Source organism: Kordiimonas aestuarii, assembly GCF_025574465.1.
Taxonomy (GTDB): Bacteria; Pseudomonadota; Alphaproteobacteria; order Sphingomonadales; family Kordiimonadaceae; genus Kordiimonas; species Kordiimonas aestuarii.
The window spans coordinates 56,466-100,930 of the sequence record NZ_JAOBPP010000011.1; the positions used below are offsets into that span (position 1 = coordinate 56,466).

Consider the following 44,465-nt stretch of genomic DNA (forward strand, 5'->3'; position numbering starts at 1 on the left):
GCTGGACATGTTCTCGGTAGCTTGTGTCTATTACGCAGCCAAGCCCAATGGTATCGCAGTCATGCACTTCGCCCTTGTCCTCAAGGATCCTGCGCAGTTCATCGCACAGGTTAAAGACATTGGCGTGGCTGCGGGTAACGACACGGCGCTTGTCCTGACCTCGGTTCCCGGACTTGAATTGAAGCAGTTTGACCGGCTCGACCCCACGCTCGACCCGGAAATCCCGCAAGACGTTATCGTGCTGCGACTGGCTCAAAACGACATCATCGGCATGGCCGATAGCTTGCGCACCATTAACGCCGACGGCGTTATTCCGCTCTGCAACGAGAGAACACGCGACGACGACAAGGCCTTTCTCGAGCTTCGGCACATCCTTGGCGGCAAACTCGCCACAACGGAAGAGCTTGAGCAAAACTGACCTAGGGCCGGTTGAAATGTGCGGGCGTCAGGCTGGGTGAGCATTTGTCTCCCTGATAGGCCCTGATCAGCCGCCAGAAATCGCTATCAAGGCCTACTGCCCGGTTGCGTAGTGTATCCAGCGTGATCAGCTTGGTTGCGAACTCACGCTCAAATTCCGCGGCAAATTCGTCGTTATAAGTGAAGACCCGGCGGATAAGCGTGTAGGCCGAGCCTGCTGCCTGCGCGATGTCCTCGGGCCTACGCCCTGTCACCGCCTTCAGAATATCGACCGCTGACCAGATCGCTTCCACCGCGACCTTCACGTTATAGTTTCGGCTGAAGGCCTGCATGGCCTGCCCAACGGCCCTGACTTCCCGGTCGAGTGCGGCCCACGCATCCCAGCGGTCACGGTTCGCGCCCGGGATATTATCCAACATCGTGCCACAATCGGTCTGGTAATAACCCTTCCGGCAGGGCGCGCAACCGGCGCAGCCATCCGGGCACGGCACAGAAAACCTGCCCTCCAGCCACAACTGTCGCTGTTTCACCTCGGCCACCAGCGCAGCAATCTCTTTTGCGCGCACGTCACCACTCACTAAGGTCTGGCGCATGCCATCCTCCTCTTGCAATTCGTTCACTTTTTGTTCAAGGTGGCTACTTGCAACCTTGGGAAGACAGGCAACACGCAAGACGGGGGTATCATGCGACAATTCATTATCGGCGGGCTATGCGGCATCGCAGCAACTCTGGCCGCTCCATTTACCTACCTCTGGCTCACCGATGGGCCAGAAAGCGCATCTGCGTTATGGCGCGCTTTTGGCGGCCGCATACCGGTGCCCCAAGAAAAGCAGGCTTATATGCAGTCGCCGTTTTATTATCATACCGGCTATGACCTCAAGGCGCCCTTCCTCACGGAATACAGCAAATCCTCTCACGTACGTTCGTTTGCTGTTTACCGTGAAGAGCCTGTCGCCCGGCTCACGAAAGCAGACTATGCCCGCATCTGCGTCAGCGACCTTGGCGACGAGAGTTTTGATGTCTCCGTCCGCCTGAATGCAGCGGCACGAGATACCCTGGCCAAAAGCTTCAACGCTTGGGATGACCGTTTCTCAACCGGCCTGAGCCCGGGGGACGGCACCTTCGCCAAACGGTATTATGTTGAGGCTGGCGGTAATCGCATGGTTTGGTTCTGGGTCAATGAAGAAGGTGCGCAAGCCTATGACGACCTTGCCTCCGACGCCTTTGATTTCACCCTCACTGTACCCTTTTCGCAGCTCTATAATTTCCAGTATTACTTACAGGATGACATGACCGACCGGCCGATTGACGCCTGCAACGCAGACCTGGACCTCAACACCCTGCCCATGTGGCAGGTAAGCGTGGATGAGTCCTGGACGCGTTAGCTGAGGCAACGATGCCGGGCATGGTCAGGCGGGCGTGACCTCGAAACGATATTTCCCTGCTCGCTCTGCCGTGCACCGAAACTCGATCCAGAAATACGACTTTAATATACCGACACCCATGTCTATCAACCCCGGCTTTCCCAGTGTGACCGTATCCGATAATTTGCGGTTCGATAGCTCACGGTACCGCGGGGTTGCGCCGTTCATACCAAACTCGCAATAGTCCACATGACAGGTAAATTTCTCAAGCGGTGAGGGTGGCCGAATGCTGATAACCGCCCTCCCTTGTCCGCTTAACCCACCGCGGTCGTGAAAAATTCGTACCCGCGTCATCTCGTGGGGACGCAAGACCACTTCACGCCAGTTCCAAGATTTTTGCCGTAATCGTTCGGTGCGGTTGTTCAGCGTTTTGACCAGTGCGTTTATCTGTACCGACTGTGTATCATTGGCCAACTCCTTGTGATAGCGCATGCCATCCTCCTCTTGCAACTCGTTCACTTTTTGTTCAAGGTGGCTGCTTGCAACCTTGGGAAGACAGGCAACACGCAAGACGGGGGTATCATGAAAGCATTTCTTGGCGGTCTTATCATTGGCGGCACGGCTGTTGGTGCTGCGGCCTATTTTGTCATGGAGGCGGAACAGAGCAGCCATGAGACCATTCGCACCGAGCTTGAAGCCAGGCTGGCGAGCGCGGAAGCCCCCGTCGTGACAACAATGATTCCAGAACCCAGCATTGCTGTCACAACCCTTGGTGACCGGCCCATACGCAATGTCACCAAGCAAGGCGACGACTATGTAGAGGACGGTGAATTCTCCCACGAAAAACCCACCTTCACAGTCCTGAGCGCCCGTCCCCTGCTGGAGATTGACCAGAACACGGTTGACCATGTGTGTATTTTCCGCGTGCGCAACGTGCCCACGGGTGAAGCACACACGGTCACCAGCTATTTTGATGCCGCCATCTATATGAAAGACGGCTACAAACCGGCCCAGCGCCATGAAGAAGCTGGCACCTTTACCAAAGAGGGCCCAACATACGGCTTTGTCATGCAAGGACGCGACCCGGGCATCATCTGGCAAAGCGGCTGGTTCACCGATCCGGCCAAGGCAGATGGGCAAAAGGGACCCTTCCCCGCCGCCCCGGCTGACATTTATGTCACCCTCACCGGGTCAGTCAGACATGGGCGCAAACTTCAAACGTTTGTTAAGCCTCGTACCAAGCCGGGAGGTCGGCGTGTGTGACGGCACGGATATGAGCACCGAGGGCCTGCCAACCGACTATATGAAATACGACCCCGGCCTGCACGGCAGCTATTGATAGCCGCGCAAGGCCGCCAAATCAGTCAATGGCAACCGAGATGCGCGCCGGGCCGATGTTCAACCTGTCGGCTTCGATTGAGGACACTTCAGAACCAGCTTATGCATCCGCCTGCAAATGAAGGAAAAAGACATGGAACCATGGCACAAACGTTTCAGCCCGTTCACGCGCGGCATGGCAAACGGCATTATCCTGACCATTCTCGTCTATGAGATTTTCATACGGTAGGACGACCTATGTCGCTTTAACGATAAAGCGCTGCCTGACGCGCGCCGCGCCATCCATCGAATGTGTGCGTTCGCCTTGCGAATGATACTTGAACGTGAAGGTTGTACGCTTGTCGAAAACAAGGCGTTCCATTGCGGTGCGCCAGTCAGCAAGGCTTAGGGGATTAAACTGGTCGGCAGGCGTGTCTTTTGTTACCATAGTCAACGCCTGACGCTCCTTCTGCCACAAAGTGACTTCGCGCTGTTCATAGCGTTTGCCAGTCCACGCCCAGTACCGGATTGCGCAGTCGAAATATGCCTCGCGGTGTGGCGGGATCACCTGAAAGGTTGTCCTGCCTTTAGGCAGACCGGGAAAAAGCCAGTTCTCCGGCTGGCCACCCGGTTGGGCGAGTACGCCACTGCTGCTTTCTCCCGGGAAAAGATCAACATTGACCGATGACCGACCTTTGCCCTCCAGCGCGGTTTGCCGCCGTTTCACGTCCGCCACCAGCGCTGCAATCTCATCGGCGCTTGGCTCACTACCAAAACCCTTGGCGATGATGGCGCGGGCGCGGGTGCGGGAGAAACCGTTTTCGCGCAGGAAATGCTCAAACGCGCGCGGGTCATCGGGGATGCCGCCATGCGCTGATTTCACGCTGGTGATGCGGGCGAGTTCATTGGCCGGGAATGTCACGAGGGATATCTCCATCAGGTCTGCTTTTAAAATGGTGCGGGTGCCGGTGGCACTGTCACGCGTGGCTTCACGGGTGACAAAACCGATCGACAGGCCATCAAGCGCCCCCATGCGCAGAAGCTCATACGCCTCCGCCCCGCGGCCAGACATGGAAAGCCTGCCGCGCACGTATAGCCCGCGCTCGTCTTCGCGCACTTCGTCAAACCGGCCAATGGGCGATTTCGTGTCATGCTGCCAGAGAAGCATCGGCAGCCGCGCCTTCAGGCTTTCCGCGAACGCACCACGGGCAACGGTGTCACCGTCACGGTCCACATTGCCGAAGATAGCGCCGTAGCCCTCGAACGTGCCCTCAACCCCGCCTGCCTTCAGCTCAAGCGGCATCGAGGCACGGGCGAGACCCGCATCTTTCACTATTGTCATGAAGCATTTTCCTTGGTTTAACCGTGGTGAAACCCACGGAGAGAATAGAGTGCCGCACGAGCAGGATTTGACGCCGACAGCAGACGCCGCCACCACAGCGAAATACCGCTTCTGGCTCGTGTTCCTGTGCCTCGTGCTGAGCGCGTTCCTCAGCACACTCGCCATCGGCGCGCTCTCCGCAGGCGACGGCATGGCGCAAGACCTCGGTATCGCGCGGGACGATTTCCTCACACGGTATGAGCTGCTGTCATTCGGCTTATGGGCACTCGCCGCCGGCGCGCTTTATCTCGGCTACAAGATCAGACCGGGCGGGGATTAATCCGCGCGGGTATAGCCTTTTACATACCCAATACCAAACAAACCATCCCCCACCACCAGGGTTAATTCGTCGCCCTGCTGAAGGGTTGCTCTGTCAGCCTTAGATATCCTTATTTCAACGAGACTATGAGCTTTTGGCCAACCGCGCACCTCAGCATACTCAAATTTTGTCCTCTTAAGCGTAAACTGCCCGAGCCGTTCCACTCGGACATCTGCTTCGTAAGTGTTCTCTGGGTCGAGCAGGATATTGGACCATGACAAAACAAATAGCGGGTATCCTGAAAGCGCTAATACGATGAATGCATCGCTCACAGCATCACGGAAGGATTGATACCGTCGTTCAGGCTTGATGAGTGCGTTAGGCTCCCAAATGTACAACGACCAGATCAAGGCTGTCAGCGCTAAAGACACGACGAACATTGGCCCCATCCCAGTAGTACCGCCAAGCATGCCAGCACCGGGCATGGCGGCATCCACAAGCAACGCCACACCGATGCAAATAACCGTGATGAATATTGCCAATGAACCGCCCCCTATTCTTGTAAGTAGATGGGCATTTTTTCGGGCTTCGTCAATCCTTCGCGGACTTCCCCATCCCCAGCATTCGCCGTTTCTCGGCGTCCGAGAGGAAGCCTGCGTTTGCGATGCGGTCAAACCTTGCGGTGCGTTTGGCCTCTAGGGCGGGCACGTCGTCGAGGTCGGGCTTGAGGGTCAGGCTGCGGTCACCGAACATGGGGGTTAGCCAGTTGGTGAGCTCGTTCGCGATCTCGATGAGCATCGGGATGACGGTGTCCTCCCACAGGCTTTGCCGGGCTTCGGAATAGTTTGAATATGTTTGCGCGTCGGGGATGCCGAGCATCTGCGGCGGCACGCCGAAGGCCATGGCGATCTCCCGCGCACTCATATTCTTCGCCGCAGTCCAGTCCATATCGCGGGGCGACATGCCCATCTCTTGCCACTTGAGGCCACCCTCGAGCAGCAGCGGGCGACCGGCGTTGCTGCCACCTGTGTACCGCCGCTCCACCTCCGCCTTCAAATGGCTGAACTGTTCGTCCGTCAGCGGAGCATCGCCTGCCTCGGAATACAGCACGCCGGATGGTGCGCCGCCGTTCTGGATAAGGGCGAGGTTCCAGCGGCTGCCTTCATTGAAGGCATCGACGGAAAGTGCAGCGGCCTCAAGGGGTGCCATGCCGTACCAGTCAGAGAGCGGGTTGAAGGTTTTCCAATGCAATACCGAGCGAGCGCCATAGCGCTGGGTCTTGCCCGCCACTTTCTGCTCAAAGCCTGACGGCAGGCCGTCCTGCCCTTCAAGCACATTCACCGTATCGGGCCGCATGAGCCACAGTTCCTTCGGCGCGCGGCCATCCGGCCCCACGGCGAGGGCATAGGCGTTGCCGGCGATCAGGTGATAGCCGACGAGGTTATAAATGAAATTCTCCCCCCGCACGCGTGGGTTGGGCCGCGCGAGCAAGGAGAGGATCGGGTGGTCCGACAGCATGTCGTCACCCCGGTAAAGCCGCATTGGCACACTGGCGCAGGCGCGGGCGACAAGCCCCACCGCGCGGTAGGCAATGACATTCTGGCGGTACCCTTCGTCCGACAGCCGGTCATACCGGTGCGGGGTGGCAACCGCCTGCCCCGGCCCCACGCGGGAGAATACCGGGCGGTTCATAGATTTCGCCGTCACCGGTGCCGGGCGGGTAGGTTTGAATTTATCCCAAAAGGCCATGGTCATAGGGTCCTTATCCGTGGTGGTGTGGCGCGCATGAGCATCAGGTTCGTCAGCGCCCAGACAAGCGCATCCATACGGTCGGGGCTTGCCGCCCCCTCGCCCGTATAGGTCGCCATCTGGTCTTCAAGCGCGGGGTAAGCGCCCGCGTGGTGCACAAGGCCGCGTTCATAAAGTGCGGCCACCGGTTCCGCGCGGGCGTGTTTGCCGCGTGACGCGTGCACCGCCGTGACCGCCACGCTTTCATCCACCTGGGCAATAAGCCCCGGCACCAGCGCGCCGCCCTGGTTCACTTCCACCACGATGCGGTCGGCCTGAAGCCGGTGATAAAGCGTGACGGCCCGCCGGGCCCAGCCAAGGGGGGAAAGCCCCCTCGCGCTTTCGTCCGCGACCACATAGGCGTGGCCGCTGTGATCTGAGGCGAGGCCTGCGGCCACAATGCCGCATTCATCAGCGCCTGCGCCCGCGCTCACCGGCGGGTCAACGCCGATGACGATGCGGCCAAGCTCAGGGGCGGTGCGCACGCGGGTTTCCTCAATGAGCGTGCGGGACCACAAGGCCCCCGGCACGTCTTCCAGAATTTCAGCCAGCAGTTCCTGCCGCCCGAGGCGGGTGCCGTCATAGCGGCTGATCACCTCATCCGCGAAGGCGGGGGCGAGGTTGGCCATATTGTCGTAGGTCGAGCCGCGCGTGACATGGGTGCCGTCCGCCATCATGATGGCCTTGAGGAGGGCTTGCGGCTTTGGCGTGGTGGTAATCACCACACGCGGGTCCGCGCCCAGCCGCAGGCCAAATTGCAGGTTGTCCCACGTGGCTTCGCCTTCGCGCCAGGCGCACAGCTCATCACACCATGCGGCGTCATGCTGGGGTCCCCTGAGCCGCTCCGGCTCCTCGGCGCTATAAAGGTAAGCGCAGGCACCATTGGGCCAGCTCAGTCGTTTTTTACTCGGTTCATAATGCGGGCGGTTCCAGGGCGGTGAGATGGCAAGAAGGCCGCTTTCGCCCTCCACCATCACTGCCCGCGCGTCATGGAGCGTGGGGCCAATGAGCGCGGCACGCCCCGCGCGCCCGGCCTCAACCTCGCCCCTCAGCCACTCAGCGCCCGTGCGGGTTTTACCAAAGCCGCGCCCGGCGAGGATAAGCCAGCGCCGCCAGTCAGTGGTTGGTGCCAGCTGGTTTGCCCGCGCCCAGAAGGCCCAGTCATAGAGGAGCACCGCTACCTCACGGTCCGTGAGGCCTTCAATGAACTCAGCCCGAGTGTGGGGGCCGAGTGAGCGCACAAAGTTTGCTGAATAGTGCATCCCGTGCGCCTTTCAATTTGTCGTCTTCCACGGCTCCGCCCTCCGCCTTGCCGCCATATTTAGCTGGCTGACGCGACTTGAGGAGGAACATGAGAAGGCTGTCTGATTTCTCGGTCACCTCACCCACAAGAGTGCCGCCCCGGTACACGGGCTTTTTCACCCCCATCAGCGCACGGCGGATGGCTTCGGCCTCCACCGGGTCGTCCGGCTGGTTTTCCGCCGCCGACCAGAGGGTTGCGAAATGGGCGTCTGCCTTGCGCCAGTCATAGACCGTGCGGCGCGCCACCGACGCCAGGCGTGCCGCCTCCTGCACAGACACGCCGGAAAACAGCGCACACAGGAAAGTATCCTTGCGGGCGGCGCGGGCGGCCTCCGGGCTTATGGTGGCTTCATCCGTCATGCAGGTTTCCCATACAAAAAACGCCGCAAGCCAGCTGGCCGCAGCGTGTGAATGTCTCAGCTTCAAGGAACAGGAAGGCTTCACCAGCGCCCCTATAAGAGCCACCACAGGGCCTCGCGCCCAATTCCCCATCGAACAGATATAACTATGCCAAAACCCGGGTTTGGGTGCAAGAGAAATTTACGTTTTTTGTAATTTTATTCATACCCGGCGTAAAAACCTTAGTTCTCCGCCGTCTTGTCCAGCTCACCGCGGGCCTTCAGGGCGGCATGGAAGTCATCCACGGCGCGGTCATCAAGCCATTCCTCATAAAAACGGCGGTGCGCAAGCTTGAGGGCGGGCGCGACCCGGTTAACCTCGGCGATCACCCCGGCGCCAAACTCGCTTTTGCTGCAACCGACATTGTTCAACAGCATATCCGGCTCGCCCGCGATGGGCAGCGTGGTGAAGGCATCGGCGCGCCCCAGCATCTGGAAACGGTAGGTAGCTTCAAACGCAAAGGCAAAGCCGTAATTGATGCGGCCATGCAGCATGAGGGCGGCAAAACGCGGGTTCGGCAGCTCCACCTTGCCGTCAGCTTTTGTCTGTTTGTCGATATAGGCGTTGATGCGCGGGCTGTAGACGCGGTTGACCTCAACCCCGTACATCAGGCCATTTGCCGCGAACAGTTTCTCAAGGTCCACTTCCCCCGCCGCGTTGAGATACCGCAGGAAACGTGGCGCCGTCTTTTTCAGCATCAGCAGCCGATTGGGCAGGATTTCGATCACCGGTTCGGAAAAATAGGCGTAAGCCTCGCGCTCGGCCGTTTTGAAAAGCCCCAGATGGCAAGCGTTTTCACGCGCCTTCAACTCGCCGTGCATGCGGCTGAGCGAGGAATAGACCTTCAGGTGATTATAGCCGGGCAACTGGGCGTGCAGATAGGCCAGCGCCTTGTCGGCAAAACCCTGGCCCGCCTGCGGACCGTCGGTGATATGAAGGGGCGGGAAGCTTTGGTAATACCAGCGAATGATCGGCTTCTCGTGGTCTCCCTGCGCAAAAGCCGGGCACGAGACAACAATCAAACCGATGAGGCCAGCAATAAAACGTAGCAAGAGCATTCCATACCCCAAATCGGCCGGGAACGATTAAACAAAACAGCGCCGGCACTGGTTCAGGGTGTAGCGAGACAACTGCACGACCCCGCCGATCTGGCCCAGACCGGCCTGATCAGCAATATCATGATATGACGCACAATCAAGCGCGGCAACATCCGTCTAAACGAAAGTTTGAATAAACACTGCTTCTGCCGGGAAGCGCCGACTTTGTCACGCACCGCGTGCGGGCAGCCATGGGGGCCAGATGAACCCCGGAAAAAAGAAAAGCCCGCCCCAGGTTTTAATGTCCTGGAGACGGGCCTATTCGGTCACTATGGCTTTGGCCATGGTGCAATAGGGCATGGAGCGAAGCAAGTCTTTTTTTATTAATTTTGGCGATGTTTCGCTAAGTCGGTGCAATAGCTGACCTTACGGAAACGACACCCTTCGCCGCGCGGGCACAACTGCTGGCACGCCGTGCCCAAGGTCGATATATTCCGCCCGCTCAATGTGCATTGAACCGGAGCCGTCGCGCGCGTTGTCCCCCGGCAACATCCGGGAACTTTCGGCGTGGTTCAGCACCATGAAACCGGCCCCGAGGACATAGCGCACACCGCCATCTTCATCCGCAAGCGGCACGCCAAGCGTATGCACGTCATAGGTCGTGCTTTGGCTGGTTTTGATTTGCCGCAGCAATCGTCCGGCGCAGGGCTGCGCGCGGTACCCTTCAATGAAATCCTCATAAAAATCCCAGTCGGCGCGGTCGAGCTTGTCAAAATAGTTGCTGCCGGTGAGGCGAAAACTTTCGTTTTCCTCCATTGCGCTCCCAACCAGACGGATATGAAGGTCGTATTTGCCGCGCACCTCAGACAGGAAAAGATGCGGCATGAGGTCAGCCGCTCTTGCGGGCTTGAAACTTCGTTTAAGCGGCACGCCGCCCTGCTCACGCGGCAGCGCCTTCCACAGATCAAGGAAGGTCCGAAACAGCCGCTCCCCTTTTTGCATATGCCCAGAACTCCGCCCGGCCCCCGCCGCACCGCAAAACAGTAGCAGACTTTTTTACCTCTCGCGAAGGCCTATTAACCCTTCGTACGTAAAACCTGTGTAGAATGCCTGAAAACCAAGGGAAATTTATCCTTTTCAGGAAAGTACCATTTCGGTATAGTCCCGCGGTAGGGGCAACTGGGAGCGAAGTAATGAAGAAGAACTGTGCAAACGCGCAGCCCCGGCATGGCGCAATTTGCCTTCTGGGGACGTTTGCTTTTTTTGGCATCATTGGTGCCGCATTTTACTGGAGTATCACCGTCGCCATGTAGGGTGGCGAGGCTGATATCTTCGGGCTAGAGATCACCAGAGGGCCCCACGGGGCCCGATACCGACCAAAACAAAGCCTGACTGAACAAAGACTGACTGAACAAAGACTGACTGAACAAAGACTGACTGAACAAAGACTGACTGAACAAAGACTGACTGAACAAAGACCAAGCGGAAGACGAGAGGGCTGTTCCCATCAAGCCAAACCGGACCGCTGACAAAAAAGACCGCAGGTTTTCGCCGCGCGGTCTTTTTTGCATTCGGGCCTTGCCGCAGACGCCATGCCGCATCACGCGGTACAACGCTTTTAATCCGCCGTCCGGCTGCCCATATAGGGTAAGGTATATATATTCATACTGAATACATGCCTGATCCTGCAACCATGGCCGATAACGCTTTACGCGCGCGCGGCCAGAGCCGCATGATGAAGGCCAACAAGAAGCAGGCAAAGGCCTGCCCTCCTCCCCGCGCCACGACTGACATGACGGATGACAAACCATGCTTGATGCTGCACGCCCCGATTTTGAGACCAAAAGCCGCCTGACCGAGTTGATCGCAAAACACGCCCACACGCCGGGCAAGGTACAGGGTGCCATTGACGGGGTGGAGTTTTACCGCGCCGAGGAACCAACCGAATGCCGGCCCGTGGTTTACCGCCCCTGCATCATCATCGTGGCGCAGGGCAGCAAATGCGGGCTTCTGGGCGACCAGCAATATGAATATAACGCCTATAACTATCTGGTGCTTTCGGTGCCGCTGCCTCTGGTGGCGCAGGTGAAGGAAGCCAGCCGCGAAACCCCTTTCCTGTCCATGTGCATATCGGTTGACCCGGTCATGCTGGGTGACCTGCTGATCGACCTGGACGAAGACGCCGAAGGGTTGGACGACGAAGGGTACGGCGCGTCAAGCGTGGCGATGGAACAGGCCATTCACGCCGCACCGTTGACCGATCACATCGCGGGTGCGGCCGTGCGGCTGATTGAAGCCATGGACCACGAGACCGAGCGCAAGGTGCTGGCGCGCCAGATCGTGCGTGAGATTATCTACCGCGTGCTGGTGGGCGAACGCGGGGCCTGCCTGCGTGCCGCCGCGCGCCGGGGTGGCAAGTTTCACCAGTTGGCGGAGGTGCTGCGCACCCTGCACACAGAGTATAACCACGCCTTTTCCGTGCATGACATGGCCTCCATCGCGGGGATGAGCGCCACGGCCTTCCATGCCAACTTCAAGGCCATCACCTCAATGACACCCTTGCAGTATTTGAAGAACATCCGCCTGCATCAGGCGCGCAACATGATGATCCGTGATGGGTTGAACGCCTCCACCGCCGCGTTCCGCGTGGGGTATGCAAGCCCGTTCCAGTTCAGCCGGGAATACAAGCGCCTGTTTGGCGCGCCACCCAGCCGCGAGATCCGCGATGTGATGCCCGAACACGCGTTTTAGCCCGCGGGGTTGGTCATACCCCCCGCCCCTGGCGTGGGTTTTGGCTATTGCGTGGGTTTTGGCGTGGCCGCTGGTTTGATCTTCGGCATCGGCGGCACGCTTTCCGGCACCCCCGCACCTGTATCCAGATAGAAAAAGTCAGTGATTTTCGAGACATCCATGACCGGCGGGTCATAGCTTGTGAGCCTGAGATCAGCCCGGATCGAGGTCAGCCCGATAAGATAGCGTACGTGGCCCTCACGGTCTTTGAACGGCAGGCATTTGCTTCTCAGGTCCTGCTTTTCCCCGGTGGTCAGCGACAGCTCGCGCCGGAAAAAACCGCCACAGGGCGTATCCACCATCGCGGTAAAGGCATCGCGAAAGAAAGCCCGTTCATCCGGGTGGCACATATCAAGATAGTTGCCGCCGGTGGGGGCCCGGCGCAGAACCTGCTCAATCGCGGTACCGGCAAGCCGCACATAAATATCCTCGGCCGAGCGACGCTCAAGGATGAAGATAAACGGCAACAGGTCCTTTAATTCGGCCGGATTGAAAGCCAGCCGTGAGGGAACGCCGCCCGCATCCGCGGCAAGGCGTCGCCAATATGCGTGAAAGACCTCAAACTGGTCGGCTCTCGGCAGGGCATGATCAACCATGGGTTAACTTTCAGCCGGAGAGTGTTAATAACTGGTGAAAATTTCATAGGATTTTAGCTTAGTTATGCATTTTTTCCCGTGGCCCCATGGCATGATGATCACAGTCTGAAACATACGCCAGCACCATTACCTTCTGGCGTTCGCATGCGGCGACACGGTGCGGGAAACGCCCGCCCGCAGCCGCCAGCGCGGGCATCACGAACACTGCGCCGAACCATTGCCGACAGCCTGCTGCGCACCCCACACTGACCCGAGACGGTTTTTACTTGCCGTGCCCCCCTCCGGCATCTAGCGTACTTCGGTGGGGTGCACTCCCTGCCTGCTGGCATCATAGGCCCATGATGGGGGGACCATATGGCGAATGAAAGCAAAGGCACAGCCGCCTGCCCGACATGCGGGCAAAAGGTACGCTTTCCAATGGACCGGGGGCACATAAAATTTGCCTGCCCGGGATGCAGCGCCGAACTTGAATGGTCGCCCGAGCAAAAAGACATCCCCATTGACGTTGACGTTATGCCAGTTGACACCCCGCCCCCACCAACACCTACATCGGCACTGGCATCATCACAGGCATCATCACCGGGACCGGCATCTGACCCGGCACCTGACCCGGCCCCAGGCACGCGAAACCCGCCCCGGCTTGCAGGCGTTCTCTATCTGGCAGGCAGCCTCAGTGCTGCCTATGCGTCATACTGGCTTGATAAAAACGCAAATGAAAACATGGTCATGATCCTTGGCTTCATGGCCGCATTGGCATTGACCTATTACCTGTTTTTCCGTGCCATCAGGGTGGCAACGCGCTGGGGTGTCGGCGGCTCCATCGCTTTTCTCATCCTGCTGCAGGTTACCCTGCCTTTTGCCATGCCCTACCTGAAGGATATAGACATCGCTGGTTTACGCGGCACTGCCGGCGAGATCACAGACAAAATCACCGGTCCTGACCTTGCCGGCAGCCACTTTGAGGGCGCGAGCCCTGAGAAAACAACCCCGTCCGAGATGGACGACCTGATGGAGGGCTGGTGACATGCGTATGCTTATAATGCTTCTATTTGCCGTCCTTCTCGCTTTGCCTGCCCAGGCGCAAGTGCCCAAGCGCGCCTCCAAGGATTATGCCATCACCCACAGGATGCGAAACGTGGAAGATACCCGCATCCAGCCCTACGCAGGCCTTGAACTCAGCGGCAGCTTCAAGGTGTGGTACCTCTTGGGCGAACCGGTGGTGAACTGCACCGCCCGCTGGACCAACCCCGGCGTGTTGCAGGTGATACTGGACGATGGCACCCGCATCCTCTCCGAACCCGGTGAGGAGGAGATGTGGAACCTGATGCTGATGGCGCAGTTTCCAAACCCCGACAAGCAAGCCCGGCGGCTGACGAACGGCGGCGGCGCGCACCTGAGCGTGTTTTGCGATGCTGGTGTGGTGGCCCAGAATGGCAAGAATGGCTTCAACGTGGCAGGCAGCCCCAACTGGGACAAGTTCATCTGCGCGACACCCAAGAAGGTCGATACCCGCGATATGTTCGACATCGACCGCGAACAGAAAGACCAGTGTGCGTCCGTGGGCGGTGACTGGCTTTCCCCGGCCGACGCCAAGAAGGCCGCCATCGCAGGCCTCAGCATTGACGAGGTTATGGTGCTGAGCGTGGAACTGAGCGCAGGCGAGACCCTGCGCCGGGCCGAGAAGATGTTGTGGCGGCAAAAGTCTTTCGCTTTCAAGCAAAGCCGTGCGAGCGCGATGCTCTCCCGTCTCAGCCAGAAAAACCAACCAGCAGCCATTGGTTTTGCACAACGGCAGTATGACCTTAACAGCAAAGCCAGCAAGCCCAGCCAGCAGGACCTGAAAAACTACGATGCCTTCATCAGCCAGCTTCAAACCGCGCTGGGGGAAACTGGCCCGACACGCGAATGGCGCGACAAGCAGCAGGCGCTTGTGGGTGCCCAGCTTGAGCGCGTGGCAGATATTGACCGCGCCCTGAAGGCCCGCGAGGCCGAACTGGTCGCCTACCGCAACATCCTCACGGAGATGGCGAAAAACGCGCCCGAAGGCCCCACAAACCCGCTTGAGGAATATATCGTGGAAGAGCACACGCTCACGACCTTCACCAAACCCTACAGCGGTGATCACGGCCTCAAGAACAAATCGGGCCATGTGGTGGTTGAGCCCAAGCAAGGGCGATACAAGCCGCTGGTGGGCAAAAGTGGCACCAAATATGATTTTTACATCGGGGACATGGACAATTTCAGCAAAACTTACTGGGTCATAGATAAACATGGCAGAAAGCTGGGGCTGGACCTCTATCGCGGGTACCCGCGCTTTCACGAAGATCTGGGCCTGATTTCCTTTGCAATAGGAGACAGGCACTCACGCCGCGCTTACCTCAGCGTTTATTCGCTTGCGGAAAAACGCGTGCTGTTCCACAGCGAGCAAACGCCGATCAGCGATACCTACCGCAACAAACAGCAAGTTCGTACCCGCGGCGAAAGGGGCGAAGCCAACACCTGGACCCGCGATTATAACATGGACATATCCCGCACCATGATAGAAGGCAGGTTTGTCATCTATGGTTTCACGAACGGCCTGTACCCCTACAGGTTTGAAAACGAATGCACCGCAAAAACCGAAAAGGGCGAGGAACAAGGCGTGATGCCCGCCTTCATGTTTGACCTGGAAGCAAACCGCTTGCTGCGTCCGAGTGAACATCTGTGTGTGCCCAACCCGAGCACGGATTGGCATAATTAACCTCATAGCAACATGCCGGGTATTTTTTGCTTAAGCCTGTAGCCGCTACAAGGTTTAGCATGACACCATGACTCAGGATAAAACGACCATACCCCGCCTGAATAGCAGCGCGAATGCCCGCAGGATGTCGTTAACCGCATTGGCAGGCGGCGGACTGCTTGGCGGCTTTGCCGCGTTTGTTGGCGCCTCCTGCTGTGTGTTGCCGCTGATACTGTTCAACCTTGGTGTCAGCAGCGCGCTGATCGCCCGGCTTGGCGTATTCGCCCGCTTTCAGGACGCCTTCCTGCTTGGTGGCCTGCTTTTTGTTCTGGCCGGCGCACTGATGGCCTTTTGGGGTGGGCGTCGGCCGCGCCGGCGAACACTGGCCATGCTCGCCACAGCGGTCCTTTTCATGAGTGCCGCCTATATCATCCCGTCTTACGAGTTTGATCTGATGCTGCTGTTTGGCCTGCGGGGAGAAGGCTGATGAGCCTGAAACAGCAGATGGACCCGAAACGACAGTCCACCATTACCTGCCCGCAATGCGGCCACAAGGAAACGGAAACCATGCCAACGGATGCCTGCCAGTATTTTTATGACTGCAAAGGCTGCGGCGCCCTGCTCAAGCCCACGCAGGGCGACTGCTGCGTATTCTGCTCCTACGGCACGGTGCCATGCCCACCTGTTCAGCAGGGTTGTGACTGCGGGCCTGCGCTCTGATCACCGGGGGGGGCCGGACAGCACGCGGCAAAAGATTCCGCGTTTCCGCTGATAAACCCCTCAAAAGGCGGCAAAAATTGCCGAACTAGGCAAAAAATTCGATATCAGGTTGAGACTATATCAAACACACCATTGTGGTGTAACCCGCATCACGCCGCCATTTCGGTAAAATTTTAACTAAGTGTAAAAACTGGCCCGCTTCATGCATCTTAGTCGGGTGGTGCAAAACGCACCGTGCCTGAACAGAAGGTCAGGCTTTGGGGAATTAACCGGAGCATCAGAACGATGTTTTCAGTGAATACAAATGCAGGGGCCTTTGCCGCCCTCCAGAACCTGAATGCGACAGGCCGTTCGCTTGAGACGACACAGTCTCGCGTTAACACGGGCCTCAAGGTTGCATCCGCGCGGGACGACGCGGCCACCTATTCCATTGCACAAAACATGCGCGGTGATGTTGCGGGCTTCCGCGCCGTCGGCAATTCGCTTTCACGCGCACAATCCGAACTTGACGTCGCCATCGCGGGCGCCGAAGCCATCTCAGACCTGCTGATCCAGATGAAGGAAAAGGCCGTCGCCGCGAAGGACGATGGCATTGATGACGCCAGCAAGGACGCGCTGAACGCGGACTATCAGCAACTGATGGAGCAGATCACCTCCATCTCGGAGAACGCAACCTTCAACGGCAAGAACCTGCTGACCGGCGACACGCTTTCCGCCATCACCGACAGCACGGGCACATCGGGCGGCACCATCACCTCAAGCGGCAATACGCTTACGACCAGTTCACTTGGGCTTGCAGACACATCCATCGGCGCAGGTGGCGGCAGCTATACGTTTAACTCCGTCGGCTCCAGCATCACCGGCTTCTCGTTCAAGGCCTATATTCAGGGCAATAACTTCCCTGAGGCCTACTCAACCATCTTTAACGAGATTTTTGAAGCGGAAGGCTGGATTTCGTCCGGTCAGGATGTAGTGACGGACCTCATTGATGCGGGCGTCGACCCGGCTTCGGTCGATAGCACGCTACTGCAATGGTTCAACTCGGGTGACACCGGCTGGACCATACAGAACTCCATCAATATCGGCACCATTGCGGAGACCGGCGAGTATGCCATCCAGGGCGGCGACGTTCTGGCTGCGGGCCCCGGCGGCGGGGACCCTGATGCGGCCGTTGACGCCGTGGAAGCTGCCATCAGCACGGTCAATGATGTGCTGTCGAACCTGGGTTCCACGTCCAATCGGCTCGCAATCCAGCAGCAGTTTGCGGGCAGGCTCAGTGATAGCCTTGATGTGGGCATCGGTAACCTGGTCGACGCTGACATGGCCCGCGAAAGCGCGAACCTGCAGGCGTTCCAGACCAAACAACAGCTGGGGCTTCAGGCCCTTGGTATCGCCAACCAGTCGCCGCAAAGCGTGCTGTCGCTATTCCGTTAACCTATGAGGATCTGAACACAGAATTTTGGGGGACGAGTAAACAATCAGGAGAGTTTATTTCGGTAAGGGACCAGCGCAAAAGTGCGATCCTTATCTCTCCGAAAAGGGGCGCTGCACAACTGTGGCGCCCCTTCTTGATTTGCGCGGGCAGGACTGGTTCGCAAGGGACTGGTTCGCAAGGGACTGGCTGAGGAGCGCGACCGGGCACCTTGGCCACGCCAGCGCACTGTGGGGGGAACCCACGGCACACACGGTCGAGGGTCTGCTGTAGCCCACGCGCGGAACCGGTGCTTTTCCAGACTGCAACTGTCTAACCGCTTGTCATGAAACACAGGGTGTAGCACAATGCGCGCCAAGTCAGGGCAACGCGAATTCATTCGCCTTCAACGGCACTTTCTTGGGGAACATTTCTTGGGTACACCATACCAGCAACAGGGGCGCCACCAGTTCTGGCGAACTGCGGCTCGCGGTTGGCCGGACCGACCAGACCTGAAGAAACTTTATCGCAGAAAATTCAAGATCGCCCTCAAGGGCGGTGAACTGGTGGCCACAGCAGGCAGTTGTTTCGCGCAGCATATCAGGCGCGAGTTGATCGCACGTGACTGCGCCTTCCTCGATGTGGAACCGCCCATGCCCTTTATCGATGAGGCGACCCAGCACAAATTTGGCTTCAACCTTTTTTCCGCCCGCTACGGCAATATCTATACCACCGCGCAATTGCGCCAACTGGCCGAACGTGCCTTCGCCGTGCGTCAGTTTACGGACACGGTTTGGGAAGACGGCGGGCGCTTTTACGATGTCTTCCGTCCCACCATAGAGCCCGACGGCTTCAGGAGTCTGGCGGAACTCGAAGACAACCGCGAAAGCCACCTCTGGTCGGTCAGGAACCTTCTCTCAAGGACACAGGTTTTTATCTTTACCCTCGGGCTGACGGAAGCATGGCGCGCCCGTGCAGATGGTCTCGTGTATCCGCTGTGCCCCGGCACCACTGCTGGCAAGTTCGACCCGGAGAGGCACGAATTTGTCAATTATACCTGCGCTGACGTGGTGCGCGACTTTGAGGCCTTCATGGAGATCGTGCAACGCAAAAACCCGGATATCCGGTTTGTGCTTACCGTCTCGCCTGTGCCGCTGGTAGCAACCGCAACGGACGACCATGTGGTGGCCGCCACAAGCCATTCCAAAGCGATCCTGAGGACCGCCGCTGGCGAACTTTATAACCGTCATGCAAATGTCGATTATTTTCCGTCCTACGAAATATTCACCACACCACTGGCCGCGGCCCGGTTTTATGCCGATGACAAACGCAATCCCACCCCGGAGGGAGTATCCCTCGCGATGGAGATGTTCTTCGCGGAACATGGCGAAGTGACCGATGGCACAAGCCCCCTCGCTCCAATGAGCGACCAGGACAAGGCCGCAGCAGATTTCATGGCGGAGGCCGCGAAGACAGAGGCCATCTGCGATGAAATACTGCTTGGTAACGAACAGCGTGGGACATAACACCAGCGCAAAAACAGACACAAAGACGAGCGACCGGAGAATGCGACAGAAAATCCTGTTTCTTGGCGACAGTCACACTGCCGTAGTTATGCACGGCATGCGCAAGCTGCATCCCGAATTCCAGATCCTGGGCAACGGCCTGCCGTTTGGAACCCAGTATCCGATCACCTTTCATAGCGCTGAAAAGCCGCTGGTTTTCACACGTGATGTAGTCAACCAGCAGCTTCAGGCTTATCTTGCGCCGGTCGGCATTGAGGTGAACGACCTGCTGGATATTGAATTCCCGGTGGTTTATTGCTTGTCAGGCGTGACACAGACATCGCCCCGCAAACTTTGGGTACGTCACCGGCCCTACCGGGACGAAACCTACCCCTACCTCCAGCACATCTCCCAAGCCTATCTCGAGGAGGCGTTGGGCGCCTATTACCAGCATCTCTTCCATTTCTTCGAGTTACTGACCAGCGCTGGCCGGACGCCAGTGGTCGTTATCGCACCCGCCCCGCACTTAAATGTCAACAAATCAGGCCTCCTGCACCGATTGGTGCGCGAGTATGCAGTACTCAGGCTTGAGGAAAGGGGCGCAAAAGTGGTGGACATCAACGCAGCAACCACCAACGAGTACGACATACTCCTTGAAGAGTTCCAGGCGGACGCACCTGAAGATTGCGTGCACGCCAACGTGCGATGGGGCGAACTTGCGGCAAGGGAGATATGTACTCTCCTTGCGCTTTAGGCCCGTACCCTGCTCTGTTGCCTTAGCCCTGCCATTGGCCCTGCCACGCCCCTAAAACACGCGTCATAGCGCAGCCTTCGCACTTGAGGCCCCGCGCCGGATAGGTCAGAATATTGACATATAAAATGCGCCGGTGGTTCACGCCACCGGGCGCCAGACCCACAAGGAATTTCCGCAGTGAGTACACTATATAACAATCAGGATATAACAATCAGGGGCTGCACCAGTTCTGGCCAACCGTTGCGACCGGCTGGCCCGACCACCCGAATGTAAACAAGCTTTACCAGAAGAAGGTCGAGATCGACCACAAGGGCGGCGCGCGCATCGCCACCGCGGGAAGCTGTTCGACCTTGGCCATTTTGTTCGACCTTGGCCCCCTTGTTCGACCTTGGCAAAGACCGGACGCCACGCTATGCAAAGAGCGGATAAAACAACGGCTACCCGTAGACGAGAGAAGCGAGCGGTGACAACCAAAGGCGAAAAAAAGCGGGTCGCCCTGTTATCATGGCCTGGCGGGAGAAAGCGCCCTCACCACTCGACATAGCCGCAGAAGTGTTTCTGGTCCGATTTTTTGGCGCGGTAGACAAGCTGTGCGGCGCGGCCGCCTTCCTTGGGGCGCAGCATTTGCTGGACCATGAAAATCAGCCGCTTGCCAACGCTGCCGGTGACGCTGTCAAGCTTGATGGTATATTCGCTGATCGGCTTGGCGGGCGATTTGGGCGTGAAAGTGCCGAACCATGACTGATCCTCCTTGTTATAGGTCATTTTCACGCTTTCAGTGGTGTTGTCGATCGTACAGTTTGTGGCCTCCTCAAGCGAGTGCAGATAAGCCTTGTAATTGGCCATGGTTGGCTCGGCACAGAAGGTGATGGCTGGTGCGGCCTGCATCCGGATGACCTGTTCTTCAAGACCGCTGAGCTTGCCCTGCACCGACAGCACCTTGATGTGGCGGTCGATATCCTTCACCTCGGGCGTGACACACATCGGATGTTCCTGCCATTCTTCGGCGGTACGACTTTTGAACATGCGCAAAAGCATGTCGTTCACCCGGCTGTCACTTTTTCGCGCTGTCACCCTCGACACAAAAAAAGCACAGACCATGTCAAAGCCGCTGCCCGTATAGGAGCAAGATGCAGACAGCGACGCCGGATATTCGCTGCGCTGCAATGACAGCTCATGGAGGACCGGCGGCGGTGCGCGTTTCGCCGCGGGCGCTTGTGCGGCGGCGGCGGTGGTCATCACACATGCCGCCAGAAAAACAATCAAGAATCGCATAAATCATCCTACCCCTTATGACACCATGCCGGAACCATAGCGCACATTCTTTTGCGATGTCATAGCCCATTTGGGTGATAGTTTCCATTAAATCGACAATGTTATCAGGGCCGCCAGCCACCGCAGCGCGGCCTCATAACGGCGCTTGAATGTCCAGCGGGATAGCGAAAGCCCCGTGCTGCGCCTGACCCGCGCCCAAGGAATGCGTCCGCCGGTTTCGCCATCCTGGTGCCAGGCGGCGAAAAAGACAATCCTGCGGTCTTCCTTGTCCGGCAACAACTGCAGCAGATCAAGCGTTGGCTGCATCGCATCCACCTCCTGCGCGGTGATCCGCACCCGCGCCCGCGCCTGAAAGCTGGTCAACCCCTGAGATGCGTAGGTGGCGCTGTCTGCCAGCATCCCGGGCCACATGCTGCCGCGCAGTTGCAGAAAGCCGCGCTCCCGGTCCGGCAGGCGGCGCAGGGTCCAGCTCGCACAGACCAGACGGTCTTCCAGCAGCCGCACCAACGCGTCCTTGTCCGGCCTGCCGCCGCCCTGCGCGCGGATAGCCTTCGCGGTTTCCGCCAGCGCGCGGCGGCCGATACTCAGGGTTTCATCACCGGATTTTTTCCGCAACACTTTGGCCTGCATGCCTGTCCTCTCTTGCTGTGTGTTGTGCCTTACGGGCGTCGCCACCGCCAGCGGGCGGCATAATCGTCCATAATGCTTTTGGGGATACGGTCGTTGATGCTGTGGCGCGGGTCGGGGCCCAGGCCTGCCACCTTAAAATGTGGGTTGTCCGGACCGATGGCCCAGTTCTGGCTCAGGTAATCACCGCGAAACCGGCTGTTGGCGTCACCAAGGAACAGCCGCCAGTCAGCTTCGCTTGCCGGGTTGAAAATACGCTTGCTGGGGGCGGGCGGGTGGTTTTCCGCATGAGCCTTGCCGCTGGCCACGGCCCCAAGCCGCGCGTCGCGGGCCTCCAGCACCGCCGCCGTGTAATAGGCCAGGCTTTTCGGCACCCGGCCGGTGCGCGCCACCTCCCGCGTGGCAATGCGGCGCAGGGTGGGCAGGATGTCGGCCTCCATACAGGCACCTGCCGCCTCCCACTCATGCACCACAGTGCCATCAATATTTATTTCAGAAATGCCCGCAGCAGCAGCAAGCCGGGCAGCAGGGGTGTCCACTGCTGCTGCTTCTGGTTTTGGAGTCTGGATTCTGGTTTTGGCTGGCAGCTTTTCGCCATACCCACCGCCAGTGGTTTTGCTGGCATTTGGTTCCGGGGTTTCACCACGCTCATCAGCCCCGGCATCAACCCCGGCATCACCCCCGGCATCACCCCCGATGTTATGCCCGACGCTACCGCCGGCCGGGCGCCCCTTCGCCGCCTTGGCACGACCACCTTTGGCGCCATTGGCGCGGTTTTTTGCCACCCGCGCCTCAACGCCCTTATAGACATCCGTCAGCTTTTTCTGCCGCCACAAGCCGCCTTCCACGGTGAAAAATTCCATCAGTGTGGGCCGCAACTTCTTCCAGCGCAGCCTGGTCACCCCCACAGTGCGGGCCAGGGTGCGGTCACAGTCCTTCAGCGCGCAGCCGCGCGTGCGCCACGCGCACATCAGCAGCAGCAGGTAAGCCCCATGCTCCTCCGCCGTCAGGTGGCGGGTATCGGCAAGGTAAGCATCGGTGAACAGCGGTAATGCGGGAAACTCAGCCAAGAGGCAGCCCTCCCGCGCACCGGGCGTCGTGGCCAGTTACACAGCGCGCAAGAAACCCTGCCTTTTCACCCTGCCATCTAGCGCCCGGACATCGCCGGGGGCCAGTGCGGCTTACAATAGTATTTGACACGTTCATGGATATATGATTACGTTATTCGTAACTTAATGCAAGATAAATTACGTTAAATGTAAATCATGTGATCTATATACCACGTAATGCAGGAAGCAACATGCCAACACAGGACTGGATGCGGGCTGCCCTGAAGGAAAAGGGCCATAAGCTTAAGGATGTCGCGGCGGCACTGAATGTTCCGCCCCCGCGCATCACTGATATTTTGACCGGCAAACGAGGTGTTCAGTCGGACGAGGTTGAGCGCCTCGCTGATATGATCGGCATTTCGCCGCGATCGCTGCTCAGAAGCCTTGAAGACGGCAAGCTGACCATCGTGCCCGGCGACGAGGGCGCCCCGCGCGTGCCAGTTGTCGGCCAACTGACGGGCGACGGTACGCTCACACCCCTGCCCGAGGATTTTCCTTTCACAACGGTCGCGCCGCCGCCGGACGCCGAAACCAGCGAAGGCCTCTCGTGTTATATTATGGGGGACACCTCGATGGGCAGCCTGGTGGCACAAGGCAGCCTTGTCATCACCGCCGACCCCAAGGTGCATTATGCACCGATCGTGCCGGGGGCACTGTTCGTGCTGAAGCTTTCGGACGGGCGGCAAGTGCTGCGCCAGTATGTCAAAACAGCAGGTGGGCAGGATATGCTGCGCGCCGCCAGCGACGCAGACGAACCGTCAGAAAGTTTCCCGTTTTCCATCCTGCCTGATGCGCTGTCGCCCAAAGCACACAAGGGCCTTGGCGTGGGGGATATTGTGGGCGGCGTGATGTGGGTTCACACGCGGCTGATCAAGCCACATTAAGGTGCAGGCTGTCCGGCAAGGACCGCGTTCACCATGTCAACCAAGGCACGGCCGGACACCGTGCGTTTGCACCTGACGCGCATGTCAACTGTCACAAAGGGCTCATCGTCAAGACGCACAAGGTCTTCCTCAAGGCCGGGTTCATTCGCCAGCGCCAACTCGCCAAGCGGGATGGCCTGCACCCGGCCGGAGCGCAGCATGGCAATCAAGCTTTGGAAATTGGGCGCATAGGTGCGTTCCAGCGCGCCAAAAAGCACCCGCCCGGTGATAACATCCGCGCCATCGATGGTGCCATAACTTGTCAGCTCGTGGTACGAGGTGATGCCGCTTGACTTCAGCACATAGACCCAGAACGGGCTGCTATAAAACACATCCGAGACAATGTCTGGCTCCCCCTCACCATTGCTCGGGGCAATGATACAGGCATTCTGGCTTGAGCCATAAAGACTGAGCGCGCGCTTGAGCGGCACATAGCGCACCTGCACGGGCATATCCACCCGGTCCAGAAGGCTGAACATCGTCTGCTCCGCCGGGGTGGTGCCCGCCTGCTCGCCGCTGAAGCTCCGGTTGTCGTTTCTATAATAGCCGATGGGCCGGTAAAGCGTGATCGCCTCTTTCTCAGGCGCGTCCTCGCTCCGCCCCTGAAAAGCCAAAACCGCGGGCCCGGCGGCCACCATCAAACCCTGCAGCGCAATGAGGCCCGCTACAAAACCCCACCTGGCAACCCTGCTGGCACTTCGCCGTCTTTGCATACCACCTCCGAACCCCGAGTTTTGGTTATACCACCCAAAACCATCGCAAGAAACCAAGCAGAGATTATAAAATCGATTGCATTAATTTCGTTTTTCGTAATTTTATCATTGACTATAAATTACAATATTCGTAATTTTATCTCACCAGCACCGACAGGAGCGGTGGGGAACAGGCAAGACCACGCCCCGGCGTGGCCCGGCTTAAAACCCCCGGGGATTTGGGCAACGGTTGCCCCCAAACCGGCCCAAACGCCACCCCGCGGTTATGCAAGGCGACAAAGCCCCGCATAGCCCCCACTGCCCCATTCGGCAGCTGGTGTTCGCAACAGGCTTCCCCGCCGCGCCCCTGCGTGGGCCGGGCAGGTGGCAAGCGCGAACCTTGGTGCAGCACATGCGGCGCCACGACGGGCGAGGTTTCCTCCCGCCTCGCCCGTCAGGCGTCCGCCAGGAAAAGGACCAGCCATTGCCGCCAACGCAGCCCCCCCATGCAACGATGCAGGCGGCAGCGCGTCTTCTGGGGCGGCAGCATCACTGGCGGCTGGCGAAACAGCTGGCCCCCGGCATCACCCCCGACCTCCTGCGCGGCTGGTTTCAGGAATTTTTCATGGAAGGACAGCGCCTGCCCGCGAGCCCCACGCGGCGCATGCTGTGGCTCGTGGAAGTGCGTGCCGGTTTCCAAATCCGGCGGGACAGCCTATCGGTACTGCTGGTCAGTGCCGCCATCTGGCGCGAGGCCACACGCATCCGCCGCTATAAACGCCTGCACCGCAAACTGCGACTGATTGACAAAACCACCCTCACGCCTATTGTCGGCCCCGCCGATGGTCCCCGCAAGGGGATAACAGGGAATTCGGCGCAGGCGGCCAGGCGTGCCGCCCGCAACAGTCCGAAGCTGCCCCCGCAACTGTAAGCGGTGAAGGCCGAACATGATGCCACTGCCGGTCGACCCGGCGGGAAGGCGTTCGGCCCCTGCCCGCGAGCCAGGAGACCTACCACCGGCTTGGCCCAACTCATGAAACCGTTCGGGGTGAACGGCGAGGACAAACCATGCATCAGCAGCCCCAAACCCACCTGATCGATATCGTCTTTCCCGGCGACACCAACCACCACGGCACACTTTTTGGCGGTACCGCGCTATCGCATATGGACAAAGTGGCCTTTGTCGCCGCCACCCGCCATGGCCGCCGCAGCTTTGTTACTGCCTCATGCGACCGCATTGACTTCAAGGCCCCCGCCGCCCGCGGCCATCTGGTGGATTTCAACGCCCAAGTCAGCGCGGCGGGCACACGCCCATGCCCATGCCCATGCCCATGCCCATGCCCATGCCCACGCAAAGGCTGCCGCACAAAAAATATCGCCGTCATTCCCAAATTCTCCGTGCCGTGCGTCTTAGGGGTCAGACACATGCGAACCAGTTGCAGCTTTTTCCCCTTTTAGCTGCACCCGGGCAGGCGCAAACCGGCTGTTTTTCGGGCCTTTTCTCCCACCCTTTGGACGGGCCCACCGGGAACAGCCAGTGACTTTATCGCGCTGCCGGGCCGAGGGATCGGCTGGTGACCAAGCCGGGGACGACGCCTTGCCCTTGTTGGGCGAAATCCCCGGCTTACCTTCTCCCGCCGCGCCGAGATATTTTCCCAGACATTTATCGCTTTAGTTTAGTGATTTCACTTATTGGTGATCAGGGTCAAACTTCCCTTTCGCCCGGTTATGTCATCAGCGATACTGTGCACCGGGCCAATGTTTATTACCCCATCATCGCAAATATTGGCCCGTAGGCGCTTGCGCGCGCGAAAGCAATGGCGCCGGGGGCTGCGGCCCGGAAAAGCCCAGCCCCCATGCCTTGCCTTTCCCCGCTTTTTCGCCGCGTCGAAAAGCGCCACAGGCGCGTGCTGGCACCCCCTTGATACCCCATATAAAACAAACGGCGCCCGCAGGGGACGCCGTTATCCAAGGAAAGCAGAATTTCTAGTATAACGGGTCTTTTGTACCCGCTTGGTATCCTCGCTCATGCCGCTGCTCGGGCCGTTATGGTCTTTTCGCCGCTGGAGCTGTCATCACTCGGTGCTTGGTATGCTGACCATACGCACCCGGGACTGCGGCGTCTCGGCTCCTGCGACAAAACGCACCGCGCTTGCGGTAAACAGAAGGTTATATCTGTAACCAATTGTCATGCAGGTGGCGGATGGCGCCCCCCCCCCGGCCCCGGCCTCAGGGCTTGGCCTGGTCCCCGCTTTGGCCCCCACCCACAGCAGGCAGAAACCGTGGCGTTACACCCTGTGCTTCAAACAGCGCCTCAAGCGCCTGCCGGTGGTGCCTGTTCGCCAGCACGCCATTAACCGCCCCAACAAAAGCGATGTTTTCCGCCGTCCGGTGGCAGACAATCCCCACGCCAACCTTGATCAGCGCGAGGGTCGGGTTATAAGGCGGCAGGGATTCCCCCATGACATCAAACACAAAAATATTGTCCGGCAACGAGCCGGACATATGATCAACCCGACCGGCAAGCAGCATCCGCGCCTTGGTGGTTTCGTCGGTCGTGGGGACAAATGTCGCGCCATATTGCGCCAGGACATTGGGCAACGCCGACCCGTTTGGAAACGCGACCATCTTACCGGCAAGCTGTTCAAGCCGTTCAAGCGGGGCCTGACCGGGCTGGCTGAAAATATGGCTCTCCACCAGAACCATCGGCATGGTCTCTATATAACCCGCTACATCAAGGATATCATTGCCGCGTTTGAGATGGTCTATATTGCCCGGATAGAGGCAGCTTCTGTCCCGCGCATCAAACTCGACCTTCGCGCGTTTGTACGGCAGCGCCAGATAGGGCTTGCTGTCCGGGATCTGCGTCAGCACATAGGTAACGAGGTCGTTATAAAAACCTGAACCATCAAGCGCGAGCGTCATGCCCCAGCCCGTACCAAAAACGGCATCCTCGGGCTCGTCACTGACGGGCTGCGCAAGGCAACTGCCTGCGCCCACGAGGAACACCACAAAGCTGGCCAGCATGATTTTAGATATTTTCAATCACATTTACCTTCCCCGACCCGTGGGAGAATAGTGCCTGGCAGACAGACCCGAAACAGTTTTTTTGCCGTGTTACGGCGTTGCCCGGCCGTTGCCATGCCCAAGACCGGTGGGCATGGCATGCACATGCGCCACCTTGGCAACCCGCCCAGCACCCCGTCCCGCCGCCGGGGCAATGTCGTTGAGACTGATCTCGTCCCCATTGCTCTCGCCAGCATCATGCCAGATGCCCGCGCGCTCAAGCCGCGTCTGGTAGGCAGGGTTTGCATTCATCTCGGTGATACGTTGATCCATCGCCTTGATGAAGGTTTGTGTCTCCGGTGTGCGGTGGCACACAATGCCGATACCGGTCTCAAGAAAACGCAGTCTTTCATCAAATGTCGGCAGGGGTTCCTGCAGCGCATCAAACACCAGCACGGCATCCGGCAGCATGGCGGTGATATAGTCCACCCGCGCAGTCAGCAGCATGCGGGCCTTGTCTGTCTCATCATGTACTGCAATCAGCTCCGCCCCCGTGCCCGCAAGCACGGCATGCATCACCGAGCCAGACGGCACCGCCACGGTTTTGCCCTTGAGGTCCGCCAGCACGCGCGGCGGCTTTTCGCCCCTGCGCGCAAAAATATGGGTGCGCGTGGTGAAAAGCGGGCGTGTCTCTATAAGGTCTGGCGTACTCTCCACATGCTGGCCCGCGGTCAATATGGCAACTGCACTGGGGTAAAGGCAGGCGCTGTCATGCGCCAGAAAGCGTGATTTCGCCCGCCGGTAGGGCATCAACTGGTAGGACGCTTTCAACGGGAAGTCGTCCATCAGGTCGTGGACCACGTCGTTATAAAAACCGCTACCGTCCTGCGCCAATGTATAGCCCCAGACCGTACCGAAGATTGTCGTCCCGGCTGTGGCCTCGCGTGCCTGGGCCGCCGGGTTTTCCGCCCTCGCTTCAACAAATGTCAAAAACAAAAACACAAGCGCGGTCACCCCCGACCCCGCAGCAAACAATTTACGCAACAATATACACACCCATACCTTTACCAAGGGCTTCATACACGCGCGGCTCCCCTGTCCCCCCGGACAAAAAACTGCGCAGCCCTGCCTAAGCGGCAGAAATTAGGCCAGGGCGCGGGCGGCATGCAATGAAAAAGGCGGAAACTGGGAGATTTTTCCGCCTTTTTGGCCTGGTAGCAACGAAATTTCCCGCGCGGATTTGATATTGCAGCCCCCACGCGCATTTGCGAATGATAGGCCGCTCGCATGACAACGATTGCATAAGCAACATTATGTCGCGCTACGCGAGAGAGAATCAGCCCTCAGGCGTCAAGGCTGGCGTGAAAATGCCCCAACAGCATGCGGTGCAGCGCCTCGCCCTGCGCTGCCTGCTCGCTGTAAACCAGCCGCTCCCGCGCCAGCCAGAAGCTCTCGCGGAAGGCGCTGGCAACGGCGTGCCCTCCCGCTGTACGGAAACGCCCGTCACGCGCACAAAGATAGGCGGCAAGGTCGGCAAGGGCATGGTCGAAGCGCTGCCCGAAGCTGTCGGCACCGGCACCATGATCATCGACGGGCGTGGTCTTGCGGGTGATATCCAGCGCACGGATCACGCCGCGCTTGTCGGTGCACAGCCGCATGAAAAGGCTTATGACAATGCCGGGGGCATCAGTAATAAGGCTTGGCGCATGCTCCAGCTCATCCACCAACGCCCGCAACGCGCGCTCACATTCCTCGCCAATCCGGTCATCCAGACAATGCAGCAAGGCCATCTTGTCAGCAAAACGGTTATAAAATGAACCGACCGAGGCGTCGGCCCGCCGCACGATCTGCTGCACGGAAACCTCGTGCCAGTGTCGTGTTGCCAACAACATTTCCGCCGCGTCGAGAAAACGTACAAAGGACCGCTGGCTGCGTTTTTGCGCGGGCACCGGCACCCAGCGCCCGTAAAGCCACGCACCACCGGGCGCGCTACCTCGTTCCACCGTGCGCCTGCCCTGCGCCGCACCCGCCTTGATATCCCCGGAAACACCTGCCGACAAACCTGCCATGTTCTCTCTCCCGACCGCCGCATCGCCCGGCGGCTCATTTGCCCCAAAATGTGGTGCCAGCGCGCCACGTTGCCGCGCACCCCCGCACCTGTACCCCACGCCCTGCCACCGGCAAAACGCAGCCCCGACGCCCGCAACAGCAGGTACGCCTGGCGAAATCCATCCAAAAACTCCTCACCTGCTGCGCCGCGCCAGACAGACCCAACAGACAGACCCAACAGGCAGACCCAACAGGCAGACCCAACAGGCAGACCCAACAGGCAGACCCAACAGACAGACCCAACAGGCAGACCCATCAGACAGGCCCGCCGCGCAGGAAAGCACCCCGCACATCAACGCCGCCCGCGTCAGGCGCCATGCCAAATGCCAAGCCAGTAGCGCATGGCACAGCAAGCACAACGCGAATGGCAGCGCGACGCCAAAGACTGCACAAGAGGCGAAGAATTTTCACCAATCAACACAAATCACTAACACTTCTATTAGAATCAGAATTCTTGTTCTATTTCAAACAAAAAATATGCCTAGAGCTGCGATTGCCTGTGAATCGGCATGCAAAATTGACCCACTTAGGTGGGTAATCGGCATTTAAAATTGACCCGCCTGATTTTTGTTAATGTCCGCCTATTTGGGGGCGGAGAACGAACAGGTGTTATTGATGGAAAGTGTATCGAAGGTTCGTCGTTGGATATTGCGCGATGGCCGAAGCATCCGGTCGGTGAGCCGGGAGACAGGGTTATCGCGGAACACGATCAGAAAGTATGTGCAAGATGCTTCACCCCCGAGCTATCGGCGTCAGGCAGGGCCGGTTCGCCACAAGCTGTGTGACGGGTATGATGTCCGGCTTCAGGCGCTTTACGAGCAGGATCTGAAGCGCGCGCGGCGGGAACGCCGCACAGCGCTGAAGCTGTATGAGCAGCTTGTTCTGGAAGGTTATACGGGGTCCTACTCTCCGGTACAGCGTTTCATCCGGGATTTGAAGCGGGCGGACACGGCTTCCGGGGATGGCTTTATACCGTTACAGTTTCTGGCCGGTGATGCGCTCCAGTTTGACTGGAGCGAGGAGCATGTAGTTCTGGGTGGCATTGCCCGAAAGGTGCGGGTTGCCCATTTCCGCCTGTGTTACAGCCGCAAACCGTTTGTTGTGGCCTATCCCGGCGAGGCGCAGGAGATGGTCTTGGATGCCTTCGTCCGTGCGCTGGCTTTTTATGGCGGGGTGGTGCGGCGGGTGATCATTGATAATCCCAAAACGATGGTGACCTATGTGTCGCGCTCCAAAGACCGGGTCTTTCATCCGCGATTTCTGGCGTTGATGAACCATTATGCCATGGAGCCGGTCGCCTGCACCCCGGCCTCGGGCTGGGAGAAGGGACAAGTTGAGAACCAGGTCCAGTTCCTGCGGGGTCGGTTGTTTACCCCCGAACTGGCCTTTGAGGATCTGGGCACCCTGAACGACTGGCTGCAGTTGCGCCGTGAAGACCTGGCCTCGCGCCGACACCCCGACCAGCAGGACCGTACCATCGCCGAGGTCTTTGCCGATGAACGGGCAGCGCTGCGCGCGCTTGGCCGGGCCTTTGATGGCTATGTGGAAAAGACTGTGCGGGTCCGTTCCACCTGCCTGGTTCAATATGACAGCAACCGGTACAGCGTGCCGTCCCGGTTTGCCGGACAACCTGTCTCGCTGCGCGCCTATGCCGCGCGGATTGTGCTGATCTCAGGTCGGGAGATCATCGCCGAGCATGATCGCCACTTCACCCGCAATGTCAGTTACTTTGAGCCATGGCATTACGTGCCGTTGCTCTCGCGCAAGCCTGGTGCCCTGCGGGACGGCGCACCCTTTGTGGATTGGCAACTGCCTGATGCCATGCGCCGGATCAGGGATCATTACATGCAAGGCAAAGGCGGAGACCGGGAGTTTGTCGATCTGCTGATGCTGGCCCAGGATCATGGCATGGAGGTGGTCGCCATGGCGTGCGAACAGGCGGTCGAGCAGAACACCTTGCGCCTGTCCGCCATCGTCAATCTGATCAACCGGTTGGTCGAGCCGGTCATCGTACCGCTTGGCCGGCGTTACGATTATCCGCAACTGACCCTGCGTCCTCAAGCCGATTGCAAGCGCTATGAGACGCTCTGCATGAGAGCGCGGGAAGCCGCCGTATGAACGCCCTCATCGAACAACTGGCAACCCTGCGGCTGCATGGCATGGCCATGTGTGCGCAGGAGTTACTGGCCGCACGCACGCCGCCAAACCTGATCACGGCGATCAAGCGTTTGATCGAGGCTGAGACGCTGGAACGCCGGGTGCGCTCTATCGACTATCAAATGCGCATTGCGAAGTTCCCGCATCACAAGGATTTTGCCACCTTTGATTATAGCGCAGCCGCCATCACTCAAAAACAGATCGAGCCCTTCTGCACCGGCCAGTTCACCGAGGACGCCCACAATCTTATCCTCGTGGGCGGCACCGGCACGGGCAAAACCCATATCGCCATTGCGCTCGGAACAACGCTGATCAATCAGGGCAAGAAAGTACGCTTCTTTAACGCTGTCGATCTGATCAACGCGCTGATCAAGGAACAGGCCGATGGCACCACAGGGAAAATCATCCGGCAACTGACAATCATGGACTGCGTTATCATCGATGAATTGGGCTATATCCCATTCCCCAAATCCGGCGGTGCGCTCTTATTCCATCTCGTCAGCAAACTGTATGAGAAAACCAGCGTCGCCATCACCACGAACCTGGAGTTTGGCGAATGGGTCTCGGTCTTCGGCGACGCCAAGATGACAACGGCGCTGCTCGACCGCGTTACCCACCACTCAGCGATCATCGAGACCGGCAACACATCCTATCGCTTTGCCCAGAGCCAGGAAAGCTTTTATCGGCTCACAGTTATCTGCAGGGCGGCTTTAAAGCCGCCCTGCAGATAACTTCCGATGCATCAAAGGCGGGTCAGTTTTAAATGCACATTCCGGGTCAATTTTAAATGCACGTTGACAGCCTGACGCAATGATGAGCAAAACACCTAGCAATTATGGCTAAAAACCGAACATTTCTGTGCTAGCGTCACTCGAGCTGCGCAAAAAACGCCTTTTGTCACATCAGCAGCGCACTTCGACTGACCAGACACCCTGATCACCCTCACTGATGTCGATTTGGACCGGCAGGAAGGCGCGGATGGTCTCCGCGTTTGTGATCATATGCCTGCTGGGGCGCAGGCAGGTGAAGCGGCCGCCCCGGCCAAGCGCCATCGGCAGCAAAAGCTGATCCGCAAGGTGTGGTCCGACAGCCGCCAGCCCCTTGATGAAGCGGAGTGCGGCACGGCCCGTGTTCTTACCGATATTTTCTGCCGAGACACCAAGCTGTCCCACACCGGTGAACACCTCGGTCACATGCTCATACTCCGCAAAAATCTGCGCGATATTGCCGGGGCCCGCGGCATTCTTGTCCTCAAGGGCGCTCAGCACTTCATCCGCGAGCTTCAGGTTGCTGGCAATAACTTTGAGTTCCCTGTTCGCGATAGAAATCGGGAGCTGGGAGACAATCGCCTGTGCAGTAATTTCCTTGAGCTCACCGCGTTCCAGCACCTCGAGCGGGCTTGGTACGCCTGCGGGAGTGATGGTCATTGACCAGTTTCCGCCACCGGCCGGGAAGAAACCGCGACGGATGAAATCCACTTCCACGCCCGCACCGATGCGGCGCACATGGGGCAGGAAAACCCGGTCGAAGAACTCAAAGGACGGGCACTGCATATTATGTGTGCCGCCCTCAAACGTCACGCGGGAGGGACTGCCCGCCATCATCAGCGCAGGCAGCACGGTTTGTGCCACAAGCGTGGTGGCGCCCGCAGTGCCGATGGCGAAGTGATAGTCGCCTGCCTTCACCGTGCCGGGCGTGAAAGTAAGGCGTGCTGATTTAAGCGTCGCGCCTTCCACCTTAGCTCCCGAAATCTCGGCCGCTGCTTTCACACAAGTGAGGTGCTGGCGCATCAGGCCCGGCTTCTCCCGTCCGGCACGGATATTCTCGATGGTGAAGGGCTGCCCCGTCACCACGGAAAGCGAAAGAGCCGTGCGCAGAACCTGTCCGCCCCCTTCACCCTTGCTTCCGTCAATTCGTATCATCTCTGTCGTTTTCATTTTTCTTGTCTTCAAGCCAATAAAAGTGTCGTTGGTGCAATCCTCTTCAGGGTGGGACCACAGTGCTCCATGCATATCGCTGTCAGGCCATCCCATACTGCTCCTGCATCCGCCCTCGCGCCATAATCAAGGTAATAGCCATAATTCAAGCCAGCGATCTGCTTTGCCAGCTCACCTACCGTCCCCTCATACCTCACTGGCAAATATCTTGGCGCCATAACGAACCAAATGACCGAGAAGATGACCCATAGCCAAGGAAGTCCAAGAGCCGCGATCATCACGATTGATGCAAAGAAGCCGGAGAGCCAAATCAGCACCGCCGCCCGGGTCATCGCAAAAGCAGGTATTGTCACTGGCAATTCGCGCTGCAGCGCTGCCCTCACGGCACCATGGCTGGGCAATCCAAAGTCAGAGAGCCGCATGCCCGGCTTGACATCAACAGGCGATAGCATGCCTATCACCCGGCGCACTTCGTTGAATGCCCGATGAGAGGCACACAGATAATCTGTGCGTTCCGTGGCCACCAGATCATACTTCGTCAATAGTAGCTCGTAGAGATCACCCACGGTGCAGCATGCCGCAGCATCTTCATCGGATATCTTGATCCGAAACGCCTTCTCTATGTCCTCAAGAATTTCTACATCGTCACCATCCCCGCCAAGACCTATGGTCTCCAGCTCGTTCGCCACAGCCCTCATTTCACGCTTCGGATTATGCGGCCGACAATATCCGGTACGGGACTGTGAAACGCTTTTGCCCGCAATATCGGTCAGACTTACCTCGCAAACAAAAGGGTCTCCACACCCTGATCGGAACTTTTGGGCACCCTGATCGTCATTGAAGCTGACTGTAATGACCGCCGAACCGAACTCCTCATAAGACACCCCGCGCAACCGGGCATGACGCTTGAGGCGGGTGCGAAACATCTGGGCGATGCTGTCGAACTTATTGCTGGCAAAGTCCACTTCGCCCCTAGAAAGGTCGATAGACACCAGTTGCTTGCCGTCCTTCTTGGCCTGCTTGTAAAGGCAACCAAGCGCCCAGTAGCCGCCAACATCATTGTTGCGGCTGACAAACTGCTCAACCAAACTTGCAGCAATATCTTTCAATTTTCCTTTACGCATCGCCCCCACCCTTAATCCGTGTCCGTTGCCAACAAGACCGTGACTATGTTCCTTCTGCTATCGTGCAAATACCAAGCTCCGTCCCACGCGATATTGCAGAACCAGCTGCTCCACTTCGTCGCCCCGCGCCATATGGTCAGCGGGCTATACTGATAGCCTCCAGCACCGTACAGGGCCTCAAAGAATTCCTTCGCATGGAGCAATGCCTCTTCCCCAGGCACATCGTATCGCGGTAAATAGGCGCCGCCGGCATGCAATGCCGCAGCAAGATCAGCAATCAGGTGAAACGCCGTGATTTTCTCCAACATCAGACCTTCCACGCCCCGAACTTCCGCGGCGACCTCAGATAAATTCTCTCGAAGTTCCGGTCGCCGAAGAAAGTCCAACAGATGGTCGCGAACGCTAAAATGCTTCGACACATTCTGACTTCGCGTGTCGCCTTCCGGACCCGAAATTCTATATTGACGGAAGATCACCTCGCCATTGCCATAAGAGTAGGCGAGCCGTGAGACCAACCGGTCCACAGCATCTGTAGCCAGCGTGACATCAGATAACCGCGCCTTTTGCCAAGCCTCATCCCACATACTGCGGTTTTCCTCTTTACCCAGCCAACGCATCACGCAGCCTGCACTAGTCAGTATCCGTCGCAAAAAACAGGGTAACTGTCTCGTTTGTATTATCCTCGATCACCCAAGCATGATCCCACGCAACACCATAAAACCAACTGCTCCATCTATGGCCCAAGCGATAGAATGTGACGTTCCAATCGCCCAACTCATGTTTCCCCAGCAATTCTTTACAAAAGCCCAGAGCTATAGGAATTGCCGCTTCAGTTTCGACAGGAGCATATGAATAGGCCCCGGCAGAACTGATGGCACCCGCAACATCCGCCAAGAAATGGAGGTGGCTTATTTGCTGAAACCCAAAACGCTCATGGTTCCCCTGTGGCGACCTGACTTCCTCTTCACTAACCCTGTCTGGCGCCGGAACTTTTTCTTTCACATCTGCGTGTGTCAAAAAGTGCCAAAAGCGCTGAGGCATACGGGAGTTTTGCCACGTAGCCACGGCACCCGCACCGCGATATGTATCGACCTTGAATTGCTTAAAGAGCACATTCCAATTGGTCTCCTGCTCTGTAAACAGCCGCAGCACTCGTTCGACAGCCGACCCCACATTAGTAATCTCGTTGATCTCTGCCTCAGACCAACTCTCACACCATTCTTCCAATGTCGGGCCCGGGTCGCGGGCCACTATACGAATCATGAATTCTTCATCAGACATCTCTTCCCCCAATCGGTTGCCATGGCGACGCATCGCCATGGCGGTTCACTTTAGTCATCAGCCTTTCACGCACACAACCTGCTTTAGTGTATGCACCACTTCCACGAGGTCTTTTTGCGCGGCCATCACGGCGTCGATCGGCTTGTAGGCGGCGGGGGTTTCGTCGATCACCCCGGCGTCCTTGCGGCATTCAACACCTGACGTTGCCTCGATATGCTCTTCAAGGCTGACACGTTTTTTTGCCTCCGTCCGGCTCATCACCCGGCCTGCACCGTGGGAGCAGGAGCAGAAGCTCTCCTCGTTCCCGAGCCCACGCACAATGAAGGACCGTGCCCCCATCGAACCCGGGATGATGCCCATGTCGCCACGCCGGGCGCGCACAGCGCCCTTGCGGGTCACGAGCACATTTTCACCGAAGTGGTGTTCGCGGGCGACATAGTTGTGGTGGCAGTTCACCGCCTCCACATCCGCGGTGAAGGGCTTTGCGATCACGCTACGGGCCGCTTCCACCGTATTGGCCATCATCACCTGCCGGTTGCGGAAGGCAAACTGCTGCGCCCATTCAACCGCAAAGACATAATCATCGAAATGATCCGTGCCTTCAGGGAAATAGGCCAGGTCCTGGTCCGGCAGGTTGACCATCCATGTGCGCATGTCTTCCTTCGCCATCTCGATGAAGGTACGGCCAATGGCATTCCCCACCCCGCGTGAGCCGGAGTGCAACATGAACCAGACATGGCCTTCCTCATCGAGGCACACCTCCACAAAGTGGTTGCCCGTCCCGAGGGTCCCGAGCTGGTTGATGTTATTGGTGTTGCGAAAGCGCGGGTATTTGTCCGTCAGGCGGTCAAACCCTGCACTCAGGTCCTGCCAGGCCGCCACAGTGCGCTCAGGGATATCGCCCCAGGAGCCTTTGTCACGGTTTGAGCCTTTCTTGCGCGAGCGTGAGGGCGACATGCCATGCGGCACCGCCTTCTCGATCGCAGTCCGGAGCGCGAACAGGTTGTCCGGCAGATCTGCGGCTGTCAGGCTGGTGCGCGCAGCCATCATACCGCAGCCGATATCCACGCCCACAGCGGCCGGGATAATCGCCTTCCGCGTGGGGATGACGGACCCAACGGTCGCGCCGATACCCACATGCACGTCCGGCATGGCTGCCACATGTTTGTGAATGAAGGGCATGCGGGCGGTTTTCGCCAATTGCTCTTTCGCGCGGTCATCAACGGGCACACCCTGTGTCCACATTTTGACCGGGGCAAAACCCTGCTGGGCGATGACATCAAAACCTTCTGCTGTCCTGTGTTCCATTTTCTTCTTCCTTTAGTAACTGGTCAGAGCGGAAGGACTTGAACCTTCGGTCTCCTCATTCCGAATGAGGCGGATTAGCCAAACTTTCCCACACTCTGTTATTTCAACTTTCATCGGCGGCCGCGGCGACAAGGGTGGTGAAACATTGCAGTTGCGTACCGGATTACCGACCGCCTGACTGCATCCCATGTAGTTCCACCGGCATTCGCCGCGACCTTCAGGGCGACAAGAAATCGCGAGACGGGCCTTAAAGGGAAGCATCACCTTCCCCACCGGTCACCCGGCGCCCAGGTTTGGAGATGTAGTCTCGCGGGCATTCGCCCCAACAATTGCTCACCTCACATACAAACCGGCCAAGCCTTAAAAAGGATGGGCAACAAGTCGTTGCAGGATATTTCCTGAGCTACAAAGGAGGGACTTGAACCCCCGACCTCCCCGCACATGGCGAGGCGCTCTAACCTGTGTAATCCTGCAGGCATTCGCCCGAGTTTTCATCGCCTTTCCAAACTGGCCCATCAATAAAGTCGGGCGGCAAAATTTTGCGAGAGTCACCCCAAAAGGGGCGGCAGGAATTGAACCTGCATTATCCCGATGTACTCCCGCAGGCATCCGCCCTATTGAACCTTGCGGCAACAAGGATTGGTGAAACACGGTGCTATGGTCGCCAGCCGCAGCTCGCCCACACACTGGGCGAAGCCGGCGGGATTCGAACCCGCTGTAGCCGATCGTGACAAGGATTCGGTGTAGTTCCACCAGCATTTGCCGCATCAGTTCAAATTCATATTCCTCTCCGCATCGGCCCGGGCGACGATAAGTAGGGAGACAGTATTCCGCCACATACCTGAAGGCATGGTGGGACTTGAACCCACACGGGAAGGGTTACCCCAACTCCCGACCGGCCAACACCGGCTGCGTCTACGATGTAGTCTCCACGGCATTCGCCCGGGCCGTCGTTGGGCCCCGTGGGGGATCGGAGATCAAACGGCCCCCCGCTCGATCTCCGCTACCCAGTGGTCGGCCCCCACACCGCCACGGGCAAAGTCTGCGATGACATCGAATACCGCATCGGAAAACCCGCCGATATTCAGGACATCTTCCCGGTTTACCGCCTGAGAGGTGCCGTTTGGCACCAGGTCGATACACACGAGTTTCGCATCCGGGTTACGGCTCTTGAGCCGTGCCCATTCTTCCATCACGCCAGTGCGCGCATATTGCTCTGCGCCGAACCAGCTCTCGTTATCCGAGACAAGGATCACAAGGTCCACCAGCGCGCGCTTTTTATTAAGCGCCCGAAGCGGAGCCGCGCAGTCCGTCCCGCCCGGAGGCAGGCTTGCGAGCTTGGCCGCGTTGCTCATCACGCTGTCCCGTGCCGAGAACCGCGCCTTCACCACTTTGGTGTTGAAGGGCAGAACCTCCGCCGTCCGGTTGTGGCGGATGACCGCAGCCGTCACAAGGGCGGCCACGTCAACACAGCATACCGTGCTGCTCGCCCCCTTGCGATAGCCGGTTATCGGCCAGTGCATGGATGCCGAAACATCCGGGCACACAACCACACGGCCTTCAAACGCCGGCACATTGCCAACCGCAATTTCCATCGCGTCCTCAAGCGCCGTTAGGATCACCCGCGGCACACCGCCGGACGCCATCAGATACGCGGTCAGTATCTGGTACGGGAACACCTTCGCTTGCGCAATCGCATCCCTGTCCCGCAACCGGCTTGCGATCTGCCGCACGGTGGTGAACCCTTTCAGCACGCCGTGGCGGGCAAAGGTGTTCAGGTTCATGCGCGTCATATGCCACCCGGCATTCGCAGCGATCTCTCGCCAATGGTCCGTCTTCAACTCAAGCGCCGTCAGCATCTGGAACGGGACGTTCGGTACTGTGTTGGTTTGGTCCTCCTTGAAGGCCTCAAACGCTTGAATATCAGCGGGCAACAAAGCGCGGTCGCACGGTTTTCCGATCAGGTATGCGTAAAGCGCCTCGCGCCGCGCATCCTTCGGCTTCGGGTGCACCATCCTGATCACATCGGCAAGCGACGGGTCATTGCCCACGCTTGCACGGATCAGCATGCTGTCCGTCGCATTGTTCAACCAGCGGCGCACCATACGCTTCGGCGCGGAGCCGAGGGACTTCCGCCCCACGGCGCCCGAGCGCATGATCTGCACAAAGGTCCGCAGCATGCGGCCGTTATCCACCACTCGGTTGAACACACGCTCGGCCACGGCCGGGTCTTTCATCGTCAGCGCCGCCAGAAGGAGCGCCGGCATATCTTTCATGAAGCCCTTTTCCCGCGCATGGATGGCAACCTGCGCCACAAATACGGGGTCCAGCTCTTCCACAAGCGGCAGGATATCTGCCACCTGCTCCCGCGCCTCAGCATAGAAAGTACGGTTCACACATCCCGTTGCTGCAAGCTGGGCCAGCTTCTGCTTCGGTGTCAGCGCATAGGCGGGAGCGCCTTCGCTGTTCACCACATCAGGGCGCGGGAGCAATTTCCCTACCACGGATGCAAACACGGATTTGTTTGCCATTTTTTCTTCCTCTCTTCATTTCACACCCTTCCTATTGCGTATCGCGTGCCAGTTTTTTCAAAACAACTAAAAGAAATTTATAAGATACTGAAATATAATGATTATTTTTCATTTACGCCTGAAGTATCTTTACAAAAACCTTTGACTGTATTTCAATTTTAATATCTAAATTTATCTTGATTTATAAATTTGGATCGTATGCGATGAGTAAACCCACCGTCATGATCGGCTTTCTCGGCACCACCCTGGATGCCGGCAAGGGATACAAACGCTGGCAAAAGTGGCGGCCAACGGTTGCGGTTTGCCAGCATGAAGACCTGATGGTTGACCGCTATGAGCTGATCCATGATCGCCGCCACACCGCGCTGGCCGAGCGTGTGCGCGACGACATCATGCTCGCCTCGCCCGAGACAGAGGTCATGCTCCACGACGCAACGGTGGACGACCCCTGGGATTTTGAGGAGGTGTTCGCCGTCCTGCATGATTTCGCAAAGGGCTATGAGTTCCAGCCCGACCGCGAAGACTATCTCATCAACATCACCACCGGTACTCACGTGGCGCAGATCTGCATGTTCCTGCTGACGGAAAGCCATCATTTCCCCGCCCGCATCATCCAGACCTCGCCGGGGCGCGGCGCTGATCAAGTTGGTACCTACCGCATTATCGACCTCGACCTCTCGCGCTACGACCGGCTTGCTTCCCGCTTCGCCGCCGAGCGCATTGAAGGCACCAGCTTCCTCAAGTCCGGGATCGAGACCAAAAGCGCGGCCTTCAACCATATGATCGACGAGATTGAGCAGGTCACCATCCGCACACGTGCACCCGTCCTCCTGATGGGGCCAACCGGGGCGGGCAAATCGCACCTCGCGGCGCGCATCTATGCGCTCAAGAAAAATCGCCATCAGGTGGATGGTCCCTTTGTCGAGGTGAACTGCGCCACTTTGCGCGGTGACAGCGCCATGTCTGCGCTGTTCGGGCACAAGAAGGGCGCGTTCACCGGCGCGGCGGCGGACCGGGCAGGCCTCCTCAAAAGCGCGGACGGCGGCGTACTGTTTCTTGATGAGATCGGCGAGCTTGGCCTTGACGAGCAGGCAATGATCCTGCGCGCGATTGAGGAAAAACGCTTCCTGCCCGTAGGCTCTGACCGCGAAGTGGCGTCGGACTTCCAGCTGATTGCAGGCACGAACCGCGACCTTGCAGAGGCCGTAGCAGATGGCACGTTCCGGGAGGACCTGTTCGCACGCCTCAACCTCTGGACCTTTCACCTGCCCGGCCTCAAGGACAGGCACGAAGATATCGAGCCCAACCTTGAGTATGAGCTCGCCCGCTTCGCGCGAGAAGCAGGTGACCGCATCACCTTCAACCGGGAAGCCCGCACGGCATTCCTCAAGTTCGCGCACTCGGCTGCGGCGCCGTGGTCGGCCAATTTCCGCGATCTCTCTGCCGCCGTCACCCGCATGGCCACCTTCGCACGCGGCGGGCGCATCGGTGTGGATGAGGTAACCGCGGAGATCGCCCGCCTCAAACGTACATGGCGAGTGGGTAGCGCCGGCACGAACGGTGACGCGCGCCTCACCGCCATCCTCGGCGACCGGCTGGATGACATCGACCTGTTTGACCGCGCCCAGCTCGCCACAGTCATTGAAGTGTGCCAGAAAGCGAAGTCCATGAGCGAGGCCGGCCGCCAGCTTTTCGCGGCCTCCCGGCTCAGGAAGAAACAGGCCAACGACAGCGACCGCCTGCGCAAATATCTGGCAAAGTTCGACCTGAGCTGGGATAAAGTTAAGTCAGATTAGCGTTTTGGGGGACGCCATGGAATACAGACCAATACTATCAGGCCTTGTAGGGGCCGTGATCGCCTTCTTTCTGCTGCGCGCCGTGCTGAACAGCGGCAAGAAGTCGCCCAAAGTTGATGACGCGGGTTGGACCCATGTGAGCAACACCCCCATGCTCATTGCCATGGGCGTAGTTTTCGTCGTTATTGGCACAGCATGTTTTGCGCTGGCGATTGCTGGCACCCTGAATATTGACAGTGACAAACGAGGAGCCATGCTGTTCCTCGGTGCCTCGATGACCTTGCTCATGGCGTTCGGTACCTACGGTGTTTTTGGGGTGGCCGCGAAGTTCAATACGCAAGGCATCCTCTATCGCCGTTTTACGACATGGCACCTCGTACCCTGGTCAGGCGTCAGCGCGGTTGTGGATCATTCGATGTGGGGCACATACCTGCGCAGCACCTCAGGCAGGCTATGGATATGGAAATACCGACGCGGGTTTTCGGAATTGCTCATGGAACTTTGCACGCACAACATAAGCGGGGCCAACGAGCTCGCTACAAGTGATTTTGCCAGCGACCAGATGCATGCGGTCATCCAGCAGTCCCTATTGGAAAGAGTTTGGGAGTATCGCGAAGAGACGCTCTATCCCGCTCTGTTTGGAGACAAAAGCGAAGGCATCTTTGTCCTGACATCCGAGATGTTTGTGTCCCAATTCAAATGCGAGGAAATCGACCCCCGTTGGCTCACCTACGGCGTGCACGTGTACGCACCGACAGACACGAGAGATAGCTGGCTTTATGTCACATCTGGCATGTCCAACCCCTGGGATGGGGAAGTTGGCGCCTATTCTGGCTTGGGATACGAGTTTGTTCTTGAAACCAAAGGTCGCTTCGATTGGGCAATCCGAAGCCTGATGTCCATGCTTGCCTTTAACCTTCTGCTAGCAAAAGGGGTTTATGGCGAAAAGCCGTTGATTGATGTTGGTGACCGCGTCCCCCTTCACCAAGCCATCGATGGCTCCGACACAAGTGAAGTCCGGCATCTTCTGGTGAATGAGACCCAACACTTCCCGGCGACACACCAACTGGAAAGCGGGGAACTTGAATTCGTCCATTTGGTGGGTGCCACCTCCCGTGAGATTGATTGGGCCAAAACGCACGGCTCGGAAGCATTGACCGAAAAGCTGGCCAGCCTAGGGCTGGCGATAGTTACCGATCCAGCCAGGCAATCCATCGTATAGAAGGCAGATATGAACCTAAACCTCATCCCCGCCGAACCGCTTGGCCGCATCAACGACCGCCTCGAGATGATCGAGCGCGAGGAGCGCGTGCACATCCTGTTTGCGATTGAAAGCGGCAGCCGCGCCTGGGGCTTCCCGTCACCCGACAGCGACTTTGACGTGCGCATGGTGTATGTGCGTGAGCGGGACTGGTACCTTAGCATCTTCCCCGGGCGCGATGTGATTGAGCTGCCGCTAGTGGACGACGAGGACATCAACGGCTGGGACCTCAAGAAGGCCCTGCAACTGCTGATCAAGCCGAACCCGGTACTCATGGAATGGCTGGACAGCCCGATCCGTTACCGCTGGAACGCCGACGCCTGCGCGGCGCTCTCGGCCCTTGCCGACGAAACGCTACACAAAAAGCCGTTCCTGCATCACTACCTGCGCCTTGGGCAAAGCCAGTGGCGCAGCAACATCGACGGCAAGGACGCGGTGAAGCTGGAGAAATATTTCTACTGCCTGCGCCCTGCACTTACCTTGCGTTGGCTGCGCATGCAGGACAGTCGCCCGCCGATGAATTTCCAGCACCTGCGAGACGGCACCGATCTACCCGTAGCGGTGAACAGCTTTCTTGATGACCTCCTTGAGAAAAAACGCGTTACCCGCGAGTTGGGCGCTGGCCCAAGGATTGAGATGCTCGACCGCCTCATTCTGGACGAGTTCAAGAAAGGTGCCGAGGAAGCCGCCAAACACGTGCCAAAACAACATGATCTAGGCCGTAAACTCATAAAAGGGATTCCCAAACAGGCGAAGATATGATTCAACGCTTCTCAAATCATTGAGGAGGTTTTGATGCGCCGCCGCCGGTATGAACTGACAGATTATGAATGGTCGATCATAGAGCCTTTGCTGCCGAACAAGCCGCGCGGGGTGCCTAGGGTGGATGACCGCCGGGTGATCAACGGCATCTTGTGGCGCTTTCGGGCGGGAACGCCGTGGGCAGACATTCCCGAAAGATATGGTCCCTACACCACCTGCTACAACCGGTTTGTCCGCTGGCGCAAGGCCGGGGTGTGGGACCGACTGTTCGAGGCGGTGAGCAAAGCCCATGACGGTGACATCATTATGATCGACAGCAGCTGTGTCCGTGTGCATCAACAAGGGGCCACGGCAAAAAGGGGGATCAGGACGATGGCTGCATGGGCCGTTCCCGGGGTGGACTGACCACCAAAATCCACGCCCTCGTCGATGCGGATGGTCTGCCGATCAGGCTTTCGCTGACTGCTGGACAGACCCACGACAGCAAACCGGCCCTTGATCTGATTGAGGACATCAAGGAGGAAGCGATCTTGCTCGCTGACAAAGCCTATGATACCGACGCGCTTCGTGCCTTCACCACAGCGCGCAGAGCTTGGGCCAATATTCCGCCAAAAGCCAACCGCAAGCAGTCCTTTACCTTCAGTAAATGGCTGTACCGACACCGTAATCTCGTCGAGCGTTTCTTCAATAAGCTCAAGCACTATCGGGGCATTGCAACGCGCTATGACAAAAACCCGGAGAATTTCCTCGCCGCTGTAAAACTGGCTTCAGTCTGTATCTGGTTGAAAAATTATGAGTCTACGACCTA

The 44,465-nt window shown here is 58.4% G+C and carries 45 protein-coding genes, 1 tRNA gene and 1 riboswitch (1 of these 47 only partly in view); of the genes, 21 read left to right on the plus strand and 25 right to left on the minus strand.

The window, feature by feature from the left end; genetic code table 11:
• A protein-coding gene (locus OEU85_RS02190) for a hypothetical protein (RefSeq protein ID WP_262689797.1) crosses the window boundary here: on the plus strand, positions 1-418 show its 3' portion. The gene continues 284 nt to the left of window position 1, outside the view; only the last 418 of its 702 coding nucleotides appear in the window; its start codon lies off the left edge, out of view; the stop codon is at positions 416-418.
• A gap of 1 nt (position 419) precedes the next feature.
• Here the strand turns inward: OEU85_RS02190 and OEU85_RS02195 are convergent, their stop codons facing one another.
• Entirely contained in the window at positions 420-1,010 is a 591-nt protein-coding gene (locus tag OEU85_RS02195) for a hypothetical protein (protein WP_262689798.1), read from the minus strand.
• A gap of 90 nt (positions 1,011-1,100) precedes the next feature.
• On the opposite strand from OEU85_RS02195, the gene OEU85_RS02200 reads away from it, so the two are divergent.
• Positions 1,101-1,802: a hypothetical protein gene (locus OEU85_RS02200; protein ID WP_262689799.1), complete on the plus strand. Its 702-nt coding sequence runs from the start codon at positions 1,101-1,103 to the stop codon at positions 1,800-1,802.
• A 24-nt stretch (positions 1,803-1,826) separates the two neighbouring features.
• Here OEU85_RS02200 and OEU85_RS02205 read toward each other — a convergent pair whose 3' ends face one another.
• Positions 1,827-2,273, minus strand: a complete 447-nt coding sequence (locus OEU85_RS02205; RefSeq protein WP_262689800.1) for a hypothetical protein — start codon at positions 2,271-2,273, stop codon at positions 1,827-1,829.
• Positions 2,274-2,363: 90 nt separating this feature from the next.
• Between OEU85_RS02205 and OEU85_RS02210 the strand changes: the two genes are divergently transcribed.
• The gene (locus OEU85_RS02210) at positions 2,364-3,044 is read left to right on the plus strand and encodes a hypothetical protein (RefSeq protein WP_262689801.1); all 681 of its coding nucleotides are present in this window, start codon (positions 2,364-2,366) and stop codon (positions 3,042-3,044) included.
• Positions 3,045-3,354: 310 nt separating this feature from the next.
• On the opposite strand, the gene OEU85_RS02215 is transcribed toward OEU85_RS02210, so the two are convergent.
• Positions 3,355-4,440: an HK97 family phage prohead protease gene (locus OEU85_RS02215; protein ID WP_262689802.1), complete on the minus strand. Its 1,086-nt coding sequence runs from the start codon at positions 4,438-4,440 to the stop codon at positions 3,355-3,357.
• Positions 4,441-4,489: 49 nt separating this feature from the next.
• Here OEU85_RS02215 and OEU85_RS02220 point away from each other — a divergent pair, with 49 nt between their 5' ends.
• Entirely contained in the window at positions 4,490-4,759 is a 270-nt protein-coding gene (locus tag OEU85_RS02220; protein ID WP_262689803.1) for a hypothetical protein, read from the plus strand.
• Here the strand turns inward: OEU85_RS02220 and OEU85_RS02225 are convergent.
• From OEU85_RS02225 to OEU85_RS02250, 6 genes are all read right to left on the minus strand, one after another.
• The gene (locus tag OEU85_RS02225; RefSeq protein WP_262689804.1) at positions 4,756-5,280 is read right to left on the minus strand and encodes a hypothetical protein; all 525 of its coding nucleotides are present in this window, start codon (positions 5,278-5,280) and stop codon (positions 4,756-4,758) included. The genes OEU85_RS02220 and OEU85_RS02225 overlap by 4 nt on opposite strands.
• Before the next feature lie 49 nt (positions 5,281-5,329).
• Positions 5,330-6,487, minus strand: a complete 1,158-nt coding sequence (locus OEU85_RS02230; protein ID WP_262689805.1) for a phage portal protein — start codon at positions 6,485-6,487, stop codon at positions 5,330-5,332.
• A 2-nt stretch (positions 6,488-6,489) separates the two neighbouring features.
• Positions 6,490-7,788: a DNA-packaging protein gene (locus OEU85_RS02235; RefSeq protein WP_262689806.1), complete on the minus strand. Its 1,299-nt coding sequence runs from the start codon at positions 7,786-7,788 to the stop codon at positions 6,490-6,492.
• Positions 7,736-8,188: a hypothetical protein gene (locus OEU85_RS02240; protein WP_262689807.1), complete on the minus strand. Its 453-nt coding sequence runs from the start codon at positions 8,186-8,188 to the stop codon at positions 7,736-7,738. The genes OEU85_RS02235 and OEU85_RS02240 overlap by 53 nt, the downstream gene beginning before the upstream one ends.
• Before the next feature lie 221 nt (positions 8,189-8,409).
• Positions 8,410-9,285: a TIGR02285 family protein gene (locus OEU85_RS02245; protein ID WP_262689808.1), complete on the minus strand. Its 876-nt coding sequence runs from the start codon at positions 9,283-9,285 to the stop codon at positions 8,410-8,412.
• 405 nt (positions 9,286-9,690) lie between these two features.
• Complete coding sequence (locus OEU85_RS02250) at positions 9,691-10,266, minus strand: PAS domain-containing protein (RefSeq protein ID WP_262689809.1); 576 nt, start codon at positions 10,264-10,266, stop codon at positions 9,691-9,693.
• An 807-nt stretch (positions 10,267-11,073) separates the two neighbouring features.
• Between OEU85_RS02250 and OEU85_RS02255 the strand changes: the two genes are divergently transcribed.
• Positions 11,074-12,015 carry an AraC family transcriptional regulator gene (locus tag OEU85_RS02255; RefSeq protein WP_262689810.1) on the plus strand — a complete coding sequence of 314 codons (942 nt, stop codon included), beginning with the start codon at positions 11,074-11,076 and terminating at the stop codon, positions 12,013-12,015.
• 44 nt (positions 12,016-12,059) lie between these two features.
• Here OEU85_RS02255 and OEU85_RS02260 read toward each other — a convergent pair whose 3' ends face one another.
• Positions 12,060-12,650 carry a PAS domain-containing protein gene (locus OEU85_RS02260; RefSeq protein WP_262689811.1) on the minus strand — a complete coding sequence of 197 codons (591 nt, stop codon included), beginning with the start codon at positions 12,648-12,650 and terminating at the stop codon, positions 12,060-12,062.
• A 58-nt stretch (positions 12,651-12,708) separates the two neighbouring features.
• Positions 12,709-12,855, minus strand: coding sequence for a hypothetical protein (locus OEU85_RS02265; RefSeq protein WP_262689812.1), 147 nt, complete (start codon positions 12,853-12,855; stop codon positions 12,709-12,711).
• A gap of 149 nt (positions 12,856-13,004) precedes the next feature.
• Between OEU85_RS02265 and OEU85_RS02270 the strand changes: the two genes are divergently transcribed.
• The 8 genes from OEU85_RS02270 to OEU85_RS02305 all read left to right on the plus strand — a co-directional run bounded on the left by OEU85_RS02270 (position 13,005) and on the right by OEU85_RS02305 (position 19,759).
• Entirely contained in the window at positions 13,005-13,673 is a 669-nt protein-coding gene (locus OEU85_RS02270; RefSeq protein WP_262689813.1) for a hypothetical protein, read from the plus strand.
• A gap of 1 nt (position 13,674) precedes the next feature.
• Positions 13,675-15,390, plus strand: coding sequence for a hypothetical protein (locus tag OEU85_RS02275; RefSeq protein WP_262689814.1), 1,716 nt, complete (start codon positions 13,675-13,677; stop codon positions 15,388-15,390).
• Positions 15,391-15,457: 67 nt separating this feature from the next.
• Complete coding sequence (locus OEU85_RS02280) at positions 15,458-15,856, plus strand: hypothetical protein (RefSeq protein WP_262689815.1); 399 nt, start codon at positions 15,458-15,460, stop codon at positions 15,854-15,856.
• Positions 15,856-16,089, plus strand: a complete 234-nt coding sequence (locus OEU85_RS02285) for a GDCCVxC domain-containing (seleno)protein (protein WP_262689816.1) — start codon at positions 15,856-15,858, stop codon at positions 16,087-16,089. The genes OEU85_RS02280 and OEU85_RS02285 overlap by 1 nt, the downstream gene beginning before the upstream one ends.
• A gap of 285 nt (positions 16,090-16,374) precedes the next feature.
• Positions 16,375-17,523 (plus strand): flagellin, encoded by a 1,149-nt coding sequence (locus OEU85_RS02290; RefSeq protein ID WP_262689817.1) that lies wholly within the window; start codon positions 16,375-16,377, stop codon positions 17,521-17,523.
• Between the two features lie 121 nt (positions 17,524-17,644).
• Positions 17,645-17,794: a hypothetical protein gene (locus OEU85_RS02295; protein ID WP_262689818.1), complete on the plus strand. Its 150-nt coding sequence runs from the start codon at positions 17,645-17,647 to the stop codon at positions 17,792-17,794.
• 74 nt (positions 17,795-17,868) lie between these two features.
• The gene (locus OEU85_RS02300) at positions 17,869-19,026 is read left to right on the plus strand and encodes a GSCFA domain-containing protein (protein WP_262689819.1); all 1,158 of its coding nucleotides are present in this window, start codon (positions 17,869-17,871) and stop codon (positions 19,024-19,026) included.
• A gap of 40 nt (positions 19,027-19,066) precedes the next feature.
• Positions 19,067-19,759 carry a hypothetical protein gene (locus OEU85_RS02305; RefSeq protein ID WP_262689820.1) on the plus strand — a complete coding sequence of 231 codons (693 nt, stop codon included), beginning with the start codon at positions 19,067-19,069 and terminating at the stop codon, positions 19,757-19,759.
• Positions 19,760-20,287: 528 nt separating this feature from the next.
• Here the strand turns inward: OEU85_RS02305 and OEU85_RS02310 are convergent.
• The 3 genes from OEU85_RS02310 to OEU85_RS02320 all read right to left on the minus strand — a co-directional run bounded on the left by OEU85_RS02310 (position 20,288) and on the right by OEU85_RS02320 (position 22,731).
• The gene (locus tag OEU85_RS02310) at positions 20,288-21,034 is read right to left on the minus strand and encodes a hypothetical protein (RefSeq protein ID WP_262689821.1); all 747 of its coding nucleotides are present in this window, start codon (positions 21,032-21,034) and stop codon (positions 20,288-20,290) included.
• An 87-nt stretch (positions 21,035-21,121) separates the two neighbouring features.
• On the minus strand, positions 21,122-21,664 hold the full coding sequence (locus OEU85_RS02315; protein ID WP_262689822.1) for a hypothetical protein: 543 nt from the start codon (positions 21,662-21,664) through the stop codon (positions 21,122-21,124).
• A 29-nt stretch (positions 21,665-21,693) separates the two neighbouring features.
• Entirely contained in the window at positions 21,694-22,731 is a 1,038-nt protein-coding gene (locus OEU85_RS02320; protein ID WP_262689823.1) for a YdaU family protein, read from the minus strand.
• A gap of 230 nt (positions 22,732-22,961) precedes the next feature.
• Here OEU85_RS02320 and OEU85_RS02325 point away from each other — a divergent pair, with 230 nt between their 5' ends.
• The gene (locus tag OEU85_RS02325; RefSeq protein ID WP_262689824.1) at positions 22,962-23,654 is read left to right on the plus strand and encodes a helix-turn-helix transcriptional regulator; all 693 of its coding nucleotides are present in this window, start codon (positions 22,962-22,964) and stop codon (positions 23,652-23,654) included.
• Here the strand turns inward: OEU85_RS02325 and OEU85_RS02330 are convergent.
• Positions 23,651-24,406 (minus strand): hypothetical protein, encoded by a 756-nt coding sequence (locus tag OEU85_RS02330; RefSeq protein ID WP_262689825.1) that lies wholly within the window; start codon positions 24,404-24,406, stop codon positions 23,651-23,653. The two genes, OEU85_RS02325 and OEU85_RS02330, sit on opposite strands and share 4 nt — an antisense overlap.
• An 805-nt stretch (positions 24,407-25,211) precedes the next feature.
• A riboswitch (cobalamin riboswitch) is annotated at positions 25,212-25,417 on the plus strand.
• A 36-nt stretch (positions 25,418-25,453) separates the two neighbouring features.
• Here OEU85_RS02330 and OEU85_RS02335 point away from each other — a divergent pair.
• On the plus strand, positions 25,454-25,843 hold the full coding sequence (locus OEU85_RS02335) for an acyl-CoA thioesterase (RefSeq protein ID WP_262689826.1): 390 nt from the start codon (positions 25,454-25,456) through the stop codon (positions 25,841-25,843).
• Positions 25,844-26,614: 771 nt separating this feature from the next.
• Here OEU85_RS02335 and OEU85_RS02340 read toward each other — a convergent pair.
• The 3 genes from OEU85_RS02340 to OEU85_RS02350 all read right to left on the minus strand — a co-directional run bounded on the left by OEU85_RS02340 (position 26,615) and on the right by OEU85_RS02350 (position 29,460).
• Positions 26,615-27,430, minus strand: a complete 816-nt coding sequence (locus OEU85_RS02340) for a type 2 periplasmic-binding domain-containing protein (RefSeq protein WP_262689827.1) — start codon at positions 27,428-27,430, stop codon at positions 26,615-26,617.
• A gap of 72 nt (positions 27,431-27,502) precedes the next feature.
• Complete coding sequence (locus OEU85_RS02345) at positions 27,503-28,435, minus strand: substrate-binding periplasmic protein (RefSeq protein ID WP_262689828.1); 933 nt, start codon at positions 28,433-28,435, stop codon at positions 27,503-27,505.
• A 299-nt stretch (positions 28,436-28,734) separates the two neighbouring features.
• Complete coding sequence (locus OEU85_RS02350; RefSeq protein WP_262689829.1) at positions 28,735-29,460, minus strand: TetR/AcrR family transcriptional regulator; 726 nt, start codon at positions 29,458-29,460, stop codon at positions 28,735-28,737.
• Positions 29,461-30,115: 655 nt separating this feature from the next.
• Here OEU85_RS02350 and istA point away from each other — a divergent pair.
• Positions 30,116-31,618: an IS21 family transposase gene (gene istA / locus OEU85_RS02355; RefSeq protein WP_262689830.1), complete on the plus strand. Its 1,503-nt coding sequence runs from the start codon at positions 30,116-30,118 to the stop codon at positions 31,616-31,618.
• A complete protein-coding gene (gene istB, locus OEU85_RS02360) occupies positions 31,615-32,388 on the plus strand; it encodes an IS21-like element helper ATPase IstB (RefSeq protein ID WP_262689831.1) in 774 nt (257 codons plus the stop codon). The genes istA and istB overlap by 4 nt, the downstream gene beginning before the upstream one ends.
• Before the next feature lie 171 nt (positions 32,389-32,559).
• On the opposite strand, the gene rtcA is transcribed toward istB, so the two are convergent.
• The 7 genes from rtcA to OEU85_RS02395 all read right to left on the minus strand — a co-directional run bounded on the left by rtcA (position 32,560) and on the right by OEU85_RS02395 (position 39,838).
• A complete protein-coding gene (gene rtcA / locus OEU85_RS02365) occupies positions 32,560-33,594 on the minus strand; it encodes an RNA 3'-terminal phosphate cyclase (protein WP_262689832.1) in 1,035 nt (344 codons plus the stop codon).
• 11 nt (positions 33,595-33,605) lie between these two features.
• Positions 33,606-34,718, minus strand: coding sequence for an acyl carrier protein (locus OEU85_RS02370; protein WP_262689833.1), 1,113 nt, complete (start codon positions 34,716-34,718; stop codon positions 33,606-33,608).
• A gap of 11 nt (positions 34,719-34,729) precedes the next feature.
• Positions 34,730-35,338, minus strand: coding sequence for a hypothetical protein (locus OEU85_RS02375; protein WP_262689834.1), 609 nt, complete (start codon positions 35,336-35,338; stop codon positions 34,730-34,732).
• Between the two features lie 10 nt (positions 35,339-35,348).
• A complete protein-coding gene (locus tag OEU85_RS02380; protein ID WP_262689835.1) occupies positions 35,349-35,999 on the minus strand; it encodes a hypothetical protein in 651 nt (216 codons plus the stop codon).
• Positions 36,000-36,056: 57 nt separating this feature from the next.
• On the minus strand, positions 36,057-37,307 hold the full coding sequence (locus OEU85_RS02385) for an RtcB family protein (RefSeq protein WP_262689836.1): 1,251 nt from the start codon (positions 37,305-37,307) through the stop codon (positions 36,057-36,059).
• Positions 37,308-37,327: 20 nt separating this feature from the next.
• Positions 37,328-37,405 (minus strand) — tRNA-Pro (locus OEU85_RS02390).
• Between the two features lie 879 nt (positions 37,406-38,284).
• Positions 38,285-39,838: a vWA domain-containing protein gene (locus OEU85_RS02395; RefSeq protein ID WP_262689837.1), complete on the minus strand. Its 1,554-nt coding sequence runs from the start codon at positions 39,836-39,838 to the stop codon at positions 38,285-38,287.
• A gap of 203 nt (positions 39,839-40,041) precedes the next feature.
• Between OEU85_RS02395 and rtcR the strand changes: the two genes are divergently transcribed.
• The 4 genes from rtcR to OEU85_RS02415 form a co-directional block, all read left to right on the plus strand.
• The gene (rtcR, locus tag OEU85_RS02400) at positions 40,042-41,634 is read left to right on the plus strand and encodes an RNA repair transcriptional activator RtcR (protein WP_262689838.1); all 1,593 of its coding nucleotides are present in this window, start codon (positions 40,042-40,044) and stop codon (positions 41,632-41,634) included.
• Between the two features lie 16 nt (positions 41,635-41,650).
• Positions 41,651-42,856, plus strand: coding sequence for a suppressor of fused domain protein (locus OEU85_RS02405; protein ID WP_262689839.1), 1,206 nt, complete (start codon positions 41,651-41,653; stop codon positions 42,854-42,856).
• Positions 42,857-42,865: 9 nt separating this feature from the next.
• On the plus strand, positions 42,866-43,657 hold the full coding sequence (locus OEU85_RS02410) for a nucleotidyltransferase domain-containing protein (RefSeq protein WP_262689840.1): 792 nt from the start codon (positions 42,866-42,868) through the stop codon (positions 43,655-43,657).
• A 33-nt stretch (positions 43,658-43,690) separates the two neighbouring features.
• Positions 43,691-44,465, plus strand: a protein-coding gene (locus tag OEU85_RS02415) for an IS5 family transposase (RefSeq protein WP_262689381.1) whose coding sequence is annotated in 2 segments (ribosomal slippage) — positions 43,691-44,006 and positions 44,006-44,465 — 776 coding nt annotated over the 2 segments. Because the reading frame shifts where the segments join, the coding sequence is not laid out codon by codon here. This gene is flagged as partial in the annotation.

Coding starts and splice junctions, on each gene's coding strand:
- OEU85_RS02230 (WP_262689805.1), bottom strand. CDS start 6,487: ATGGCCTTTTGGGATAAATTCAAACCTACCCGCCCGGCACCGGTGACG.
- OEU85_RS02260 (WP_262689811.1), bottom strand. CDS start 12,650: ATGGTTGATCATGCCCTGCCGAGAGCCGACCAGTTTGAGGTCTTTCAC.
- rtcR (WP_262689838.1), top strand. CDS start 40,042: ATGAGTAAACCCACCGTCATGATCGGCTTTCTCGGCACCACCCTGGAT.
- OEU85_RS02385 (WP_262689836.1), bottom strand. CDS start 37,307: ATGGAACACAGGACAGCAGAAGGTTTTGATGTCATCGCCCAGCAGGGT.
- OEU85_RS02205 (WP_262689800.1), bottom strand. CDS start 2,273: ATGCGCTATCACAAGGAGTTGGCCAATGATACACAGTCGGTACAGATA.
- OEU85_RS02305 (WP_262689820.1), top strand. CDS start 19,067: ATGCGACAGAAAATCCTGTTTCTTGGCGACAGTCACACTGCCGTAGTT.
- OEU85_RS02255 (WP_262689810.1), top strand. CDS start 11,074: ATGCTTGATGCTGCACGCCCCGATTTTGAGACCAAAAGCCGCCTGACC.
- OEU85_RS02395 (WP_262689837.1), bottom strand. CDS start 39,838: ATGGCAAACAAATCCGTGTTTGCATCCGTGGTAGGGAAATTGCTCCCG.
- OEU85_RS02235 (WP_262689806.1), bottom strand. CDS start 7,788: ATGCACTATTCAGCAAACTTTGTGCGCTCACTCGGCCCCCACACTCGG.
- OEU85_RS02285 (WP_262689816.1), top strand. CDS start 15,856: ATGAGCCTGAAACAGCAGATGGACCCGAAACGACAGTCCACCATTACC.
- rtcA (WP_262689832.1), bottom strand. CDS start 33,594: ATGAAAACGACAGAGATGATACGAATTGACGGAAGCAAGGGTGAAGGG.
- OEU85_RS02350 (WP_262689829.1), bottom strand. CDS start 29,460: ATGGCAGGTTTGTCGGCAGGTGTTTCCGGGGATATCAAGGCGGGTGCG.
- OEU85_RS02280 (WP_262689815.1), top strand. CDS start 15,458: ATGACTCAGGATAAAACGACCATACCCCGCCTGAATAGCAGCGCGAAT.
- OEU85_RS02315 (WP_262689822.1), bottom strand. CDS start 21,664: ATGCAGGCCAAAGTGTTGCGGAAAAAATCCGGTGATGAAACCCTGAGT.
- OEU85_RS02290 (WP_262689817.1), top strand. CDS start 16,375: ATGTTTTCAGTGAATACAAATGCAGGGGCCTTTGCCGCCCTCCAGAAC.
- OEU85_RS02240 (WP_262689807.1), bottom strand. CDS start 8,188: ATGACGGATGAAGCCACCATAAGCCCGGAGGCCGCCCGCGCCGCCCGC.
- OEU85_RS02330 (WP_262689825.1), bottom strand. CDS start 24,406: ATGCAAAGACGGCGAAGTGCCAGCAGGGTTGCCAGGTGGGGTTTTGTA.
- istA (WP_262689830.1), top strand. CDS start 30,116: ATGGAAAGTGTATCGAAGGTTCGTCGTTGGATATTGCGCGATGGCCGA.
- OEU85_RS02335 (WP_262689826.1), top strand. CDS start 25,454: ATGCATCAGCAGCCCCAAACCCACCTGATCGATATCGTCTTTCCCGGC.
- OEU85_RS02250 (WP_262689809.1), bottom strand. CDS start 10,266: ATGCAAAAAGGGGAGCGGCTGTTTCGGACCTTCCTTGATCTGTGGAAG.
- OEU85_RS02245 (WP_262689808.1), bottom strand. CDS start 9,285: ATGCTCTTGCTACGTTTTATTGCTGGCCTCATCGGTTTGATTGTTGTC.
- OEU85_RS02275 (WP_262689814.1), top strand. CDS start 13,675: ATGCGTATGCTTATAATGCTTCTATTTGCCGTCCTTCTCGCTTTGCCT.
- OEU85_RS02410 (WP_262689840.1), top strand. CDS start 42,866: ATGAACCTAAACCTCATCCCCGCCGAACCGCTTGGCCGCATCAACGAC.
- OEU85_RS02300 (WP_262689819.1), top strand. CDS start 17,869: ATGCGCGCCAAGTCAGGGCAACGCGAATTCATTCGCCTTCAACGGCAC.
- OEU85_RS02310 (WP_262689821.1), bottom strand. CDS start 21,034: ATGCGATTCTTGATTGTTTTTCTGGCGGCATGTGTGATGACCACCGCC.
- OEU85_RS02195 (WP_262689798.1), bottom strand. CDS start 1,010: ATGCGCCAGACCTTAGTGAGTGGTGACGTGCGCGCAAAAGAGATTGCT.
- OEU85_RS02370 (WP_262689833.1), bottom strand. CDS start 34,718: ATGCGTAAAGGAAAATTGAAAGATATTGCTGCAAGTTTGGTTGAGCAG.
- OEU85_RS02210 (WP_262689801.1), top strand. CDS start 2,364: ATGAAAGCATTTCTTGGCGGTCTTATCATTGGCGGCACGGCTGTTGGT.
- OEU85_RS02380 (WP_262689835.1), bottom strand. CDS start 35,999: ATGTCTGATGAAGAATTCATGATTCGTATAGTGGCCCGCGACCCGGGC.
- OEU85_RS02200 (WP_262689799.1), top strand. CDS start 1,101: ATGCGACAATTCATTATCGGCGGGCTATGCGGCATCGCAGCAACTCTG.
- OEU85_RS02270 (WP_262689813.1), top strand. CDS start 13,005: ATGGCGAATGAAAGCAAAGGCACAGCCGCCTGCCCGACATGCGGGCAA.
- OEU85_RS02405 (WP_262689839.1), top strand. CDS start 41,651: ATGGAATACAGACCAATACTATCAGGCCTTGTAGGGGCCGTGATCGCC.
- OEU85_RS02325 (WP_262689824.1), top strand. CDS start 22,962: ATGCCAACACAGGACTGGATGCGGGCTGCCCTGAAGGAAAAGGGCCAT.
- istB (WP_262689831.1), top strand. CDS start 31,615: ATGAACGCCCTCATCGAACAACTGGCAACCCTGCGGCTGCATGGCATG.
- OEU85_RS02215 (WP_262689802.1), bottom strand. CDS start 4,440: ATGACAATAGTGAAAGATGCGGGTCTCGCCCGTGCCTCGATGCCGCTT.